The sequence below is a fragment of the Sphingopyxis sp. LK2115 genome (assembly GCF_014595975.1).
Classification (GTDB): domain Bacteria; phylum Pseudomonadota; class Alphaproteobacteria; order Sphingomonadales; family Sphingomonadaceae; genus Sphingopyxis.
The window spans coordinates 1-57,671 of the sequence record NZ_JABWGQ010000023.1 but is presented as its reverse complement, the minus strand read 5'-3'; the positions used below and the strand labels follow the sequence as shown (position 1 = coordinate 57,671).

Here is a 57,671-nt window from a genome sequence, read left to right as displayed (position 1 = left end):
GCGGCGGGCGCCTTGATCGTGGGCGCAAGGCTGGCGGGGGTTGCCGTGTCTTCGGCAGCCGCCGGGTCGGCGAAACGCTTGTCCATCTCCGCCTTATAGGCGGCGACCTTCTTTTCCAGCTCGCGCAGCTGGAAGGCATTTTGCTCGGTCTGCGCCGTCAAGGCCTGTAACTGGCTCTCCAGCGCGTCGACGCGCGCGGTCAGGTCGATCACCGGGGCGTTGGCGCGTGCGCGCTCGCCCGGCGTGTTGTCGGGTGCGATCTCGCCTTCGAAAAAGGTCGGGCTGCCACCGGGGAAGACGGTGCGCTGGACCGCCCGCATTTCCTTTTCGAGCCGCTCGACGCGCTTGCCGAGCGCCGCGTCCTGGGCCGCGGCCGACACTGGCGCGACCAGCGCGATCGCCGCCGTCCCCAGGATAGAGATCTGACGCATCCTCATCTGCTTTTCGGTCCCCATTCGTTAACCAGTTTTCCCGTCCATAACGCGCGAAGCCGCGCCAGCGCAAACCCATTTAGGTGCGCTGTCGCGGCGACCGGCCCGGCCGACCGGTCGATCAGCCCTGCGGGCGGGTCGGCGCGGTGTTGCCCGCTGCGCCGGTTCCCCCGGCGCGCGCGATCAGGTCGGCGGGTTTCAGCGAGATATTCTTGACCAGCGTGTCGGCGGGGCCGACGGGGCCAACGTCGCGGCCGCCGACCGTGACTTTCAGCGCTTGCGGTATGCTGGTGCGCAGCGTGAACTGCTCGATATAGGCGGGTGGGACTTCATAGGTTTCGCCGGGGTCGAGCGTGCGCCAGTTTTCGGTCTTGCCCTCGGCGTCATCGAAGCCGATCCAGACTTCGGAGAGGCCGGTCAGCACGACGGGCGCATTCGCTGCAACCTCGGCGGACGAGCCGCCGACCTTAGCCGCGGGCGTCGTGCTCGCTGCGCTTTCGGGGGCTTCGGATGCTTCGGCGTCGCGGTTCTGCGCGGCGATGAGCGCCTCGTCGGGTTCGACCGACAGGAAACGCCAGACGCCATAGGCCGACGCGAGCAGCAGCGTGACGATCACAAGCGTCCAGGTCAGCCGCGCGGTCGGCAGGCGCGCGGGATCGGTCGGCTCATAGGCTTCGTAAAGCGGCCGCGCGCCATATTCATCCTCTTCGAGTTCCTGGCGGATCGCGGCGCCGATTTCTGCCTCTGGCAGGTCGACCGCGCGGGCATAGGCGCGCGCGAAGCCGGTGACATAGGTGCGGCCGGGAAGCTCCGAAAATTCGCTTCTTTCGATTGCCGCCAGATGGCGCTGGGTGATGCGTGTGCGCGTCGCCACGTCGGCCAGCGACAATCCCGCGGCCTCGCGCGCCAGCCGAAGCCGATCGCCTGTGCGCGTGATCGCCAGCTCGCCCTGCTGCGGGGCGACGTCCTCGTCCGTCATTGCTGTCTCCGTGCCGGCCGTTTGACCCAGATCGGCCGTGTCGTCCGTTCATCGCATTGCGGGCGCGCGAAAGTCAAATGGAGTTCGGTAAATGGACGGAGGAAAAGATGCCGGTTTGGGTTTGTTGATGAGGGGCCTGGATTGTTGGTGCGGGGCGTGGGCGATGGTTTGGAAGCCACCAGACCATTACGCGCCTTCGCCATCCCGGATCAGGTCCGGGATGACGATGAGCGAGGCCGCGATCGGCCAAACCCCGCCTTCATGTGCTAAAGCACATATTTGCTGAGGTCGGTGTCGCCGACGACATCGGCAAGCTGCCTGTCGACATAGGCAGCGTCGATGTCGAGCGTGGTGCCGGATGCGTCTTCGGCGGTGAAGCTGATCTCCTCGACCAGCCGCTCCATGATCGTCTGAAGGCGGCGCGCGCCGATATTCTCGACCTTTTCGTTGACCTCCGCCGCAAGTTTCGCGACGCGCGCGATCGCGTCGTCGGTGAAGTTCAGCGTCACGCCCTCGGTGCCGAGCAGCGCCGCATATTGTTCGGGAAGGCCCGCCTTCGTCTCTTTCAGGATGCGGACGAAATCGGCTTCGGTGAGCGCGCTGAGTTCGACGCGGATCGGCAGACGGCCTTGCAATTCGGGGAGCAGGTCGCTGGGCTTGGCGACGTGGAAGGCGCCGCTGGCGATGAAAAGGATATGGTCGGTCTTCATCGGCCCATATTTGGTCGCGACCGTCGTGCCCTCGATCAGTGGCAAGAGGTCGCGCTGCACCCCCTCGCGGCTGACCGAGCCGCCGCGTACATCGCTGACCGCGATCTTGTCGATTTCGTCGAGAAAGACGATGCCGTTCGCCTCGGCATCGGCGAGCGCGACGCGCGCGACATCATCCTGGTCGAGCCTTTTGTCCTGCTCTTCCTCGATCAGCCGCGTCGCGGCGTCGATCACCTTCATCTTGCGGCGCTTCCTGGGCAGGCCGGCCATGGCCTTGCCAAGCATGTCGGACAGGTTGATCATGCTCATCTGCCCCGGCTGGCCGGGCAGTTCAAAGTTCAGGCCGGGCGCTTCGGCGACCTCGATTTCGACTTCGCTGTCGTCGAGATGGCCTTCGCGGATACGCTGGCGAAAGCTCTGGCGCGTCGCCTCGCTTGCGCCCTTGCCCGTGAGCGCGTCGAGCAGCCGTTCCATCGCGGCCTCTTCGGCGGCGGCGCGCACCGCATCGCGGCGGCGGTCCTTTTCCAGCCGTACGGCTTCCTCGACTAGGTCGCGCGCAATCTGTTCGACGTCGCGGCCGACATAGCCGACCTCGGTGAACTTGGTCGCCTCGACCTTGATGAAAGGCGCGTCGGCAAGCTTGGCGAGGCGGCGCGATATCTCGGTCTTGCCGCAGCCGGTGGGACCGATCATCAGGATATTCTTCGGCGTCACCTCGTCGCGCAGCTCGGCGGGCAGCTGCTGGCGGCGCCAGCGATTGCGCAGCGCCACCGCGACCGCGCGCTTCGCCGCATCCTGACCGATGATATGCGTGTCCAGTGCGGCGACAATCGCCTTTGGGGTCAAATCTTTGTTCATGGGAATTATGCCCGGATGTCGATGGTTTCGAGCGTGAACTGGTCGTTGGTGTAAACGCAGATTTCGGCGGCGACGGCCATCGCCTTTTTCGCCAGCACTTCGGGGTCTTTTTCATAATCGGCGAGCGCGCGCGCCGCGGACAGCGCGAAATTGCCGCCCGAACCGATCGCCGCGATGCCGCCCATGGGTTCGAGCACGTCGCCGTTGCCGGTGATGACCAGCGTGACATCCTTGTCGGCGACAATCATCATCGCTTCCAGGTTGCGCAGATATTTGTCGGTGCGCCAGTCCTTCGCCAGCTCGACCGCCGCACGGAGCAATTGGCCGTTGTGGCGTTCGAGCTTGGCCTCGAGCCGCTCGAACAGGGTAAAGGCGTCGGCGGTCGCGCCCGCGAAGCCGCCGATCACGCTGCCGTCGTGCAGGCGGCGGACCTTGCGGGCGTTGGGCTTCATCACCGTCTGGCCCATCGACACCTGGCCATCGCCGATGACGACGACCTTGCCGTCGTTGCGGGCCGAAAGAATGGTGGTTCCGTGCCAGGGCGCGGCACTTTGCGCGTGGGGGTGGGTCATGCCGCGCGATATGGGCGATGGCGGCGGGGGGTGCAAGGGGAGGGGCGTGCGCTCAGCGCAGCGGCGGCTTGGCGAGCGCCTCGACGATCGCCTTGACCTCCTGCGCGCGTTCGCGCGGAATGACAAGGACGTCATCGCCATGCGCGACGACCACCAGGTCCGAAACGCCGACGACGGCAACCCGCTTGCCATTGCCCGCGCGCAGATAATTGTCGTTTGCGTCCAGTGCGATAACGTCGCCAATGCGGACATTGCCCGCCGCGTCCTTGTCCCCCAGCGCGTGGAGCGCGGCCCAGCCGCCGACGTCGGACCAGCCGGGATCGACGGGAACGACGACGACATGGCTGGCGCCCTCCATCACCGCATAGTCGATCGAGTCCGATGGGCTGGCAAGAAAGGCCTCGGCACCCGGATGGAGCTTTGCACCGTCGGCCTGCGCAGCGTTCATCGCCGCGGTGCAGGCGGACGCCATGGCGGGCTGCTGCCGTTCCAGTTCGGCCAGAAAGCGGTCGGCGCGCATCAGGAAGATGCCGGCGTTCCAGTAATGGCCGCCTTGGGACAGCATCGCCTCGGCGCGCTCGCGGGGCGGCTTTTCGACGAAACGTTGCACCAGGTGGACGCCCGGCGCGCCCGTCACCGGCGCGCCCGCCGCGATATAGCCATAGCCGGTTTCGGGATGCGACGGTGCGATGCCGAAGGTCGCGAGCGCGCCGCCGCCGACCGCGGGACGCGCGGCTTCGACCGCCGCGAGGAAGGCCGGCACGTCGGTCATCACATGATCGGCGGGCATGACAAGGATCGTCGCGGCGGGATCATCGGCCAGCGCGGTCAGCGCGGCGAGGGCAATCGCCGGAGCGGTGTTGCGCGCGGCGGGCTCGACGATGATCCGCGCGTCGTCGATGCGCGCCGTCGCCAGATCGGCCTCGACATGCGCGACGTGCGCCGGGCCGCACACGACCAGCGGCGCGGCGAAGCGGGTCCGATCGCTTGCGCGCTCCAGGGTTTGCAAAAACATGCTGGCGCTACCCGTCAAGCGCTGGAATTGTTTGGGCGCTTCGCCGGTCGATACGGGCCAGAGGCGCGTGCCGGAGCCGCCGGAGAGGATGACGGGGACGATGATGTTCATAAAAGACCCTTGGAAAAGGACATCAGACGGGCCAGCTCAGCAACGCGCGAGCGCCGGGCGCCAGCACGATGCCGTTGGCGCTGTCGGTTGCCGCACATTCGCCAAGCCTGACTACCTCGCCGCCAATGGTGCAGCCTTGTGACAGCGGCGTGAAGATATAGTCCGCGCTGCCCTTGGGCAGATGTGCGGCAGCATCGGTCCCCGCGAGGTGAAGCAGGCGAAAATGCGGACCATCGACGAGCAGATGATTGTCGGTCGCTGCGACCTTGCGATCGCGCGGGTCAGGGCAAGGCGCGGTCATCGAAACCGCAAGGCCGGCGTCCAGATGCAGCTCGCGCGGGCGGCCATAGTCGTAAAGCCGATAGGTGCAGTCGACGTTCTGCTGCACCTCGACGACCGTTAACCCCGCACCAATGGCGTGGATTGTGCCTGCCCGATTATAGACGAAATCGCCGACATGGGCAGCGCGCCAGTCGACCATGTCGACGATGGAGCCGTCGAGCGCCGCGGCATGCAGCGCATCGCATGTCGTCGCGCCGGTGAGGCCCACGCCCAGCTCGGCATCCGGTTCGGCATCGAGGACAAGCCAGCACTCTTCCTTGCCGCGGGGATAGCCCGCGGCAGCCGCAGCCTCATCGCCCGGATGGACCTGAATCGACAGCCGTTCGGAAGTGAACAGGAATTTGACCATGATCGGCGCATCATCGCCGTCGGGGTGCAGAAACCATATCTCGCCGACGCGGCGACCGCCGAAATCGCCAAAGGCGCGCGGAATGTCGGTGCGTCCCCACGGCTTGTCGACGACGATCGTTTCAAGGCGAGTCCACATCGCGCCACCTTGTTGGGCCGCTCGCCGGGCGTCAAGGGCGATCGGTCAGGCGGCGCGGATGAAACGGTTGCCGTTTTCGATACTTGGCTGATCGGGCCACAGCCCGCGCGTATCGTAAACGATCTTGTCGCCGCGTTCCTCGATCGGGATCGACTTGAACAGTTCATGGTCGACAAGGACGATGAGCAGGTCGCAGCTGGCGAGCGCGCTGTCGAGGTCGATCAGCTCGGCGCCCGTGCCGGCGAAGTCCATGGGCAGCCCGCGCGCATAAGGCTCGACGATGCGGATCTGCTGGCCGAAACGCCGGGCGAGCGCGGCGGCGACCTCGACCGCGGGACTTTCGCGGAAATCGTCGATATTGGGCTTGAACGCCAGGCCAAGGCAGGCGACGCGCGCTTCGGGATGCTGCGACACGAGCATTTCGGCGGCGCCGATGACATGCGCGGTCTTTGCGAGGTTGACCTCGCGCGCGGTGCGGATCAGGCGGCTGTGATCGGGCGCGCCATGGACGAGGAACCAGGGATCGACGGCGATGCAATGGCCGCCCACGCCGGGGCCGGGCTGGAGGATGTTGACGCGCGGGTGGCGGTTGGCGAGACGGATTACCTCCCACACATCGACGCCCAGATGCTCCGCCATCATCGACAGTTCGTTGGCAAAGGCGATGTTGACGTCGCGGTAGCTGTTTTCGACGAGCTTCACCATTTCGGCGGCGCGTGCCGAGGTTGTGACGCAGGCCCCGCGCACGAACTGGCGATAGAAGGTCATCGCGCGGCGCGCGCAGCGCGGGGTGATCCCGCCGATGCAGCGGTCGTTGTCGACCAGCTCGACCAGGATGCGCCCCGGCAGCACGCGTTCAGGGCAATAAGCGACGAAGATGTCGGCGGCGCCGACGCAGGCGCCGGGAACTTTCAGGTCGGGGCGCAGCTCGGCGAGCAGCGCCGCGAGCGTTTCGGTCGTGCCGACGGGGGAGGTGGATTCGAGGATGACGAGATTGCCCGCCTTCAGTTTCGGCGCGATCGCGCGGGCGGCCGACAGCACATGGCCGATATCGGGGCGATGCTCGTCATCGTGCGGGGTCGGCACGGCAATCACGAACACGTCGGCGGGGGCCACTTCGGTCGATGCAACAAGCGCGCCACGGGCAACGACGCCCTGGACCAGACCGTCGAGATCGACCTCTTCGATGTGCACCTTGCCGCTGTTGACCGTCTCAACGACATGCTCGCTGACGTCGACGCCGGTGACCTTGCTTCCCGAACGCGCGATCAGCGCGGCGGTGGGCAGGCCGATATAACCCAGGCCAAGGACGGTAACATTCTGGTCGCTGTCAACGGGCACGCGCTACAATCTCCGCAATTCGCTGCGCGGCGCGGCCGTCTCCGAAGGGATTATGCGCGCGCGCCATGGCGTTATAGGCGCCTTCATCGTCCAAAAGGCTGAATATTTCCGAAACGATGCGATTTTTATCGGTGCCGACGAGCCGCGCGGTGCCCGCCGCGACGCCTTCGGGGCGCTCGGTCGTCTCGCGCATCACCAGCACGGGCTTGCCGAGCGAAGGCGCTTCCTCCTGCACCCCGCCGCTGTCGGTGAGCACCAGCGTGCTCAGCGTGAGCAGCCGCACGAAATGCGGATAGTCGAGCGGGTCGATCAGCGCGACATTGGGGAGCGCGCCGAGGATCGGCTCCATCGCGCTGCGAACATGCGGATTGGGATGAACGGGAAAGATCACCGCCACATCAGGACGCGCGGCGATCCCGGCGATGGCTTCGGCAATGGCGGTCATGCCGTCGCCGAAGTTTTCGCGCCGGTGCGAGGTGACGGCGATGATGCGCTTGCCCGCAAAGCGGCGTGCGAGCGGGTCGAGACCCCCCGCCAGCGACGGCTCATCCTTGATTCGCGCCCGCGTCGCGAGCAGCGCGTCGATCACCGTGTTGCCTGTAACGTGAATTCGGTCCGCCGGCACATTTTCAGCGCGCAGCGCCGCCGCCGCGGTTTCGGTCGGCGCGAAATGAAGGTCGGCGACCGCGCCCGTGACCTTGCGGTTCACCTCTTCGGGCCAGGGGTGATAGATGTTGCCGCTGCGCAGCCCCGCCTCGACATGCCCCACCGGGATCTTGCGGAAATAGGCGGCCAGCGTCGCCGCCATCGTCGTCAGCGTGTCGCCATGCACCAGGATGCGGTCGGGCTTTGCGGCGTCGAATGTTTCGCCAAGGCCGGTGACGAGCCGGGCAAGCAGCGCGTCGAGCGACTGGTTGGGCGTCATGACGTCCAGGTCGATATCGGGCACGATCTGGGCGATATCGAGCACCTGGTCGAGCATCTCGCGATGCTGGGCGGTGACGCAGACGCTGACCCGGACGTCGTCGCGAGCCGCGAGCGCGTGAACGACCGGGAACATTTTTATCGCTTCCGGGCGGGTGCCGAAGGTGGTGATGATATGGTCGGCCACGTCGGTACGATCCTGAAAGCCGGTCGAAAAGGCAAGTGTCGGGTTTCTAGACGCAAAGGGTTGTCGTTGTCTTAACCTTTGATCGGCGCGTGAACATCGTGCTCCGCAGGCCAAACGCGGTCGGCGAACGGCCCGGCTCCTTTGGCTGGCCAACCATCGGCGACTTCGCTAAGGGCGGCGTTTCCCGATATTCGCATTCGTTCATGGCAAGGTTTTCTGCGGGCCGATGACTTTTCTTTCCAGGTTCAGGCGGGGTGGGCGCGCATCCGCTTCAGACCAGCGCGCGATGGCCGATGGCATATTGCTCTATGCGATCGGCGATATTCATGGTCGCGACGATCTGTTTGCCGATCTGCTGGACCGGATCGCCGCCGACCGTCGAAACCGGCCGCATGAGCTTTGCGTGCTGGTACTGCTTGGCGATCTTGTGGATCGCGGTCCTGATTCCGATCGGGTCATCGAACGGGCGCTTTCGCTTCGGGCCCACTTCGATCGCGTCCATCATCTGATCGGCAACCACGAGGAATCCATGCTCGCAGCGCTTGCGAACGATGTTCGCGCGCTTCGCTTTTTCGTGCGTATCGGCGGCGATGCGACGGTCAGGAGCTATTTGCGCGACGACGCGCTCTATGATCGATTGACGTTCGAGGAACTGGCGGGCGTTTTCGCCGATGCCGTTCCCCAGTCGCATGTTGATTTCCTTGCCCGGGGGGAGGACATGGTCCGTTACGGCGACTATGTCTTCGTGCATGCGGGGGTCAGGGATTCGGTGCCGCTTGAACGCCAGAAGCTGACCGATCTCCGCTGGATTCGGGAGGAGTTTCTGTCCAGCCGCATGGACCATGGCGCGATGATCGTGCACGGGCACACGATCACCGCGGACATCGAAGAGCGCCCAAACCGCATCGGTATTGATACGGGCGCCTATCGCAGCGGCCGCCTGACCGCCATTGGCCTGTTGGGCACCGAACGCTGGTATCTGCAGACCAGATAGGCGGCGCGTCCGAGGCAGGCGCGTCACTCGCGGCAAGGCAACGGTTCGGCGCATTCATCGGGAAGCAACTTGTGCTTGAATCCGAATGTGACTAATCACCCGGCCGAACGCGTCCGGGACACGAATCCGCAAGCCGGTTCGTGCCGGTTGGATTTGCCTGGAATATGTAATCTGAAGGAAAATATATGCCGGTTCACGCATCTCCGCGACGTTCCGGGCGAGTTCGGAGGCTGCGTCCGGCGACCTGGGCGGCCTTGCTTGCCGCACTGCCGCTGGTGGCGATGACGTCCGGATGCGCCGCACCGCAACTGGGCGGTTCGCCGCACGTCCGTGTCATTCCGGCCGACAGCCTGCCCGAACCCGGCGGCGGCGACACGCTGTCGGACGAGCGACCCTATCTGATCGGGCCTTTCGACCGGCTTACGATCGACGTGTTCGGCATTCTTGAACTCAGCAAGCGCGAAGTGCAGACGGACGCGAGCGGGCGGTTCTCTTTCCCCTTGGCCGGGGTGATCCAGGCAGCGGGAAAAACGCCGGCCGAAGTGGAGCAGGATCTTCGTTCCAAGCTGATGCTGGCGCATATTCGCGATCCGCAAGTCACTGTGAACCTTAAGGAAACAGGCAGCCAGTTCGTGACCGTCGAAGGGCAGGTCCGCAAGCCCGGACTCTATCCGGTGGTCGGTCGGATGACCTTGCTGCGGGCGATCGCCACGGCCGAGGGAACGGCGGAGTTTGCGCGCCTGGACGAGGTTGTCGTGTTCAGGACGGTTGAAGGGCAGAAATATGCTGCGCTGTTCAATCTGAAGGCCATTCGTCGCGGCGCCTACGCCGATCCCGACATTCATGCCAACGACGTGGTGGTTGTTGGCGATTCTGCATCGCGTCGTCTGTTCCGTGATGTCTTGCAGGTCGTCCCCCTGTTGACGACGCCCATCGTCGTCGCGCTGCAGAACAACTGATCCGGTGCTGTTCCGGCGCTGACAGCTGGCAAGGTGGGGCCGGAGAACTCAGCCATGACGACGGTTGCTGTCACCGGCGCATCGGGCTTTCTGGGGCGGCATGTCGTCGAACGGCTTGCCGCATCGGGATATCGGGTTCGCGCGCTGACCCGATCGGGAGCAAAGCCAGCCTCGGCCACCGAGTCGCTTGCGACGGGCGATCTTATCGGGGCGGATCTCATGCGGCTCGTCGATGGATGCGACGTCGTCGTCAACTGCATGGCGCGCGTCCACATTCTGCGGCGCGAGGATCCGGTGCTCGCCGAGCGGCAGTATCGGCTGGTCAATGGCGAGTTTCCCCTGCGCCTTGCCGACGTCGCGCAGCGCGCAGGAGCGACGCGTTTTGTTCAGCTGAGTTCCGTTGCGGCCGTCAGATCGCTGACCCCGGCAGGCAGCGTTGTCGACGATGACTGGTCGCCCGAACCGACGACCCCCTATGGAAAAAGCAAGCTGCTGGCCGACATCGGGCTCGCCGAACGCGATCGCGAGGGGTTTCGGACCGTATCGCTCCGGCCACCGGCGCTGATCGGGCCGGGCGTGACGGCCTGGTTCGCCGCGCTTGCAAAGGCGGCTCGCTTCGCCGTGCCGCTCCCGGTCGGACGGATAGACAATCGCCGCAGTTTTGCTTTCGTGGGCAATGTGGCGGATGCCGTTGCGGCCGCCGTCGGGCAGGATCGGTCGGGATGTTTCATCGTTACCGACAGCGAGCCGCTGTCAACGGCCGCGCTTTACCGCAAACTGCTGAACCGCTTCGGGCGCCCGGATCTTGTGTGGAACTGGCCGCCGGCACTGGTGAGCGGATGCGCACATATTGTTCTGCGCAAGCGGGCGCAAAGCCTGCTTGGCAACGCGGCCTATGATGGCAAGCGGTTCGCGCGTCTTTTCGCGTGGGAACCCGATGTGACGCTCGACGGGGCGATTGGCATGATGGCGGAGGCGAACAAATGATAAAGCGCATGTTCGACCTGATCTTCGCTTCGCTTGCCGTTGTTCTTCTGGCTCCGCTGATGCTTTGCGTGGCGCTGGCGATCCGTCTGGACTCGCCGGGGCCTGCGGTGTTCTGGTCGCAACGCTTTGGTCGCGACAGCCGGTTGTTCCTGATGCCCAAGTTTCGCACGATGCGTGTCGACACGCCGCTGCTGCCGACGCATTTGCTGCAGGACGGGAAAAGCCGGGTGACGCGGATCGGACGCGTCCTGCGGCGAACGAGCCTTGATGAACTGCCGCAGTTCTTCAGCGTGATCCTTGGCGACATGAGCCTGGTCGGACCGCGACCGGCGCTGTTCAATCAGGACGATCTGATGCGTTTGAGGACGGAAACCGGGGTTGCCGCACTTCGGCCGGGAATAACGGGTTGGGCTCAGATTAACGGTCGCGATGAACTGACGATCGACGAGAAAGTGGTGCTGGAACGCGAATATCTGGACCGGATGAACTTCGTCTTCGACCTCAAAATCCTGATCCTGACAGTGTGGCGGGTTCTGGATCGTCGCAGCATTTCGCATTAATGACCGCATCCAGAAGTCTGGATTTCCGATATTCTTACCCCCGTTCGAAGGCCAGCCGTGTTTGAGCGTTTCTTCACCGATGTTTCGACCCATCTGATCACGTCTGCCGCGCGCATGCTTTTCTGGCCGCGGTGGGCGAAGCTCCTGCTTGTTCTCATTTGCGACGCGATCCTGGGATTGGTTGCCTCCGCGATGGCCTTTTCCATTCGGATGGGCGAATGGAGCTCCGACGACTGGCCGGTGCTGCGCTTTGGCCTCACCATGTTGCTGCTATGGTTCCCGATCGCTTACTGGCGCGGCGTTTATTCGGCCATATTTCGCTATGCAGGTCGCGGCGTCTTGATTTCGCTGGCGGTGGCCGTCGCGATGATGACGGTGCCGCTGGTCGTCGTCTATATGTATGTCGGTTATCCCGGCGTGCCCCGGACGGTCGCCATTCTCGGCCCGATCCTGTTTCTCATGCTCATCGGTGTCGCGCGTATCGTCGGCCGATATGTGCTCGTCGATCTTTTCCATTCGCGCGACTTTGTCGGGCGGGAACGAAATGTCCTGATCTACGGGGCCGGCACGACCGGTCAGCGACTGGCAGCGTCATTGAGCTCTGAAGGCGGCCTGCGGCTTGCCGGCTTTGTCGACGATGACCGGACCAAGCGGGGCAAGCGGATCGACGGCGTCCGCATCTTTCACACCGACGATATCGCCAGCGTGCTGAACCAGCTCGACATCACCGACATCATTTTGGCGATGACGCAGGTCGGGGACGCCCGGCGCAAGGAAATTATCCGACATCTCGCTCAGTTCAGCATCAACGTCCAGACGCTCCCGCCGGTTCGCGACATTCTGGAAGGCAAGATTTCGGCGAGCGCGATCCGGCCGATCGAGGTGGAGGATCTGCTTGGCCGCCCACCCGTGAAGGCCGACCGCGAACTGCTGTCGCGATCGGTAAAGGGCAAGCGGGTGATGGTGACCGGCGCCGGCGGTTCGATCGGCAGCGAATTGTGTCGACAGATTCTGCGGCTGGCCCCGCAGTCGCTTACCCTTGTCGAATCCAGCGAATTTTCGCTCTTCCGGCTTCAGAATGAACTGGAAGCGATCCTCGACCGTTTGCCCGATGGCGCCCGGCCCGCGCTTAGGGCCAGATTGTCGAATGTGGCCGATGCCGCGGCGGTCGAGCGGCTGTTCGCCGACGAGGCGCCCGACACCATCTATCATGCGGCGGCCTATAAGCATGTTCCGCTTTTGGAGGAAAATCCGCTGGATGGCGTCGCGAACAATATCCGGGGAACGCGTAACGTCGCCGAGATGGCGGTGGTCAAGGGGGTCGAGCGCTTCATCCTGATCAGCACCGACAAGGCCGTGCGCCCTCCCAATGTCATGGGGGCCAGCAAGCGCGTCTGCGAAATGCTGCTTCAGGACATGAGCCGGTCGCAAAAAGCCGACGGCACGATTTTCTCGATGGTTCGCTTCGGCAATGTGCTCGGATCGAGCGGATCGGTCGTTCCGACCTTTCGGCAGCAGATCGAGCGCGGCGGTCCGGTGACGGTGACCCACCGCGATGTCACACGCTATTTCATGACGATCCCCGAGGCGGCCGAACTGGTGATCCAGGCAGGCAGCATGGCTGTCGGCGGCGAGGTTTTTCTGCTCGACATGGGCGAACCGGTGCGCATCTGGGATCTTGCCGAAACCATGGTGCGATTGTCCGGCCTCACGATCCGCACGCCCGCCAATCCGGACGGAAGCATCGAGATCGTCGAACGCGGGTTGCGCAAGGGCGAGAAACTCTACGAGGAACTTCTTGTCGGCGAGGAATCGCAGCAGACCGCGCATCCACGGATCATGCAGGCGCGCGAGGAATGCGTCAGCCATGAATGTCTCCATGCGAACATCGCCGCGATCGAGGCGGCGATTTCAGCCGCCGATACGGGCGGTTGCCGGGCCGCATTGAAACGGCTAGTGCCCACCCTGCAAGAGCCGACCCCCGTAACCGCCCCTGCGCCGGAACATTAACCAGATGAAAAAGAATATCTTTCGTTCGAGTTCGGCGTCTGAACTGGTGCTTGCCGCTGTCCTGCTGATGGCGCTGCTGCTCGGCGGCAGCGGGCGCGACGACGTCGCCTCGCTGGTCGTTCTGCGCCCGATTTCGGTTCTGGCGCTCGCGGTCGCCCTTTGCCTGCTGCCCGGCGACGTGTGGCAACGGAACAAGGCGTTGCTTGCATGTGCTTTCGCGTCGGTGTTGCTCGTTGCCCTTCAGCTGGTGCCGCTTCCTCCTGCAATCTGGCAAGCGCTGCCCGGGCGCGACCTTGTGGTCGAAATCGACCGCGCGGCGGGGATGGCCGACCTATGGCGACCGATCAGTCTGGTTCCCTATCGCACCGTCAACGCGCTGATGGCGCTGGCGCTGCCGCTCGCGGTTCTTTTGCTCGCGCTGACAATCGAGCGCGAACGTCAGTTCCGTATCGCACTGCTGCTTCTGGCGGGCCTGTTTGCGTCCACCCTGTTGGGTCTTCTTCAGATCATCGGCGGCGAAGGCAATGCTTTCTATCTGTATCGGATCACCAATGACGGGTCGGCGGTTGGCCTGTTCGCCAACCGCAATCACCACGCGGTCGCGCTGGCGATGGGTTTTCCCCTGACAGCCGCGCTCGTCGTGCTGGCCACGCGGATGGCCGAGGAGCGTGCGGGCGCGTTGCAATGGGGCGGGCTTTCCTTTGCGGCGCTGCTTCTGCCGTCCCTGCTGGTTTCCCAGTCGCGAGCGGGGATTCTGGTCGGTCTGGTCGGTCTGGCGTCCGTGCTGTTCGTTCTGAAAGTCTCTCCGTTCCGGATCGCGGGAAGCGGCGGCCGGAACGCGACGTGGAAAACGGCGCTCGCTTTCGTCGCGCTCGTCGCCGTTGCCATCCTGACCGTCCAGATGACCGCGTCCAATTCCTTCGATCGGCTGTTTGCGTCCGGTGTCGGCACGGAAACGTCGCTCCGCTTCAACACCTGGCCCGCGGCGGTCAGACTTGCGTTTGAAAATCTGCCGTTCGGAACGGGCATGGGAACGTTCGTCGAGGCGTATCGCATTGTCGAACCCGATTTCATGTTGCGGCCGCAATATATGAACCATGCCCACAATGACTTCGTGGAACTTTTTCTGACCGGCGGTTTGCCATTTGTCCTGCTTCTGGTCGTGAGCCTGGCCGTTGTCGTGCGCAACTATTTTCGCGGGTCGGCCGAGGATCGCACGGAAGGCTCGCGGATGTTCCGGCGGCTCGGCGCGGTCATCCTGCTGCTGCTGTTTCTGGCGAGCATCTATGATTATCCGCTGCGGACGCCGCTGATGGCGGCGATTTTCGCGCTTGCGCTGGTGTGGACCGCGGGCCGCGCCGGCGCCGATCGGTCGCTGAATGAAGGGACTTGATGCAATGGCCGATCCGTCCGGTGTCGCCCCCGCGGCACAGTCTTTTCGTTGGCAATCAAAAGAACGACTGTTAATCGCGGTCCGGCCCACGCGACGAGCGGGTCCGCATACAGGGTGCCGAACGACCGCCCGATGGCGTGATGCGGGGCGCGTTTCATTTCCTTCGTTTCATGCAGATCGGGTATTATGAACCATATCGAAACTTCGCGTCCTTCGCCGCGACCGCTGGCAACCCTTGCCGGTGATGAGCCGGTCGCTGGTCAGCCGCAAGGCTCTCTCAAGCCGATCGTCATCGAATATCTGCATATTTTCAAACGGCGGAAATGGTGGATCGCGTCGACGATTTGCAGCGCGCTGATTCTCGCGCTCGTCGTGACGCTGCTGATGCGCCCCGTCTATACGGCGACGACCGAGATAGAAATCAGCCGCGAACAGAAGAATATCACGAATGTTGCCGGCGTCGATTCCGAAGCGACGGGCCGCAATCTTGAGTTTTATCAGACGCAATATTCGCTGATGGAAGCGCGTTCGCTGGCCGAGCGTGTTGCCAAGCGTCTGCGTCTTGAAACGAACGAGAATTTCTGGGCCGCGCATGGCATCGACATGTCCGATATTCCGGGCGCCGAGGCCGGGGCGGCCCGGCCGTCGCGCGGATCGAGCGAACGGTTGCGCATTACCGTCGATACGCTGCTTGAGAATGTTGTGATCAGCCCGACCAGGGGGTCGGCGCTCGTCGACGTCAGCTATTCGTCCTATGATCCGGAAATATCCGCGCAGATCGCCAACGCCTGGGCCAATGAGTTCATCGCGCAAAGCATCGCCAGAAAGTTCGATTCGACGGCCGAGGCGCGCAGTTTCCTTGAGCGCCGCCTTGCCGAACTGCGGCAGCGGGTCGAAGATTCGGAGCGTGCGCTGGTCGATTTTGCGTCGAGCCGCAACATCGTCACGATCGGGAGCAACGAAAATGGTGGCGGAAACGGAACGGCGCAGATTCGCGAACGGACGCTGGCGGCCGACAGCCTGAGTTCGCTGAACAGCGAATTGGTGAAGGCGACGGCCGATCGTGTCCTTATGGAATCGCGAACCCGGGCGGTCGGCGCGGTGCGGACCAACGACACGCTTTCGCGACTGCGCGAACAGCGTGCGAAGGATGCCGCCGAATATGCGCAACTGATGCAACAGTTCGATCCCGGCTATCCCGTGGCCTTGGCGTTGCAGCGCCGCATCGACGAGCTGGACCAGTCGATCGCGCGCGAGGAACAGCGCATCGCGCGTGAGGCCCGCGAGGATTATCACGCAGCCGTGGAACGCGAGGAAAATCTGAAAGCGCGCGTGGCCGCATTGTCGAGTCAGGTGCTCGATCAGCGCCGCGACGCCATCCAATACAACATCTATCAGCGCGAGGCCGACACCAACCGGCAGCTTTATGACGCGTTGCTGCAACGCTATAAGGAAATCGGCGTGGCGGGCGTTTCGGCGAACAATATCGCCGTCATCGACCGCGCCGAACCGCCGCGTCTGCCGTCGTCGCCAAAATTGTTCGTCAACCTGTTCATCGCGCTGGTGCTGGGATCGATTGCGGCACTTGTGCTGGTGTTCATCCTGGAACAGTCGCAGGAAGGTGTCAGCGACCCGTCGCGGATCCCCGACCAGTTGGGACTGCCGCTGCTGGGCAGCGTGCCCAAGATCGAAGAGGATGTGGCGATCACCGAAGCGATCCGCGATCCGAAATCGAACGTGTCGGAAGCCTATTTCGCGATCAAGTCGAGCCTCGCCTTCTCGACCTCGCACGGTATCCCGCGGTCGCTGATGGTCGTCAGTTCGCAGCCGGCGGAGGGCAAGAGCATATCGTCGTTGTCGCTCGCCACCGTGCTCGCGCGGATCGGCAAGAAGGTAATCCTGATCGACGTGGACATGCGCAAACCGTCGCTGCACAAACATATCGGGGTGAAGCGCGATCGGGGTGTCAGCAACTATCTTGCGGGTGAGGATGATTATCGTCCGCTCATCAGGGAAGTGATGCCGAACTTCGACTTCATTCCCGCGGGGCCATCGGTGCCGAGTGCGGCGGAGCTGCTGAGCGGCGATCGGATGGCCGACTTCGTGCGCACGCTTGAGAAACATTATGACCATGTCATCGTCGATTCGGCGCCGATCATCGGACTGGCCGATGCGCCGCTGCTCAGCCGGACGGTGGAAGCGGTGGTGGTTGTGATCGAAGCGGGCCGCGTTCCGCTTCGCGGCATCAACTCGGCGCTATCGCGACTGCGCTCGGCGGGCGCGCCGCTTATCGGTGTCATCTTGACCAAGCTCGACAAGCGCGATTCGGAATATGGCTATGGCTATGCCTATTCCTATGAGTATGCGAGCCGGGGCGCCGACGCCGAACCGGCCAAGGGCTGACCCGATGGCCGGACTGCGCGCTGTTTCGTTGAGATCGCTTGGCGTGGGCCGGCTGCTCGTGCTGGCGGCGGGCGGGGTGCTTGCCCTTTATGCAGCGGCCTTCTCGTTCGCGATCATCTTTTCGGGCCAGCAGCCATTCGTCACAATGGCCATCGTGCCATGGCACAGCACGGCTCCGACCGATGTCGCCGACAAGCTGATGGTGGCCGTGGCCCAGGAAAAGTTTCGCGAGGCAGGAGGGCGCGACGCCGAACTGGCCGCGCGGATGACCGCGCTGCTGAGTCGCGTCGGGCCATCCTTGCCTGCGGAAAAAGCGGCGCCGATACGAAAACTTGCGCTCGACGGGCTGTCGCAATCGGCACTCAACAGCGCAGCGCTCCGCCAGCTGGCGTTTCTGGAAAAGGACGAAATAAAGCGGAAACGCCTGCTCGACCTTGCCTTGCAGGTGTCGCGCCGCGACGTGCTGGCCGGTGTGCAGTCGGCCGAGATGAAGTTTCTCGACAATAGACCGGACGCCGGACTGGCCGATCTCGATCGTGCGCTCACCGTTTCCGTGAAAGCCGACGATCTTGTCCTGCCGATCATCCTGCAAGCGTCGAGCGATCCCCAGGCACGCGCGCAGATCAAGCGTCGTGTGGCGAGAAATCCCCTGTGGATCGAACGTCTTGTTCGCTACGGTATCGACAATCCGGCCTTTGCGCCGCGTGTTGCCGACATCGTTTCGGCGATCCCGGCGCGTTCGACGGCGCGCGCGCCAGGCTATGGGCAGCAGTTGATCGACATCCTCGTCGGCGCGCGCGAATATCGCGCCGCTTTCGAGGTCTATGATGTCTATTCGCCCGCCCGTCAGGCCGTAGCGCACATCGGCCGGGGTGCCTTCAGACCGATTGATTGGCAGTTGACCGATAATTATGACGCCGGTGGCCGCGAACTGTCCGAACGCGAAGCGGATATATTTGCAAGCCCGGGGCGTCAGGGAGAGGTCGCGCGGATTCTGATGCGGTCGCCTCCCGGCAACTACCGCTTCGCCCTGCGTGTGCGTGACGTCGAATCGGCCGAAGGGCGATTGACGTTCAATATGCTGTGTCTTCAGGGCAAACAGGAAAGCCAGGGTGCGTCGCTCAGCCTGCCATTGCGGCAGGGCAGGCTGCGTTTCGATTATCGCGTGCCGACGACGGGATGCAGTTACCAGTGGCTCATTCTGGGTGTCGGGGCCGAACTTGACTCGGCCGCGGCGTTGCTCGACTCCTTCTCATTGTCGCGCGAACCGGCCCCGGCCGCCGCCCCCGGAAACTGATGTCGGTTCTGGCGATCATTCCGGCCCGCGGCGGTTCCAAGGGTGTCCCCGGAAAGAATCTGCGGCCGCTGGCCGGAAAGCCGCTGATTGCCTGGAGCATCGAGCAGGCGCTGGCGGCGAAGGGTGTGTCCGACGTGCTTGTGTCGACCGACGCCGAGGACATAGCCGATGTTGCGCGGTCCTTTGGCGCCGACGTGCCATTTCTGCGTCCCGCCGAACTGGCGACCGACACGGCCCCGACCGAACCCGTCATGCTGCATGCGGTTGAACGGATGGAGGCGATGGGGGGGAAGCGGTACGAAACGATCCTGCTGCTGCAACCGACGTCGCCGCTTCGTTTGCCGGGAACGATCGACGGGGCGCTCGGTGCCTTTGCGGCGGATAATGCCGACAGTCTGCTTGGCGTCGTCGAAAGCCACGCCTTTTTCTGGCAGACGGATCCGGTCCGCGCATCCTATGACTATACCAATCGCCCGCGACGCCAGGATATTGCCGAAACAGATCGTCATTATCGCGAAACGGGCTCCTTATATTTGACAAAAAGGGACATTCTCCTGGAAAAACGCAATCGCCTGGCGGGGCGCATCGCCCTCTACCGCATGCGCGAATGCGAAGGCTGGGAAATCGACTCCGAAATCGACTTCGAGATCGTCGAAGCGCTGATGAAACAGGAACTCTCCAAGTGATTATCGAACGGAATATTGCGCCGCTGATCGTCTTTGCCGAAGAAGATATTGTATCGGCTCTTCGCAAGATCAGCGTCAACCAGCGCGGGTTCGTGCTGTGCGTTTCGGCGTCGGGAAAGCTCGAAGCGGTATTGACGGACGGCGACGTGCGCCGCTGGCTCGTCGACGGCGGCCGGTTCGATTTCAGCGTCAGCGCGGCGATGGTGGCGAACAAACAATTTGTCGCGGCGCGCGACGGAGCCAGCGATGATGAGGTGAACGACCTGTTTTCCGAAAGGGTGACCTTCGTTCCCATCGTCGATGGACAGCATCATCTGCGCGCCGTCGCGTTCAAGGGTCGGCCGGTTGTCCGGATCGGCGACCGGTCAATCGGCCCGGACAGCCCGTCCTATATCATCGCCGAAATCGGCAATAATCACAATGGCAGCATCGAACTGGCGAAGCGTCTGGTCGAACTTGCGGTCGAGGCGGGGGCCGACTGCGCGAAGTTTCAGATGCGTGACATGTCGAGCCTTTACCGCAACGAAGGCGATTCCGATGACGCAAGCGCGGACCTGGGCGCCCAATATACGCTGGACCTGCTGTCGCGCTTTCAACTGCCCGTCGATGAATTGTTGGAAGTGTTCGACTATTGCCGGGAACTGGGCATCCAGCCGCTGTGCACCCCCTGGGACGAAGCGAGCCTGGCCCGGCTGGAGAGTTATGGCATGCCGGCCTATAAGCTGGCGTCGGCCGATTTGACCAACCACCCGTTGTTGAGCGCCATGGCCCGGACCGGAAAGACGCTGATCTGTTCGACCGGCATGTCGACGCAGAGCGAGATCGAAAGCGCGATTGCCGTGTTGAAGCGTCACACCGCCCCCTATGTGCTGCTCCACTGCAACTCGACCTATCCGGCGCCGTTCAAGGATATCAACCTGGCCTATATCAAAAGGCTGCAGAAACTTTCGGGCGGGGTTGTCGGCTATTCGGGGCACGAGCGCGGCTATTCCGTTCCCGTCGCGGCCGTGGCGATGGGGGCAAAGGTCATCGAGAAACATTTCACCGTCGATCGGGGAATGGAAGGAAATGATCATCGGGTCAGCCTGCTGCCCGACGAATTCGCGGCGATGGTGCGCGCCATCCGGGAGGTCGAGGAAGCCATGGGATATGGCGGCGCGCGCGGCATCACGCAGGGCGAAATGATGAACCGCGAAGTTCTGGCCAAGAGCCTGGTCGCCGCGCGGCCGATCAGGGCCGGTCAGATCATCGCCGACGAGGATGTCCAGATCCGCAGTCCGGGGCAGGGGTTGCAACCATATTTCCGCGGCGAACTGGTCGGGCGAACCGCGAAGCGCGACATGATCGAGGGCGATTTTTTCTTCCAGAGCGACCTGGTGGATGCGGTGGCCAAGGCGCGCGAATATCGGTTCGATCGTCCTTTCGGTGTTCCCGTGCGATACCACGACCTGCGCAAGCTGGTCGACGCCACCAATCTCGACCTTGTCGAGTTTCATCTGAGCTACAAGGATATGGAGCTTGACCCCGGCAAGATTCTGGATGGCCAGCAATTCGCTGTCGCACTCGTCGTGCATAGCCCCGAACTGTTCGCCGGCGACCATATCATGGATCTGTGTTCGGAGGATCAGGCCTATCGCCAGCGATCGATGGATGAGCTGCAGCGCGTGATCGACATTACGCGGGCGCTGAAACCCTATTTCACAAAATCCGGTCGTCCGCCGATCATCATCAATGCAGGCGGCTTTTCCGCAGACGGTCCGATCACCGCGGACAAGCGGCCGGCGATGTATGACCGTATCGCCGATGCGCTGTCGCGGCTGGACAGCGAAGGGGTGGAAATCATTCCCCAGACGATGCCGCCCTATCCGTGGCATTTCGGCGGACAACGGTATCACAACCTGTTCCTGTCGGCCGAGGACATTGTCGGCTTCTGCTCGAAACATGGGTATCGGGTCTGCCTTGACGTATCGCACTCGGCGCTGGCGGCAACCCATCTCAAGACCAGTTTTCAGGAATTGTTGCGGCAAGTCGGACCGTATACGCGCCACATTCATATCGTCGACGCTGCGGGTATCGACGGCGAAGGCCTTCAGATCGGCGACGGCACCGTCGATTTCGCCATGGTCGCCGACGTTCTGCGCGAAACGGCACCCGATGCCAGCTTTATTCCAGAGATATGGCAAGGCCACAAGGATGACGGCGCGGGGTTCTGGCAGGCGCTGGACCGCCTCGAACAATGGTTTTGAACGACGCCGATTCCCCGCGATTTCTTGTCATCGGGACAGGGTCAATCGGTCGGCGGCACGTCGCAAACCTGAAGGGCCTGGTCCCGGGTGGGCGGCTGGCGTTTCTTCGTCACGAGGGCGGGGCCGACGATTATTCGTCGATGATGCAGGCTCATGTGTTCCGGGCACTGGACCAGGCCATCGAATGGCGCCCTGCCATGGCGATCGTCGCGTCGCCGTCGGACCGCCATTTCGATACGCTGCCGACACTCCTCGCCGCGGGGATCCCCACGTTCATCGAAAAACCTGTGGTGATCCGCGCGGAGGATTGCGCCTATCTGGAAGGATTGCGACGCGTCGACCTGCCTCCAACGCAGGTGGGCTGTGTTCTGCGGTTCACCGACCTGGTGGTCCGTCTCAAAAGCTGGCTCGATGAAGGTCGGCTCGGAAGGCTGATCCGCGCCCGTTTCGAATGCGGCCAATATCTGCCCGACTGGCGCCCCGGCAGCGATTATCGCACATCCTATTCGGCCTCGCGGGAGCGTGGGGGCGGCGTGATTTTTGATCTTGTCCACGAAATCGACCTGGCGGTGATGTTCTTCGGCGATTGCACATTGTTGCACGCCGTGCGGGACCAGCGAAGCTCGCTTCACATCACGAGCGAGGACGTCGCGCTGCTCCATCTGCGCGCGGCCGACGGATTGCCGGTCGAGATCGCGCTTGACTATGTGTCGCGCACGCCGCGGCGCGAGATCCGCGTCATTGGCGAGGAAGCGACGGCGACGCTCGATTTCCGCGCTGCAACGCTCGTCTTGCACGGTGCCAGCGGCGAAGAGCAGCGGGTTGTCGGCGCTGCATCGGCTGATGCGGCCTATCGGCTTGAGCTTGCGGAACTGCTCGATGCGGCGCATGGGCGGGGCATGACGCGGTTGCCGCTGCACGAGGGTTTGAAGGCCACCCGGCTCGCTATCGCGGCGCACGCATTTGTCGATCAGGGCGGGGACGGGAATTGAGCACCATCTGTACGATTTGCGCGCGCGGAGGGTCGCGGGGCGTGCCGGGAAAGAATATCCGCCCGCTGCTTGGCAAGCCGTTGATTGTCCATACGATCGAAATGGCGTTGGCGCATTCGCGCATCGATCGTGTCTTTGTGTCGACCGACAGCGAAGCGATTGCCGATATTGCGCGGGCGGCGGGGGCAACCGTTCCTTATCGGCGTCCGGCTGAACTCGCGACCGATACGGCCGGAAAGCTTCCGGTCATTCGGCATCTGGTCGAACATGTCGAGGCCGCCGGTTGTGACGTGGACCGGATTGTCGATCTGGACCCGACGTCGCCCCTGCGACTGTCCGCCGACATTGATGCCTGTCTTGATCTGGTCGATGCGGGCGCCGAAGCGGTGATTACGGCTTTCGAGGCCGAAAAGAACCCTTATTTCAATATGGTTGAGGTTGACGAAACCGGGATTGCCCGGCTTTCGAAGCGGTCGGAATCGGGGCATGTGGTCGCACGTCAGGCGGCGCCGCCGGTTTATGCGATGAATGCGTCCATCTATGTGTGGAAACGTCACGCGCTCGGCACCGTCCTTTGGGACAGCGAGCCGCGGCTCCATGTCATGCCGCGCGAAAGATCCATCGACATCGATTCCGAGCTGGACTTCAAGCTCGTCGAACTTTTGATGCGGGAAGGGGCGGGCCAGTGAACAAGGATCGTCCGTTGTCGGGAAAACTTGTCGTGCTGACGGGCGCGGGCGGCATCATCGGGCGCGTCGCGGCCGAACGGTTCGTCCGCAATGGCGCGCGCCTGGTGATGGTCGACCGCTGCGAGCGGGCCCTGGAAGCCGCGCGAGACGCGCTGCAGGAGGACAAGGCGGCCGCATTCGCCATGCCCTGCGATTTGACCGACCCCGGGCAGGTGGCCGAGCTGGCTGCGAGTGTCGAGGCCAGACATGGCCCGGTCGACGCATTGTTCAACAATGTCGCCGGCAAATCGAAGAACATCTTTGCGCCGTTCGAGCATTTCCCGCTGGACGAGTGGAATGAAGTGATGGCGATAAACCTGACGACGGCCATGCTGTGCTGTCAGCATTTCGGCCCGCTCATGGCGGCGCGGGGCCGGGGAACGATCGTCAATACGCTGTCCATTTACGGCATCGTTGCCCCCGACCAGCGCATTTACGAAGGCGCGGAGTATGAGGGGCGCGCGATCAATTCACCTGCGGTCTACAGCGCTGCCAAGGCGGGTCTTTGGGGCCTCACCAAATATCTCGCCACTTATTGGGGTTCAAAGGGCGTGCGGGTGAATGCCGTGACACCCGGAGGCGTGTTCAGCGGTCAGAACGAGACGTTCGTGGGTCGCTATTCGGCGCGAGTGCCGATGGGGCGCATGGCGAAAGCCGAGGAGATCGCGGACGCCATGCTGTTTCTTGCGAGCGACGGTGCCTCTTATATCAATGGCCAGAATATCGTGGTTGACGGAGGATTGACGGCATGGTGAGCGGCGAAGGTTCCGGCGGGCGAACATTCGTTATCGGGGAAGCGGGCGTAAACCACGACGGATCGCTGGACAAGGCGTTGCGCCTGGTCGACATTGCCGCCGACGCAGGAGCCGATGCGGTCAAGTTCCAGACATTTCGAACCGATGAAGTCGTCACCCCCGATGCGCAGAAGGCGGCCTATCAACAGCGTCAAACCGGCGCGGGCACGCAATATGAGATGATCCGGGCACTCGAACTGGACGATGCCGCGCATGAACGGATCGCGCGTCATTGCGCCGAGCGGGGGATCGAGTTCATGTCGACGCCCTTTGCGCCCTGGGCGGTCGACATGCTGATCGGCCTGGGGATGAAAAGGATCAAGATCGCTTCCGGCGAGATTGTGAACAAGCCGCTGATCGACAAGGTCGCAAGCGTCGGCTGTCCGATCATCCTGTCGACGGGCATGGCCGATCTTGCCGAGGTCGTCCGGGCCGTGGACTGGATTCGCGCGGCGCAGGGCGCGGCGGGTGTGTCCGCTTCGCCGGGAGACCTGGTTGTTCTGCACTGCACATCCGAATATCCGGCTCCGGCAGCGAGCGTGAACCTGCGCGCAATGGACACATTGGCCGCGGAACTTGACCTGCCGGTGGGCTATTCGGATCATAGCCTGGGAACAGAGATTGCGGTCGCAGCGGTCGCGCGCGGCGCAACGGTGATTGAAAAGCATTTTACGGAAAACAGCCGGGATCACGGCCCCGATCATGCGGCGTCGCTGGAACCCCGGCAGTTGCGCGCGATGATCGACGCCATTCGTCATGTCGAACTTGCTCTCGGCGACGGCGTCAAGCGTCCCATGCCGGTCGAGATTCCGACGCGCACCCTGGTTCGCCGCAGTGCTTTCGCGCGGGCCGATATCAAAAAAGGGGACAGGCTGACCGCTGCGACCATCGCCTTTCTGCGGCCTGGTGACGGTATCGGCCCTGAACGCGCGGACTGGCTTTTCGGGCGCACGGCGACGCGCGACATCGCGCGGGGCAGCAAGCTGTGTCAGGACGACATCGGGTGACCCGATCGAAACGCATCGTCTATCTGACAGGGACGCGGGCCGATTTCGGCCTGATGCTGCCCACACTCCGGGCGATCGACCAATCGCCGCGCCTGGAACTGCGACTGATCGTCACGGGAATGCATCTGTCGGACCGGTTCGGTCGCACCGAGCGGGAGGTCAGCGCGTCCGGTCTTGCAGTCGACCGGACGATCCCGGTCCCGATCGACAATGACAGCGGTCACGGCATGGGCCTGTCGGCCGGCCTCATTACCTGCGGCGTTGCCGACTATCTGGCGGAAAATTGTTGCGACGCGCTGTTGCTGCTGGGCGATCGCGGCGAGATGCTGGGCGCGGCGACGGCTGCGCTCTTTGCAGATGTGCCGATCGTTCATGTTGCGGGGGGCGACCGATCGGGCTCGGTCGACGAATCCATCCGCCACGCCATTTCCAAACTGGCGCATATCCATTGTGTGTCGAACGACGATGCGCGCCAGCGCCTGATTCGCATGGGGGAGGACCCCGACCGGATATTCGATGTGGGCGCACCGGGGCTTGTCGGTCTGGCGGCGCCGGATCGTGCGACTGCCGTGACCGTTCGCAATCGTTATGGGGTCACGGAGGACGAGCCATTTGTCCTGCTGCTTTTTCACCCCGTCGTTCAGCAGGCTGCCGAAGCGGGAGTGCAATGGCGAGCCATTTTCGACGCGCTGGCGGACCATCCGTTCCGATGCGTGGCGTTGATGCCGAACGCCGACCATGGCACCACGGCCATTCGGAACGAAATCGAATCGATGCAGGATGCGGGGCGGCTCGCGGTGATTGATCACATGCCGAGGGCGGATTATCTCGCCATGCTTGCCGAATGCCGTTTCCTGATTGGCAATTCTTCGAGCGGTATTGTCGAGGCGGCGACATTCGGAACGCCGGTCGTGAACGTCGGCGAAAGGCAGGTTGGCAGGCTGCGGAGCGCGAACATTTTCGACGCTCCGCCCGAACGCGATGCGATCGGTCGCGCGATAGCGAAGGCGATCACTTTCGATTCGCACGGCTTGCGCAATGTTTATGGCGAACCGCATGCCGACGTCAGGATTTGCGAAATACTGGAAAAGACCGATTTTTCCGATCCCGCGCTGCGGATGAAGGTCAATGCATATTAGGGGGCCGTCCATGGCTGAATCGAAGATCATCATAGTCGCCACAGGGGGCCTTGGGCGCGAGGCGCTCTGGGCCGCGCGTGAATCGCGCGAGGGATGGGCTGTGACGGGATTTCTGGACGATGACGATGGCGTGCAGGGACAATCGGTCTGCGACGTTCCGGTGCTTGGCCGCGTCGACGACTGGCACCGCTTCGCCGATCATCATTTCCTCGTGGCCATCGGCGCTCCGCGTTCAAGACAGGCCGTCGTGCGCCGCATGATGAAGACCGGAAATCCCCGTTTCGGCACCGTGGTGCATCGCAGTGCGGCATTGTCCGGCTATGTGTCGATCGGCGAAGGCAGTCTTGTCTGCGCGAATGTGTCGATCACGACGCAGATACGCATCGGGCGGCATGTGATTGTCAACCTGAACACCACTGTCGGGCACGATACAGAGCTGGGCGATTTCAATACCCTCGCGCCGCTCGTTGCCTGCTCGGGCGGCGTCACCGCAGGTGCGGGGGTCGAGATCGGAACGGGGGCCAGCATAAGGCAGGGATTGACGCTGGGGCAGGGGTGCATGATCGGGATGGGGAGCACGCTGACCAAGGATGTCCCCGCCAACAGCCTGTGGCTCGGCAACCCCGCGACCGAACGCCGACGGCTTGACGAGTTCCTGTTGTGAGCGTTCCTCGCCGACAAGTCGCCAATCTGCTTCTGCAAAGCGGCATGACCCTGCGCGACGCGCTGGGGCGTCTGAATGAAACGGGCTTTGGCGTTCTGTTTCATGTCGATGCGTCCGGACGGTTCCTCCAGACCGTGACCGACGGCGATGTCCGGCGACTGCTGATTGCTGGCCGGACGCTCGATTCGCCGATTGACGATGTGCGCGATTCGCCATCCATCACCGCTCCCGACGGCCTCGGCGGCGAAGCCGCGCTGGCGCTGATGGACCGGCACTCGATCGACCAACTCCCGCTGCTGGACGAGGACGGACAGGTCGCCGGACTGTATCTGCGCCGTGACCTTGCCGCGCGGATTTTCCTGTCCGCCCCGCATATGAGCGGCGATGAAATGGACTTTGTTCGCGAAGCCTTTGAATCGAACTGGATTGCGCCGCTGGGACCCAATGTCGATGCGTTCGAGCGCGAGGTTGCGGCTGTCACTGGCGTTGCGAGCGCGGCGGCGTTGTCGTCGGGAACCGCTGCGATCCATCTGGCGCTCATCCTGCTCGGAGTCGGGCGTGGAGACCGGGTCATTTGCTCGTCGCTGACCTTTGCAGCAAGCGCCAACCCCATCCTTTATCAAGCAGCCGAGCCCATTTTTGTCGACGCCGAAGATGGCAGCTGGAACATGTGCCCGATTGCGCTGGAGAGAGCGCTCGATCAATGTCGACGCGAAGGCCATATGCCCAAGGCCGTCATCATCGTCGACCTTTATGGCCAGCCGGCCGATTATGACCGCCTCCTGCCGATTTGCGATCGATACGCTGTGCCGGTGATCGAGGATGCCGCTGAATCACTTGGATCGAGCCTTCGCGGACGGTCGTGCGGCAGTTTCGGCCGCATCGGCATTTTCAGTTTCAACGGCAACAAGATCATCACGACATCGGGCGGCGGAATGTTGGTCGCCGATGATCCGGCGATCACGGCGCACGCGCGCAAGCTGGCGACGCAGGCCCGTGAGGATGTTCCCTGGTACGAGCATGTCGAACTGGGCTTCAATTACCGGATGAGCAATGTCCTGGCAGGAATCGGCCGGGGTCAGATTGCACGACTGGAAGAACGTGTTGCCGCGCGCCGCGCCGTTTTCGAACGCTATCGCGAGGCTTTGGCGGATGTTGAGAGTCTTGTCTGGATGCCCGAGTTTGAAGGAAGTCGATCCAATCGATGGCTGACCACGGCAACGCTGGCTGACGGATTGAATCCGGGCGATCTGATTGCTGAGCTTGCCAGGCTCGACATCGAGGCGCGACATGTCTGGAAGCCCATGCACATGCAGCCGATCTTCGCTGGTTGTCGTTATGTGACAGCCGGGGGTAATCGCGATGTTGCAGCCGATATTTTCGCGCGTGGTCTGTGTCTGCCCTCCGGCTCCAACATGACGGCCACACAGGTCGACAGGGTCGCCGAGGCGCTTCGTGCGGCGATCGCGCGGGCAAATCTGGCCCATCGGGTCGCGTGACGCACATCGGACAATGTTTGCTTCTCTGGCCCGTAATGTTGCCCTGACCGGCATCGCCTATTTCATCGTGAGCCTGGTCGGGCTGCTGCTCGCGCCGGTCCTGATCGCCGCCTATGGTGTGGCGGGCTATGGTCAGATCATTCTGGCGCGGATATTTCTTCCTAGCGCGGCATTCGGGTTTCTCGATCTTGGCGTCGGCGAGAATGCCACCCGCCTGGTCGCAACCGCCCGTGCAAAGGGGGGGTGGCTGGCCGCGGGACAGGGCATCACCGTGCTGTGCGTCATTTCACTCGCGACGTCCATTGTGGCTGCATCAGCGATCGCCCTGGCCGCCGGACATATTTCGGGCTGGCTGTCGATCCCCTCCGCCCAGCAGAACGGTTTTGCGAACATATTGAGGATTACCGCCGCATTGCTTCCCTTTCTGTTCCTTTCGCTCATCGCGGAAGGGATCATCAAGGGTTTTGAACATTTTGGGCAGTTGCGCAGCTGCGAGGTTGCGTCCGCACTGACCTTTGGGGGGGCGACGCTGATGCTTGTGGATGGCGGTTATGATGCGAACGCCATTTGCCTGGCCTTTTTGTCGAGCGTCACGTTACGCGCCGCGATGGCGACCTTTTTTGCCTTTGGCCTCTGCCGCGCAAACGGCCTTCGGCTTGCGCGATATGACCGATCGGTGCGTCAGGACATATTCGCCTGGTCGGGAACGATGTTCTCGAACAAGATTCTCGGCACTATGCAAACGCAAATTGCCTCGCCGTTGCTCGGCCTGCTGGTCGGACCGGCGGCGGTCGGCCTTTTTGATGCGATTGTCAGGATTCCGCGGTTCGCCAAGTCGATCTTTGCCCTTACAAGCAGCACGGTCGTGCCGCTTGCCGCGCGCCTGCAGGCCGGTGACGAGACTGGAGCGGTGTCAAAACTCGGACTGGTGGGGACGTTGACGGCGTTCGCGCTGTTTGCGCCGGTGACGGTCATGGCCATGGTTTTTGCCGAGCCGATCATCCACCATTGGCTTGGAAGCGCGATCCAGCCCCACTGGTACTGGTTGAGCCTGATGCTGTTCGTGCCGCTGCTGAGCGTTTCAACAAGTTTTGGCGGTTCGATGCTGCTTGCAAACCATGCCGCGGTTAAGCGGCTGAATCGTTTGGTAACGGTTCAGATTGTTCTGCAAATCGGCGTGTCGCTGGCGCTGCTGCCATTCGTTTCGCCATGGAGCTTCGTGATCGGGCAGGTCGTCAGCATGTTTGTCATTTATCCTTTCCAGATTGATCTGATCCGGCGCGAGCTGAGCATTGATTCGGGCCTGTTCCGATGGCTATCGATCATCCTGGTCAGTTCGCTTGGCGTGGCGCTCCTGTGCCGTGCATTCGTTCCCGTGCCGGGCTTCATCGATCTGGTCCTGATCCTGGGCGGCGCCACTATGGTGTGGACGGCAGCGCTCATCGCCCTGATGATCAAGCCCGACGAGCGCGTGCGGGTTTTGAAACGCCTTTGGTCGCTGCTGCGAGTCAGGACGGCGTGAATATATAAGGTGGACGTGCACTATATCGTGAAGGAAGAAGCGGATTATGGCGTCTCTGTCGAAAAGGTTGCTCTGGCATATCAACAGGTCGCCGCTCAAACATGGCGTCAAGGCGGCCAAACGGCTGGCGGGACAGGGCGATCTGCCCCGTCGGATGCGCCTTGCCCAACAACTTGCCGCTGACGAGCGTGCCGAACGAATAGCGATTGATTTTGAGCGCGATGGCTTTGTGATGCTCGATGACTATATTCCCGTGGCGCAGAGGGCTTGTCTGCGGGACGTCACCGACGACCTCATCGCTGCGGAAAAGGCGTCCGAGAGCGTTTTTGCCGAAACCAAGAGCGGCTTGTGGTCGCATCTTGTCGAACGTGCGATGGAAAATGGCCAGTTACCGTCCGGCCATTTCTATGCACAGTTCGCGTTGCAGGGCGAAATCATCCGTCTTGTGACGCGCTTGTTCGGCGTGGTTCCCCGTCTGGATTATGTCACCGTCACCCATTCGGCGCCGATGGTAGGCGAACCGGCCTATTCGCAGCTCTGGCACCGAGACCATGACGATGTGAAGGTAATCAAATTGTTCGTTTACCTGACCGACGTGAACAGTGTCGAAGACGGGCCTTTTTCATTCCTTCCTGGTCCCTGTTCGGACAGGATCGGCTTTTCATTAAAAAGCCACCGCCGCGACGACCAAATGCCGGGGGCCATCAACATCGTCGACGCAAAGAAGGAGATTCTCGGCCCGCGTCTCACCTGCTTCATGGTCGAAACGTCGCGCTGCCTGCACATGGGCAGCAGGGTCGCAGCGGGGCATGAGCGGCTGATGTATACCGCGACCTATTTCGCGCCGCCTCGCGTCTTTCCGGAGCCAACCCGCACCTTTTTCAGGGTTGATCGTGCGGTGGACGAGATCCAGCGGGCCTTGCTTACTCCATGACGTCGATCGTCCAATCAAAACTTCCGATATTTGAGGAACGCGCGCGCTGAATATTGCGCGAAATACCATGCCGCGATGACGGGTGGCAGCTTTTCGATGTTCCGATAGGCGAGCCAAACCTGTTTGGCGCTGTTCCCCTTGTTCCGGCTTACCGACTGCGCCATGACGCGATAGCGCATCAGGTCCTGGTCGAGCCCGATCGCAAGCTTCCCCCCACGCAGCAGCGCCAGCCAGCACGCGAAGTCGTCATAATAGGTCTTCTTCATCGTGAACTCGCCCGATTGGCGGCGGTCCACAATCACTGTCGAGGTGGCGATCGCCGTGTTTCCCAGCAACGCCTTGTAACCCATGACCGGCGGCACGCCGATGTAGCGACCCGTCTCGGAACCGTCCGCGTTGATGCGGCGGAAACCCGTAAAGCTGATGACGGCATCGTCACGGCCGCGATGAAAGGCCAGTTGTCGCTCCAGTTTTTCGGGGAGCCAGAGGTCGTCGCTGTCGAGAAAGGCAAGCCATCGGCCCCTGGCGGCCGAAAGGGCCAGATTGCGGGCGGCGGCGGGCCCGCCGTTTGCAGGCATTTCGAGCAGTTTGACCCGGGAGTCCGCGCGAGCAAACTCGCGCACGACTTCGCGTGTCTCGTCGGGGCCGCAATCCTCGGCGATCAGCATTTCCCACTCGCCATGGGTCTGTGACTGAACCGAGCGTATCGTCTCGGGAATAATCTGTGCGGCCCTGTATGCCGGGGTGATGATCGAAACGAGATTGTCGGACATTGATGCCTTGCTTCACCCAGAAATCGTCATTGCAATCGCGCCTGTTCAGCAACGAAGATATGACACCAGCGTGTCGGTAAATGTGCGCACCTCATCTGCGCCGGTGACATAGAGTTCGCCAGGCTTGCTGAGTTCCCATGCGCCTGCGAACCAGTCGATGCGGTCGGCATCGCTGCAACGGCGATCCTCGCCATTGGCCAGTTGTTGCAGCGCGGCGGGCAGTTCGACGAGATTGCCCAGCGCACGGGCGAAGGGCGCTTCACGGTAAAATGCGTCGCCGAGCACGATAACGGGCAAACCGATCAGGCCGGCTTCCGCACCCGTCTTGCTGTTGATTGTCACAATCCCCCTGGCGCGTCGCATAACCGCATAATTATTGGTCCCGGGATCAATCAGTGCCAGGCGCGGGTAGCGCCGCAGCATGGCCTTGAGCCGGTCCGGCTGCATCATGCCGACCATTGCGGGATGTTCCTTGATGGCCAGACGCATTCCGTCGGGAAGGTTGCGGCAGATATAGTCGACCAGAGCCAGCTGATCGAGATATTCGGGCGACCGAAGTGTGAGCGCGATGTCGCCGGGCACGTGCAAGGGGAAATAGAGAAAATCGCCGATATCGTCGAGCGACGTATAGTGACCCGCAAGCTTGCGGGAGTTCACCAGCGCTTTCAGATGCGTCGCGGCATGCTGCCCGATGAAGCCGAACTCCTGCCGCTTTCCGAGAATATATTTGTCATACGCCTTTTCGGCGAAACGCCTTGCGTTTCTGAGGTTGATCACCTTTTTCCACGCCGCACTATAATGGTGGGCATCCTTCTTCGGAATGACGATCTGCCCGCCTTCGAGCGTTTTGTGAAGATATTCCGAAAAATCGGCTGCATGAGGCGCACGGGCGTCGGCGGGGATCACGGGAGCCGAGAAATCGCCCTCGCGAAACAGCAACCGGCCCCGAAAAAAGCTCGGCTCGATGAAAAAGTGGCGAATCCCGGCGCTGCGCGCGGCAAACCACGATCCAACCACCGAAAGAAAGCCGCCGACCTCCTGCACCATGACCGGCTGACCACGTCCTTGCGCGTCGGCGATGGCCGACTGCGCCGCAATGATGCTGCGCGCGAGCTTTGCCTTCATCGCCTGGTCGTCCGCCCGCCCGAATGCGAAACGTTCGTGCGAGGTCCAATAGGCAAGGTTCGTGACGTGCACGCTGTTCAGCGTCGCGTCCAGCGCGCTTCCCTGCGGCTCGGCGACGTCATTCGCCGCGGTGACTGCAAAGCCGCTGCCGTTCAACATGTCACACGACCGGTCGTCGAATGAAATGAAATGCGGCGCAAAACCGCGCTGACGCAGATCGTCGCCGACGAGCCGCCAGAAACGCGTCTGATACTCGGCAAGAGTGGTGATAATCGGAACAATTTCCATGTGACCGCCAACTAGAAAGGAGAAGGCCGTCGTGGATGGGGCGTACGCCCCGTCAATGGCCAACTGCGGACTGACATCGGCTCGCGCGCGATAAAATATTTCTCCATCATCCACGCTGTCCACATCAGCATAATCTTGATCGGAAACGTCGGAGCGATGATGAAGTTCAACATTCCGCCGATGTAGCAAAGGCTGAACCCGTAAAAGACATAGAGCGCCATAACGCAGGTCAGCGGGCGACCTTGAGCGAATGATCTGACCGCGAAATATAGGGTAAGGACTGTCAGGAGCCCGAAAAATATCATCGCCGGGATGGCGAACCAGGAACCAAGCAACAGGAAAAATATCTCAGGATAGCCGCCTGCATATTGCTGCCCCGCATCGATCAATTCTTCTGCGCGGAAAAAGCCAAGCTCTCTTTCCATAAGATAATAGATGGTCGTGTTGCCTTCTGGCCGCGCCGGATTGATCAAAACCTGATCGATCGCCAGCCAGTTCACCCGTTCGGTCAGGCCGAAACGGATGGTGTCCCAGGTTGATGCCCATATCTGGATCGGCTGAACAAATATGCGCTGTCTTATGTGGAAGAAGGGGTCGGCATAATTGCGAACGTCATAATAGCTGTTGAGAAGAAGGCCGACGATCGCGACGCTGGCGGCGACTCCGCCCAACAGCAACAGGACGCGCGACGATATAAGGACACTCCATACGTTTTTTGTCGTTTCGCGGCGAATGGTGCCCGCACTTTCCAGGGCCACTATGGCGGCATAGGGAATGAAGAAGAAACTGAGCGTGACGAAGAAGGGAGAAAAGCGATTCCCCGTCAGCGCCCAATAGCAGAGCAGGGCGATCATCAAGCCGATACAGCTCAGGGAATATTGTTTTCCGAAAAGGCGTGGCAGAAAGGCAAACACACCGATCGTCGCGCTGATCAGGAAGTTCATTTCATAAGCCGGACCGTGGAGATAGCCCGCAACCCGATTATATTCGAGACGGTCCATGCCCGAAAAAAGCGGGATCGTTCCGATCCGGAGCATGTCGACATAAAGAAAGAGAACCAGCGCGCTAAGGCCGACAAAGGCCGCCTTGCGAATGATGATGTGATAGGTCGTTTCTGCCTGCCGCCCTGCGATGCCGCGGACCAGCCGTTCCCGGCGAAGCAGCAAGGCCAGCGGTAACAGGAAAGCGAAGCAGGAAAATATGAACGCAGGCGCCGCCGCATTGCCGCCGACATAGCGTTCGAGTTCGATCGCATACACCGGGCCAAAGAGGTCGAGATAGGTGACGTCGATGATGCGATAGATCAGACCAAAAAGAATGATGAATGCGGCGAAAAATATGTGTCGCTGCTTTTTCCAGAGCAGGAAAAGGAACAGCGCCGCAAAAACAAAGGCGATTGTTGTCAGCACTTTGCCCCCGGAGTCATGAGGATGCTGGCGAGCGGAAGCCCGGTGGCGGGATGCGAGGCGCTTGCAGCATGCGGTCCCGACCAGCCGAGCAGCGCGCTCAATCGTTCGATCAGCGGCTGGACATTCTGTGCGCGGAATATCTTGGCTTTGCGCGATGGCCGCGATCGTGCGCGCACATCGCGAACGATCGCCGTGCCGACCATATTGCCGGCAAGCGCCTGCATCTTTTGCCAGGGGCTGGGGCGCGGATGCGAACCATTCAACGCCATCCTCAGGCTTCGATGGCTTGCGCCCGATCGGTCGACCTTCTGGGCGAGGATTGCGGCAACGCGCTCCGCGGCCTTGCCGTCGTTATGGTGAAAATAAGGATGGGCAACGCGGCGGTACAGCCCGTCGAGATCGACGTCGCGGGCTGGCGCATCGGATCGAAGAATATCCAGCATTTCCGCGTAAGAGCCCACCAGATGGCTGGCGCGCGTGGGAAGTTCGACGTGTCGACGCATAAAATCGCTGTTGATCCAGTCAGGCGCCAGCGGTGCAACGCGAGACATCAGTGCTTCGACGGCTGTGCCGCAATTGAGGTGGACAAGCGCACGGGCGCCGTTCAATGCCTCCAGGACCGGACCGTCGCCATCGACCACAATATTGCCGCGGCCTGAAAAATGCGAGCGATAGGTCTCGAACCTTTCGAAAGGATGTGGGCGCAGGACAATTTCTGTTTCCGGCAGGTCACGAGCAAGATCGTCGACAAGGGCAATGATCGCCGTCATTATCCGACGGTTTTCCGAAAGCAGTTCGTCGATATAGTCCGCGGAAAAGCCAAGTTCGTGGAGCGCCGCGCGATCGTCGCCACGCCCGTTGACGAAGCGCGGATTCGCCATGGGAAAGTTGGTGTTGATCAATATGTGACCGCGTCGCTTCGGCGGACTGCATTCGCGCAGAACGCCAGTGTAGAAATCGAAGCGGGGACAGCCGGTCAGGAAAAGCCGGTCCGCTGGCAGGACGGCAGCCTTGTCAAAGGCATCGCGAAGCCGTTCACCCCAGAAGAAATAACCTGACAACAGGTCCGAAAAACCGCTCGTCGCGGTATAGTCGGCGATGGCTTGGGGCGATGCCCTGCCTTCCCTTGACAGCACACCGCCTTCCGTATCCAGCACGAAGAGCCGGGTTCCCAGCGCGTGATACTGCCTCGCAAGCGGCAGGTTCACCGGGCGCGCGAAGTTCATCACCAGCGCATCGAGATCGAGGAGCGGCACGTCGATGCCCTGCTGATACATGGGAATCAGCGCCGTCTCGATGTCGTGCCGCGCCAGGTGAAAGCCCAGCAACACCATGCCAGGCAGGTCGCGCGTCGGATGGTCGACGATAAGCCCGATTCTGCGGCGTTTGTCGGCGTAACTCACAGTCGCTCCAGCAGGACATCGGTGTTTCGTTAAAGGCTCGTTCGCCGGAACGCCGCCGGACGGGCGGTGACCCCTAATGTAGTTTCGACGGCCTGTCCATGCGGTGCGCACAAATCGCCGCGCCAATCCAGCAGGTTGCAACCCTTGCGCTGGACAGGTTTCGGGGCATGCCATACAGAGCCGCCAATCTCGCTGGGAGCTTGTTGTGCAGAAAATGAAATTTGGACGTAGGCGCGTATTGGTCACCGGTGGAGCCGGCTTTCTGGGCTCGCACCTTGTCGACCGCCTGCTGGCCCGCGGTGACGAGGTGCTTTGCGTCGATAATCTGTTCACGGGTGACAAGAGCAATCTTGACCATCTGGCTGGCAATCCGTTGTTCGAGTTCATGCGCCACGATGTTTGCTTCCCGCTGTTCGTGGAGGTCGACGCAATCTTCAATCTGGCATGTCCAGCATCGCCGATTCACTACCAGCATGATCCCGTCCAGACGACGAAAACAAGCGTCCATGGCGCGATCAATATGCTGGGCCTGGCCAAGCGGCTGAAGGTGCCGATCTTTCAGGCTTCGACAAGCGAGGTCTATGGCGACCCGACGATGCACCCGCAGCAGGAGAGCTATTGGGGCAATGTCAACCCGATCGGCATTCGCAGCTGCTATGACGAAGGCAAGCGTTGCGCCGAAACACTGTTCTTCGATTATCATCGCCAACATCAACTCGACATCAAGGTCGCGCGCATTTTCAACACTTATGGTCCCCGGATGCACGCGTCCGACGGTCGCGTTGTGTCCAATTTCATCGTTCAGGCGCTGCACGGCGAAGACATCACCATCTATGGCGACGGATCGCAGACCCGTTCCTTCTGTTACGTCGACGATCTGATCTCGGCATTCGTTGCCTTCATGGATGCGGGGCCGGAGGTTCACGGGCCGATAAACATCGGGAATCCGGCAGAGTTCACGATTCTCGAACTTGCGGAGAAGATATTGTCCAAGGTTGGCGGCAGCTCGAAGCTCGTTCGTCAGCCCCTGCCTCAGGATGACCCCTTGCAGCGTCAACCCGACATTAGCCGCGCGAAGGCGCAGCTGGGCTGGGAGCCTGCCGTCGATCTCGATGAAGGGCTTGACCGCACGATTGCCTATTTCCGCAAAAAGCTGGATATCTGAGCCTGGGTGTTGCAGACTGATCGGGAGCAGCGCCTTCGTGACCGTCGTAGCGTGGACATGGTCCGTTTGTGAAACGGGAGGCGTCCGATGCGGTGTCCGCGCGATGCGCAATCGGCGCGTGCGGGCCGCGCATGGCCCTTCGCAATCGCCGACGCCCGATGGCATATTCGGCCGGTTGCGTGCTGGCCGGCCCCTTGGATGCAGGCAACGCGGGACGGATGCGTGACGATCCTGAGAAGGCATTTTCTGTCGAATGTGCTGAGTGCGGGATCGATGCTTTTCGCCCATGCGTTCGGTTCGGAGCCGCCCGTCATCGCCGCTGGTCGTTTTGGCGCGGCAGGCGATTGGGACGAACGGCTCGGTCGCGGGTCCGACGACGGATCAGCCATTCAGGCCGCCATTGATTTCGCCGCCTCGATCGGCGGTGGAACGGTTCGCCTTGATCCGGGACGAGTTTACAGGATCTCGTCGGATCTGATCGTGAAGGAGGGCGTTCGGCTGGACCTGCGTGGATCGTCGGTCATCGGGTGTTTCGACAGCGGCAACCATAGCGCGTTCAGGATGCGAAGTCGTTCGGCGCTGTTCGGCGGGAGGGTGAAGGTCGTTTCGACCGGCCAGCCTGGGCTTCAGGCTGCCGCGCATTGCGGCGTGTCGGCAGGATGCCGCCTGGGAGATCCCAATGAGGTTGCCCGTCCCAATCCCGATAATGATCCCCATGATTTTGAAATATATGACCTTGTGATTCAGAGCGACAAGTGGGCGCCGGATGGGAACGGGGGGCACCTTGGGGCGCCTGCGATCCAGATCATCGGTTGCAGCCATTATCGGATCGAGAATATCGAGGTCCCGTCGTCAGACCGTATGTATGGCGCCGTTCATGTTGACTGGGGACATATCGGACCGATTTCGACGATCGACAGCGCGCGCACCCAGGCGATGAACAGGAAAGCCTATCTGGAGGGCACGGCCTGTGTCATCCCATCACGCCATGGCGTCATCAGGAATATTCGGGCCGGCGCATTGTCGGCGCCATCAACCGGTACCGATCGGGGCAGTTTTTGCGTTCGGATATCGGGCGCCCATTCGGTCACGGTCGCGGACTGTTATGCCGAAAGCGTGACTTATCAGGCATATGTGCATGAGGTTGGCGATCTTGGCGCGGAGTTTGTGTTGCCCATGGATCGCCATCTGCTGGGCAAGCGCATCAGGTTCCAAAATTGCCGCATTGGAAACAGCGCGACCGGTCAGGTCTTTGAACTGCGCGGATATGCGGACAATATCGGCCGGGCCATGGCCGACGGCTATGATAATATGGTCGATCCGCTGGTGGAATGCGACGTCGTTTTCGACGGGGTCGCGGGATCCGGACCGGGGATCGGGGCGAATAGTCCGGGAGGGCGCGCTCTTCAGATACGGGGCGGCGTCATTCGCAACGCCGATCTGTCGGGATTCCGCGAAGGCATTCTGGTGGATGAACGGGCGTTTGGCGTTCGGATCGAAAATGTCGCCTGTTACGATTGCGCGCACGAGGGTATTCTGGTGCATCACCCCCTATATCCGCCGGAAGATATCGTCATCGAAGGCGCCCGTGTATACGGCAATGGTCGGGATGCCGCTTTCAGGGACGCGGCCGGGATTCATGTGGGCACATCAAGGCGCTGCCGTATCGTTCGCGGCCAGTTCGGATTGAAAGGCGTTGCAAGGGATTCGACGCAAGAGTTCGCCTTTCGGATCGGCGCCGGGGCCGAGGCGTCCGTCATTGAGCAACCCTTAATCCATTCGCGTGGCAGGAACGGAAAAATCGAGTTTGTTCAGCGTCGCGATCTGACCAGATTATAGGTCGTCGTCGACGCAAGCCGGGCGATATCCCAACTGGAGATAAGCTGGGCGTCACGTCAACGCCATTCAATCTGCGATTCTGGAGCGGCGGCAATGGATTTTGCGTTCGAGAATAGTTTTCATGCCGACATGCAAGGCTTTTATGCGCCGGCCGAGGCCCTGAGGCCATCGGCGCCCCGGCTTCTCGCGTTCAACGATCGGCTGGCCGAAAGGCTTGGTTTCGATCGCGACGGAACCGATGCCGACGAGCTTGCGCGGCTGTTTTCGGGACAGGATATTCCCAAAGGCGCCGCCCCCATCGCGCTCGCCTATGCCGGGCATCAGTTCGGCCATTTTTCGCCGCAGCTTGGCGACGGGCGCGCGTTGCTGCTGGGCGAAATCATCGCGCCCGATGGCGCGCGCTTCGACATTCAGCTCAAAGGGTCGGGCCCAACGGCATTTTCGCGCAACGGCGACGGCAAGGCGGCGATCGGTCCGGTGCTGCGCGAGTTCCTTGTGTCAGAGGCGATGGCGGCGATGGGGGTGCCGACGACGCGGGCGCTCGCTGCGGTGGCAACGGGCGACCGTGTGCAGCGCGAACGGGCGCATCCGGGTGCGGTGCTCACACGCGTCGCGAGCAGCCATATCCGCGTCGGCACCTTTCAATTCTTTGCCGCGCATTTCGGCGCCGATCATGTGATCCAGCTATCGGACTATAGCATCAAGCGGCACTTCCCCGATCTGGCCGATGCGCCCAATCCGCACCTTGCGCTGCTCGACCGGGTGATCGACCTGCAATGCGCGCTCATCGCGCGCTGGCTGGGCGTGGGCTTCATTCACGGCGTGATGAACACCGACAATGTCGCGATCAGCGGCGAGACGATCGATTATGGCCCCTGCGCCTTCATGGACCGGTTCGCCGCGCATACGGTGTTCAGTTCGATCGATGCGAACGGCCGCTACGCCTATGGCCGCCAGCCACAGATCATGCACTGGAACATGGCGCGTTTTGCCGAGGCGCTGTTGCCAGCGATCCACCGCGTTGCGCCGGCCGACGTCGAAGCGGCAAAGGCCCTTGTCGATGCCATTCCGGCGCGGTTCCGGACGGCCTGGGAAGCGCAGGTCCGGCTAAAGCTGGGTCTTGCCGAAGGGGCGGGCGACGATGCCGGGCTGATCGACGGCCTGTTCGACGAGCTGGAAAAGCACAGCGTCGACTTCACCTCCTTCTTTCGCGCGCTTGCGATGCTGCTCCGCGGCGACGGGGCGACGATGCAGGCGCTGCTGCCCGCACCCGACGCCATGGCGCCGTGGATCGCCGACTGGTGGCGGCGCATCGAACGGGGTGCGGCCAATCCGATCGAGCTTGCCGACGCGATGGACGGGGTGAACCCGCTCTACATCCCGCGCAACCATATCGTCGAGGCGACGCTCGATGCGGCCGAAGGGGGCGATCTTGACCCCTGGCTCGACCTGCTCGACGTCGTACGCCACCCGTTCGCGGCCAGGGCGGGGCTGGAACGCTTCGCCGAGCCCGCCCCCGTCGACGCAGCACCCTATACGACCTTTTGCGGCACATGAGGCATTGAGCGATCGCCGGGCCGTTGCTACGGACGGCGCCGCATCGGCCAAAGGATAAGCCATTGACAGCAGAACAGGAGTCGCCCGTGAAGATCGCCGTCGTCGGCACGGGTTATGTCGGCATTTCCAACGCGGTGCTGCTGGCGCAGCATAATGCGGTCGCCGCACTCGACATCGACGCGCGCAAGGTCGATCTCATCAACGCGCGGCGATCGCCGATCGTCGATCCCGAAATCGAGGATTATCTGGCGAACAGGCCGCTGAATCTTGTCGCGACGACCGACAGGCAGGCGGCCTATGCCGGTGCGGACTTCGTGATCGTCGCGACCCCGACCGACTATGATCCGGATACCAATTATTTCAACACGAGCAGCGTCGAAAGCGTCATCGCCGACGCGCTGAAGCTGGCGCCCGGCGCGCTGATCGTCGTCAAATCGACCGTCCCGGTGGGCTTCACCGAACGGATGCGCGCCGAGCACGGCAGCAACGATATCGTCTTTTCGCCCGAATTCCTGCGCGAAGGCCGCGCGCTCCACGATAATCTTTATCCTTCGCGGATCATCGTCGGCAACACGCACCCGCGCGCCGCCGATTTCGCGCGGCTGCTCCTCGAAGGTTCGCTGAAGCCCGATACGCCGATCCTCCAGACGGGCAATACCGAGGCCGAGGCGATCAAACTGTTCGCGAACACCTATCTTGCGATGCGCGTCGCCTTCTTCAACGAGCTTGACACCTATGCGGCCGCACACGGGGTCGATTCACGACAGGTGATCGAAGGCGTGTGCCTCGATCCCAGGATCGGCAGTTTCTATAACAATCCGTCCTTCGGCTATGGCGGCTATTGCCTGCCCAAGGATACCAAGCAGATGCTCGCCAATTACAAGGATGTGCCGCAGAATCTGATTCAGGCGATCGTTTCGTCGAACACGACGCGCAAGGATTTTGTGGCGTCGGAAGTCATCAAACGGAACCCGCGCGTCGTCGGCATCCACCGCCTTGCGATGAAGGCGGGTTCGGACAATTTCCGCGCCAGCAGCATCCTGGGCGTGATGAAACGCGTAAAGGCCAAGGGGATCGAGGTGATCGTCTATGAACCGCTGATCGAGGAGGACCGGCTCTTCAACTCGCGTGTGATCCGCGACCTCGATGCGTTCAAGGCCGAGGCGGACGTGATCATCGCGAACCGCATCACCGACGATCTCGCCGACGTCGCCGACAAGGTTTACAGCCGCGACCTGTTCGGCGCCGACAGCTGATCCGACGCGCGCGACGCGGCCCGCCGCAGCGCCGGGAACCGACCGGGGATCAGGACGTTGGCCCAATGACGAAGGGGAGAATCGGGTTGCGCGGCCAGCTTTCCGGGGCCACAAGTTTTCATCGGTGGCCAGCAGATGGGAAAATCTGACATAAACCGCGATCATGCGTGCCGCCGACGGGTGGTCCGGGGGTTGTTGATCGGTGCGGCGGCGCCGTCAGCATGGATGGTCGCACAGCCGGTCGTCGCGCAACAGGGCGAACCCGCCGCTTCGGAGGCCGTGGCCGAACGGTCGTCCGAAGATCGCATCGCATCGCCATCGCCGCCTCCGCCCGGCGTGGCGCTTCCGGACGTCGAACCGATTATCGGCGATGATGAGTTTGAAAAGGCGATCCCGCCGATCAGCGCCGAGGACGATCCCGAACTCGACCGCCCGCTCGAATCGATTGCCGAGTTTGAACGGCGTCAGACGGTCGAAGCAGCGACGCGCCCAGCGGAAGGCGAGGCGGATGCCGAGGCTGCCGAAGACGCTGCGCCGCCTGTGGTCGATGACATTCCCGTTCCCGCGCTGGCCGACGGCGATGCCGTCGAGGCGATCGGCGATGCGCCGATCAGCGACAGCGAACTGGCCGCACCGCTCCCCCCGCTGGACAAGTTCGACGTCGAACCCGTCGAATTTGCCGAGGCGGAAGAGGCGGACGATAATCGCGAGCTGGCCTACCTTGTTCAGATCAACGGTCTGGAGGCCGCCGACGACAGCAGCGACATCGACCTTGCCGACCTGTTCGGCGATCTCTCGGCGCTTTACGATGGCGATGGCAAAGCCGACAATGCGGCGATGATCCGCGCGCGCCTGTCGGCCGACGGCGAGCTGATGCAGCGCATCCTTGCGTCGGAAGGCTATTATGACGCGATCGTCAGCACGCGCATCGAGCGCGGGCCGCGCGAGGAGGGGCAGGGCCGTCGTCCGATCACCGCGATCATCGATGTGACGCCCGGACAGCGATACAGGCTGTCGGATATTGTCATCGACGCCGCGCCGACGGTTCCGCCCGGCCTGATCGCCGACAATTTCCTGATCAGCGTCGGCGAGCCCATCGTCGCGCAGCGGATTCAGGGCGCCGAGGCGGCCATCGCGCTCAAGCTGCCCGAAGAGGGCTACCCCTTCGCCGAGGTGGGACAGCGCGACATCCTGCTCGACCCGGCGACCGGCGACGGCGTCTATACGCTGCCCATCGACATCGGCAAACGATCGCGATTCGGCGGAATCGAGACCAGGGGCGACCTGGCCTTCGACGCCGATCATGTCGCGGTGCTTGCGCGCTTCAAGCGCGGCGATCTTTATGACAGCCGCAAGGTCGATGATTTGCGACAGGCGCTCGTCGCTACCGGGCTGTTCTCGACCGTTGCCGCCGAGCCGCAACCGACGGGCGAAAGCGCCGGCGACGACACCGAATATGTGACGATGCTGGTGACGCAGCAGGCGGGACCGCCGCGCACCATCGCCGCGAGCGCGGGCTATGGCACGGGAGAGGGGTTGCGGATTGAGGGCAGCTGGACGCACCGCAATATGTTCCCGCCAGAGGGCGCATTGACCTTTCGCGGCGTGATCGGCACCCAGGAACAGGGAATCGGCGCGACGCTCCGCCGGTCGAACGCCGGGCGCCGCGACCGGACCTTCGAACTTGTCGCCGAAGCGACGCGCAGCAACTATGACGCGTTCGAGGCGCTGACGGGCCGCGTCGGCGCGCGTATCAGCTATGATTCGACACCGATCTGGCAGAAGAAACTCACCTATGCCTATGGTGTCGAGCTCATCGCGACGCGCGAGGATGACTATGATTTCACCGCTGGCGAGCGATCCTTTGATTTTTATACCATCCTGGGATTGAGCGGACAGGTCGGGATGGATCGCACCGACAGCCTGCTCGACCCGACCAGAGGATTTCGTATCACCTCGCTGATCCAGCCCGAAGGGTCGCTGGCGGGCCGCTTCTCGCCCTATGCGCGGCTTCGCACCGACATCAGCGCTTATTATCCGGTGACGGACAATGTCGTGTTCGCCGGCCGGCTTCGCCTGGGATCGATTCTGGGGGCAGCGCGCGAACGGCTGGCGCCGTCGCGGCGCTTCTATGCAGGTGGCGGCGGGTCTGTGCGCGGTTTCGGCTATCAGGAACTCGGCCCCAAAGACCCCGATAACGATCCGATCGGTGGCCGCAGCGTCAACGAGGTCGCGGTCGAGGCGCGCTATCGTTTCGGCAATTTCGGCGTCGTCGGCTTCGTCGATGCGGGGCAGGTCTATCGCAGCTCCGCCCCGACCTTTCAGGATCTGCGGTTCGGCGTCGGCCTTGGTGCACGCTATTATACCAATTTCGGGCCGATGCGCTTCGACATCGCGACGCCGATCGCGCGCAAACCCGGCGAGGCGCGGGTCAGCGTCTATGTGTCGATCGGGCAGGCTTTCTGATGGCCGATGAACCGCCCGCGACCGAAACGGCGCCGGTCGCGGCGCGGAACTGGCCGCGCGCGATCCTGCGCGGCACGGGGTATGCGCTGCTCGGCCTGATCCTTCTTTTCGCGCTGTTCCTTATCGGGCTCAATAGCGATGCCGGGCGGCGTTTCGTCGTCACCCAGATCGAAAAATATGAGTTCGAGAACGGGATGAAGATTGGCATCGGTCGGCTCGACGGCTCGCTCTACAGCCGGATGATCGTCCGCGATTTCACGCTTTCCGATCCCGAAGGCGTTTTCCTGCGCTCGCCCGAACTGCGCATCGACTGGCGCCCTCTGCGCTATCTGGCGAGCCACATCGACATCCGCTCGGCAACCGCCGGAACGCTGGTCATGGAAAAGCTGCCGGAGTTCAAGCCGGTGCCCGACAGCGGCGAACCGCTGCTCCCCGACCTCGACATCGACGTCGGGCGGCTTCGCGTCGACCGCTTTATATTCGAGCCGGCGGTGGCGGGTGAGCGGCAGGTCGCAACGCTGGACGGCCGCGTCGCGATCGCCGATCGCCGTGCGCAAATCGGCGCCAGCGCCGAAACCATCGGCGCCGGCGGCAAGGGCGACAGGCTGAAGCTGATCCTCGATGCGGTGCCCGATGCGAACCGGCTCGCGATGACGCTCGATATGACCGCGCCTGCCGGCGGCGTGCTCGCGGCGATGGGCGGGTTCGAGGAGACGCTGACCGCCAGGCTTGACGGGCGCGGCGACTGGACGGTCTGGAACGGCAAGCTGACCGCGAACCTTGGCACCGCACCGCTGGCGCGGATTGCACTGAGCGCCCGCGATGGCAGCTTTTCCGCCAAGGGCACGGCGCAGCCGTCGCGACTGCTCAGCGGCCCGACGGCCGAACTGCTGGCACCCGAAACCGCGATAGACCTGAAGGCGATGCTGGCGGAACGCAAGGCGGTGCTCGACGGGCGCCTGTCGTCGAGCGCGGCCGCGCTGGGGGTCAGTGGCGGCGTCGATCTGGGGGCCAATCGCTATGAAGGGCTGACGCTCGCGGTCCATATCCTCCGCCCCGGTGCGATCGCGCCCGCGCTCCGCGCGACCGGGCTTCGCGCGCGGGCGACGCTCGACGGTGAATTTGCAAACCCGACGGTCGATTATCGGGCCAACGCCGCCAGCCTTGCGGTGAATGACATCATCGTCGATCGGCTCCGCCTTGCGGGCAAGGCGCGTGTCGATGCCGACCAGATCCTCATCCCGGTCGCCGGCCGCGCGGCACGCATTCGCGGGCTCGATACGGTTGCGGGCGGGACGCTGGCCGACGTGCGGCTCGATGGCGACCTCGCTTATGCCGATGGGCGGATTCTGAGCGATAATCTGCGCCTCCGTTCGCCGCGGATCGATGCCAGCGCGATCGTCGTCGCCGATTTGCGCCGCAGCTTCTACACGGGCGCAATCGACGGACGGGTGAACGATTACCGGATCGAAAGCGTGGGCATATTCGACATCGAAACCGACGCCGACCTCAAGACCGCGCCGCGCGGCGGCTTTGAAATCGCGGGCCGCGTTCGCGCGCGTTCGACGCGCTTGTTCAACGCCGGGGTGCGCGACGTGCTTGGCGGCAACGCCACGGCGACCAGCAATGTGCGATATGGCACCGACGGCGTGGTGCGCTTTTCGGGCCTGCGCCTGACGGCGCCGCGCCTGCGCGTCACCGGCGGGCAGGGGAGCTATGCGCCGGGCGGCCAGATACGCCTCGCCGCGCGGGCAACCTCGACGGACTATGGCCCCTTGGGCGTCCAACTGGCTGGCACGATCAGCGATCCGCGCGCGGTGGTCACCGCCGATCGGCCGGGGCTGGGTATCGGTCTTGCCAATCTCGTCGCGCGTGTTACCGGCGCCCCCCAGGGCTATCGCCTCGCCGCGACGGGCGATACCGATTATGGTCCGCTCGCCGCCGATGTCGTGCTGCTGACAGCCGCGGGGCCGCTGACGATCGACGTCGAGCGCGGCGATCTGTCGGGCATCGGGTTCAGCGGGCGGCTCGTCCAGAGCCAAGCCGGGCCGTTCACCGGACGACTCGACGCTTCGGGGCAGGGCCTTGGGGGCCTCGTGCGGCTTTCCGCCGCCGGCGAGCATCAGGCGGCAGCGATCAACGTGCGCGCGAACAATGTGGTGCTTCCCGGCCCGGCGCGGCTCGCGGTCGGGTCGGCGGTGGTCGATGCCGATGTAACGCTGTACGATAGGCCGCACATCGTCGCCGACATCCAGGTCGCCAACACTCAGATCCGCGATTATGACATCGCCGTCGCGCGCGTGAAGGTCGACTATCGCGGCGGCAGCGGCAAGGCGCAAGCGCTCATCGAAGGGGTCAGCGGCGTGCCCTTCCGCATCGCGGCCAACGCCGATCTCAAGCCCGACCTGTGGCGTGCAGCGGTGCAGGGGCGTGCGACGGGCATCAATTTCCGCACCACATCGCCCGCGCGGATCATTCCCGGCCCCGACGGCTATGAGTTGCTGCCGACCAACATCGACCTCGGCCGCCGCAGCAGCGCGCGCGTCGCCGGGCGCTTCGGCGAGGGGATCAGGCTCCAGTCGCGGCTCGACCGCGTCAATATGGCGATCCTCAATGCCGTCTATCCCGGCATGGGGATCGGCGGCCGCGCGAGCGGCAGCCTCGATTTCGAGCAAGCCAATGCCGACGCCTTTCCGCGCGCCGACGCGCGGCTGACGATCCGCAATTTCACGCGCACCACCGCCGCCTCGGTCAGCCAGCCGGTCGATGTCAATTTCGCGGGCAAGCTGCTTGCCGACGGCGGCGAAGCGCGCGCGGTGATGCGCAGGCGCGGCACGGTGGTCGGACGCATCCAGGCATCGCTGCGCCCGCTCGGTCCCGCTGCGGGCGCGTGGACCGACCGGCTGCGCGCCGCACCGCTCGGCGGCGGCGTCCGCTATAACGGCCCCGCCGATACGCTCTATTCCTTCTTCGGCCCTGCCGACCAGCATGTGTCGGGGCCGGTCGCGGTTGCCGCCGATTTCGGTTGCCGCGTTGCCGATCCGTGCCTTACCGGCGTCGTCCGCGGCCGCGACATGGTTTACGAAAACCAGACCTATGGCACGCGGCTGACCGGCATGATGGTGAATGGCCGCTTTTCCGGCAACCGGCTGGAAATCGCCGAACTGACCGCAAAGGCCGGCGAAGGCACGGTCAAGGCCAGTGGCTATATCAGCCTGTCGCAGGCCGATGGGTATCCGATGGACCTCGCCGCGACGCTCGACAATGCGCGGCTCGCGCGCAGCGAGAATATCGCCGCGCGCGCGACGGGCAATTTGCGGCTGCAAAAGTCCGCGGGTGAAACCGCGCTCTTGTCGGGCGACCTTCGCCTCCCCGAAACGCGCTATCGCATCGTGCGCGAAGGCGCGGCGCAGGTGCCCGTGCTGACCGGCGTGCGGCGCAAGGCGCCTGCGGGACGGACGCGGATCAGCGGCGATGGGCTGGCCGCGCTCGGCGGCAGCCTCTTTGACCTGATCCGGCTTGATATTCGCCTGCGGGCCTCGGATGAAATCTATGTCCGCGGCATGGGGCTCGAATCGGAATGGCAGGCCGATGTCGCCTTGCGCGGCACAACCCTGGCACCGCGCGTGACCGGCGAGATCGAGCTGGTGCGTGGCACCTTGGGTTTTGCCGGACGCTCGTTCGATCTGGAGGAGGGGCGTGTGACCTTCCCGACCGGCGATGCGTTCGACCCCGCGATCCGCCTGATCGCCAGCGACACGATCGAAACGGTGACGGTGAGCGTGAGCGTGACGGGGCGCGCCAGCAACCCGCAGGTCGCATTCTCCAGCGTGCCGGGACTGCCGCAGGACGAGATCGTTTCGCGCATCCTGTTCGGCGATTCGATCACGACGCTGTCGCCGCTTCAGGCGGTGCAGCTCGCTTCCTCGCTCAACACGCTGAGCAGCGGGGGCAGGGGATTGAGCCCGCTCGGCGCACTCCAGTCGGCCGCGGGTATCGACCGCTTGCGCGTCCTCGGCCCCGACGACACGATCGGTCGCGGCGCCGCGCTCGCAGCAGGGCAATATATCACCAAGGATATCTATCTGGAGGTCATTACCGACGCGCGCGGCTATACCGCGACGCAGCTTGAGATCAGCCTGACCCGCGCGCTTTCGCTGCTCAGCCAGGCGGGCGGGTCGGGCCAGTCGAACCTGTCGATCCGCTATCGCAAGGATTATTGATGCGCGCGTTCCTCTTCATCCCCTTGCTTCTGCTCGCGGCCTGCCAGGACGACCCCGATTTCGATACCCGCTACGACCAGGCGGCCAGGGAGATCGAGGCACGCGCAAAGGCCATGGATGCCGACATCGCCGAGGCCGAAAAGGCCGCCGCTGCGGCTTCGCCCTTGCCAGAGGCGACCGATCCGTCTACCGCCGCCGCGTCATCTGGGGAGTAGCCAGCCGTCGCTTGCGACGGGCCGCCGCGTCAACATGCTTGGCCGAGAGGTCATGGTGCGGTGGAAGCGGGAATCCGCTTGGGCGAGACCAATGGCGTCGAGCTTCCGTCCGGGCCGGGCGGCGGGTTCGATGTCCGTTGGAATCGCACGCCGCCCGGCCCCGGAATTGTCATGGAAGCCCTCTTTACCTCGACCGCCATCGTCGCGCTCGCCGAAATCGGCGACAAGACGCAGTTGCTCGCGATCCTGCTCGCGGCGCGTTTCGGCCGCCCGCTGCCGATCATCCTGGGCATATTGGCCGCAACGCTCGCGAACCATGCGCTCGCGGCGCTGCTCGGCGCGCAGGCGGCCGCCTTTCTCGACGGCCCGGTCTTTCGCTGTGCGATCGGCATTTCGTTCATCGCCATGGCGGCGTGGACACTGGTGCCCGACACTTTCGATGACGAAGATGCGCCCAGGCCGCGCTTCAGCGCCTTCCTGACGACGCTCGTTGCCTTCTTCCTCGTTGAAATGGGCGACAAGACGCAGGTGGCGACGATTGCGCTCGGCGCACAATATCAGGCGGTCGCGCTGGTCACGGCGGGCACGACGCTGGGCATGATGATCGCCAATGTGCCCGCGATCTTCCTTGGCAACGAATTGCTTAGGCGGGTCGACATTGGCAGGATCCGCCTTGTTGCGGCGGCGTTATTCCTCGCCATCGGCATATGGGTGCTGGTTCAGACGGCGGGGTGGCTGGGGTCGTGATCACACCTGTGCGGCGGCACAGCCAATGACCTTATCGCGGACCCTGTTCCGTGTTGCGCGTCGCCAGCATCCGCTCGAACCGCCAGGCCGACGCGCACATGGCGTCGAGGTCGCGCTCTGCCGTCCAGCCCAGCTCGCGCGCGGCGCGGTCGGGGCTGGCGAAGCAGCTGGCAATGTCGCCCGCGCGGCGCGGCGCAATGCGATAGGGGATGGCGACGCCGTTCACGCGCTCGAACGCCTTCACCATGTCGAGCACCGAATAGCCCTGACCGGTGCCGAGGTTCCAGATCGACAGCGGCCGGTCGGTCGCGGCAATGGCGTGGAGCGCCGCCGCGTGCCCGGCCGCCAGGTCGACGACATGGATATAATCCCGCACCCCGGTGCCATCGGGCGTGTCATAATCGTCGCCGAATACCGACAATTCGCTGAGCTTGCCGGCGGCGACGCGGCTGATGAAGGGCATCAGATTATTCGGTATGCCGGCCGGGTTCTCGCCGATCAGCCCGCTGTCGTGCGCGCCGACGGGGTTGAAATAGCGCAGGATCGCGATCCGCCAGTCGCGATCAGCGGCGGCGATGTCGCCCAGCATCGCTTCGATCATCAGCTTGGTGCGGCCATAGGGGTTGGTCGCCGATGTCGGATGATCCTCGTCCAGCGGCAGATATTGCGGCTGGCCGTAAACGGTGGCGCTCGACGAAAAGACCAGCCGTCTGGCGTCGCAGTCGATCATCGCCTCGATCAGCGACAGGGTGCCGCGGACATTATTGTCATAATATCGGATCGGTTCGGCGACCGATTCGCCCACGGCCTTCAGCCCGGCGAAATGGATCACCGCTTCGATCGCGTGGTCGCGCATCGCACGGCGCAGCGCGTCGCCGTCGCGGACGTCGCCGACCACCAGCGGGATCGCCGCGCCAGTGATCGCTTCCAGCCGGTCGATCACCGCCACGTCGCTGTTCGAAAGATTGTCGAAACATGTCACGCGGTGCCCCGCCGCCGCGAGCGTCGCCGCCACATGGCTGCCGATATATCCGGCACCGCCGGTCAGAAGGATGTTCATCGCCTGCGTTATCCTGTTCTGTTCGTCTTGCGATCGGCCCTGCGCTCCTAGGCGATTGGCGCCCACCTGCCAATTCCCGCTGCTGCGCCGCGTAACCTTTCGCTGCACAGCCGCGAACCCCGGACGCGGCCGCGCTGTCCCGCGGTGGTGATGTTCAGGCGTTTCGTGGCAGCCAGTCTTTCCGATACCATTCGACAAAGGCGGAAATCCCGGCCGAAATCGGCGTTGTCGGCGCAAAGCCGAGATCGCGTTGGATATCGCCGATATCGGCTGCGGTCTGACAGACGTCGCCCGCCTGCATCGGCAGCAGGTTGACCTTGGCCTTGCGCCCGCACGCCTGTTCGATGGCGGCAATCATATCGGTCAGCTTTTCCGGCTGGTTGTTGCCGATGTTGTAAAGCCGGTGCGGCGTCGTGAAACCGCCTGGCTTTTCACGATGATCATCGGACGGCGGATTGTCGAGCGCCAGCACCACGCCGTTCACAATATCGTCGATAAAGGTAAAGTCGCGGCGCATATCGCCATGATTATAGACGTCGATCGGTCGCCCCTGCAGCACCGCCTCGGTGAATTTCCATACCGCCATGTCGGGGCGCCCCCACGGGCCATAGACGGTGAAAAAGCGCAGGCCGGTCTGGGGAATGCGGAACAGATGCGCATAGGTTTCGCTCAGCAATTCGTCGGCGCGCTTCGTCGCCGCATAGAGCGAGATCGGCGTGTCCGCGCGGTCGGCGACCCGGAAGGGCGTATCGGCGCGCATGCCATAGACCGAGGAGGAGGAGGCATAGACGAGATGCGAAATCGCGCAATGCCGCGCGAGTTCAAGGATGTTGACATGGCCGGCGACGTTCGAGTGGACGTAGGCGGCGGGATTTTCGAGCGAATAGCGGACACCGGGCTGGGCGCCGAGATGGACGATCCGGTCGATCCTTTGGTCCCCCAGGGCATGATCGAGCGCCGCAGCATCGCCAAAGTCGACGTCGAGGAAGGTGAACAGGCCGCCAAAATCGGCATCGAGCCGCGCCACGCGCGCGCGTTTAAGCTCAACCGAATAATAGGGCGTGAAATTGTCGATGCCGACAACCGCCTCGCCGCGGCGAAGCAAGGCCGCCGCGACCTGCATCCCGATGAATCCGGCAGCGCCCGTAATCAGCGTCGACAATGATTTTCCTCCATCGCACCCGATCCGCTGCGACAGTTCGCGCGGAGAGGCAGCTTATGGAATCATAGTGGTTTAAATGTGGTGAGCCCTGCTGGATTCGAACCAGCGACCTACTGATTAAAAGTCAGTTGCTCTACCGACTGAGCTAAGGGCCCATCGGCGCCGGGATGTTGCGGCGCGCGAAGTGAGCCGTCGCCCTAGTGCGCCGCGGCGCGCCGGTCAACCGGCTTTGGACGGACGAGCCGCGCGGCGAGCTGGCGGATGCTGCGTGCGTGGAGCGGGTGCCGCCAATCGGGCACGATCGTGCGGAGCGGGCCAAGCACAAAGGCGCGATCGGCAAGCGCAGGGTGCGGGATGGTCAGCGCCGCGTCGGACCAGATGCCGCCCGACCAGAGCAATATGTCGAGGTCGAGCGTGCGTGTGCTCCAGCGCTGGCCGGTGCGGCGACCGAATCGCGCCTCGATCGCCTGCAACCTTTCGAGCATTTCGGGCGGACTGAGCTTCGAGGCGACGAGCGCAACGGCATTGGCGTAGCGGCGGCGCGATGGGCCGACGGGATCGCTGGTAATGATCGGGCTGGCGTCGACCGCCTCGATGTCGTCGCTCTCCAGCGCGGCGAGCGCCGCGAGCAGCACCGCGCGCGGTTCGCCATGGCGCGCATGGCGCCGGTTCGACCCAAGGCCGATCGCATAGAGGGGCAGCGGGATTGCGTTGTTCATCGCGCCGCGCCTATCGCAGCCGCATGAAAATTGATAGCCCGTTGCCCGGAACCGAACCGCCGCGCAATTGTTCGCGTTGCCCGCGGCTGGTCGCGCTGCGCCGCGCGTGTCAGGCCGAACATCCCGACTGGTGGAACGCGCCGGTCCATGCCTTTGGCGATGCCGATGCGTGGTTGATGCTGGCGGGGCTGGCGCCGGGCAAGCATGGCGCCAACCGGACCGGCAGGCCGTTCACCGGCGACCATGCGGGCGACCTGCTGTTCGCGACGCTCGCCCGCTTCGGGTTGAGCCGGGGCCTTTACGACGCGCGGATCGACGATGGGCTGGCGCTCGACGGTGCGATCATCGTCAACAGCGTCAAATGCCTGCCGCCCCAGAACAAGCCGACGCCTGCCGAAATCGCCAATTGCAGGCCCTTCTTCGAGCGACAGCTTGCGGCTCTGCCGAAAGTGCGGGTGATCATCGCGATCGGGCGGATCGCGCATGATGCGGTGCTGCGCGCCGCAGAGGTGCGCCTTGCCGCGCACCCATTCGCGCATGGTGCGGTTCATGCGCTGCCCGATGGGCGGTGCCTGATCGATAGCTATCACTGCTCGCGCTACAATATGAACACCGGGCGGCTGACGTCCGAAATGTTCGCCGATGTTTTTCGCACGGCGCTGGCGTTCAAGGATCAAACCAGCGGTCCAAACTCCTCGACCAGCCCGCGATAAAGTGCGCGTTTGAAGGGGACGATCAGCTTTTCGATCTCGTTCAGATCGACCCACTTCCAAGCGCGGAACTCCTGATGCCTGGTGTGGATGTTGATGTCGCTGTCCTCGCCCATGAAGCGCATCAGGAACCAATGCTGGCGCTGCCCGCGATATTTGCCGCCCCACATCTTGCCGATCAGATGGTCGGGCAGGTCATAGAAATACTCCTCGCGGCTGCGTGCGATGATATCGACGAGCCCGCCATGCACGCCGGTTTCCTCGCCAAGCTCGCGGATCGCGGCTTCTTCGGCGTCCTCGCCCGCGTCGATCCCGCCCTGCGGCATCTGCCACGCCTCGCTTGACGTATCGAGCCGCTGGCCGACGAAAACGCGGCCATGGCGGTTGGCGAGCATCACGCCCGCGCAGGGGCGATAGGGCAGCTTGTCGTGATCGATCATGCGGATCGGCTAGCTTCGGCGACGATCATTTTCAACATGTTGAGCGCGCCGCGAATGTCCTCCTTTGCGCTCGGAATGGCTTGCGTCAGGTTGATATAGCCGTGGATATTGCCCTTTGCCTCGCGAAAGCTGGTGGGCACTCCTGCCTCGATAAGCTTGGCGGCATAGGCGCGGCCCTGATCGCGCAGCGGGTCAAGCCCCGCGGTGACCAGCAACGTCGGCGGCAGACCCTCGGCCGGAAAATCGAGCGGCGAGGCGCGATAGTCGGCGGGATCCGCGGCATAATGATTGCCGAACCAGGTCATGCTGCCGTTGGTCAGCAAATGACCTTCGCCGAAATCGCGATAGCTTTGCCAGTCGTTGTGCGTCGTCACGGCGGGATAGATGGGATGGATCGCAATCACCGGTTTCGACGCGGGTTTGTCGCGCAGCGTCAGCGCCGTGGCGATGGTAAGGTTGCCGCCGGCGCTTTCGCCGGAAAGCACAAGGGCGGTGCAGGCGATATTGTCGGCGACCCAGCGCGTCGCCGCTTCGCAATCCTCCGGCGCGGCAGGGAAGGGGTGTTCGGGGGCGAGACGGTAATCGACCGCGATCACGGGCATGTCGAGCTGCCGCGCGGTTTCGGCGCAATAAGGATCATGCGTGTCGAGATCGCCGATCACCCAGCCGCCGCCGTGGTAAAAGACCATGACCGGGCCAGGCTCGCGGTCGGGGCGATTGTCGTAGATGCGGATCGCAATATCGCCCGCGGGTCCGGGGATGGCGCGATCCTCGACATGCGCGATTTCCCCGCGCGGGGCGTCGGCAAGCTGGCCCATTGCCCGGAACATCTCGCGCGCGCCTTCGGGCGGCATTTCTTCCATCTTCGGTCCTTCCTGCGCGTTCAGGAAGGCCAGGAAAGCCGCCACGTCGGGGCGCGTAAAATGGGCGGGGCCATCGGTCATCTGCGTCTCTCCCTGGTCGCGATTTTCGTCATGCTATTCGGGATTGGCGAGGCAAATTCAATCGCAAATCGCAACCGACCGCCGCCTTGCCCTTTGCGGCGCACAATTTTTTCTCAATTGCGGCTTGGCGCGCAGAGGCCTAGGCCCATGTTACAGGTTCGCAAGATTTGAGGCAGAAGAAAAAATGGCGACAGTGGTAGAGGACCAGGCCGACGGCGCGCGGCAGTCCCCCCTTTCGGATGCAGTGGTGGTTCGCTTTGCCGGTGACAGCGGCGACGGGATGCAGCTGACCGGCGGCCAGTTCACTTTGTCGTCGGCGCTTGCGGGCAACGACTTTGCCACTTTCCCGGATTTTCCTGCCGAAATCCGCGCTCCGCAGGGCACCTTGTTCGGCGTGTCGGCGTTCCAGATCAATTTCGGATCGTCGGCGATCGACACGGCGGGTGACGCGCCCGACGTGCTGGTCGCGATGAACCCCGCGGCGCTCAAGACCAATGTGCCGCAGTTGAAGCATGGCGGCCTCATCATCGCCGACGAGGGCGAGTTCAACGACCGCAACCTCGCCAAGGCGAAATATGAAGCCAATCCCCTCGACGACGGCAGCCTTGCCAAATGGCAGCTGCTGAAACTGAATATCAGCCAGCTGACGATGGACGCGGTGAAACCCTTTGGCCTTGGCAACAAGGAAGCGCTGCGCTGCAAGAATATGTGGACGCTGGGGCTGGCGCTGTGGATGTTCGACCGCGACCGCCAGCCGCTGATCGACTGGCTCAATGCCAAATTCGCGAAGGCGCCCGAACTGGCGGCGGCGAACGTCGCGGCACTCAATGCGGGGCACGCCTATGGCGAGACCGCCGAGCTGGCGGGGCCGCTCAAGCAGCATCATGTCGACCCCGCGCCCGCCGAACCCGGCCTCTATCGCACGCTGACCGGCGCCGAAGGCATTGCGCTCGGACTCGTCGCGGGTGCGCAGCTCGCCAGGCTGCCGATGTTCTTTGGCGGCTATCCGATCACTCCGGCATCGGCGATCCTGCATCACCTGTCGCGGCTCAAGGAATATGACGTCACGACCTTTCAGGCCGAGGACGAGATTGCGGCCATTTGCTCGGCGATCGGCGCCAGCTATGGCGGATCGCTCGGCGTGACCAGTTCGTCAGGGCCCGGCATCGCGCTCAAGGGCGAGGCGATGGGTCTTGCGATCATGACCGAGCTGCCGCTTGTGATCGTCAATTCGCAGCGCGGCGGGCCGTCGACCGGCCTGCCGACCAAGACCGAACAGTCGGACCTTTATCAGGCGGTGTACGGACGCAACGGCGACGCGCCGATGCCGGTGATTGCCGCCCGCTCGCCGGGCGATGCGTTCGACTGCGCGATCGAGGCGTGCCGCATTGCGGTGCAATATATGACCCCGGTGATGTTGCTGACCGACGGCTATATCGCCAATGCGGCCGAGCCGTGGAAAGTGCCCGATCTGGCGGCCTATGAGGCGTTTCCGGCCCGGTTCCTGACCGAAGTGCCCGAAGGCGGCTTCAAGCCCTATGGCCGCGACGAGAAGCTCGCGCGTCCGTGGGTCAAGCCCGGCACGCCGGGGCTGCTCCACCGTATCGGCGGGATCGAGAAGGAGGTTGAAACCGGCCATATCAACTATGCGCCCGCGAACCACCAGGCGATGACCGATATCCGCAAGGCGAAGATCGACGGGATCAAGGTGCCCGACCAGCTCGTCGAGCTGGGCGCCGAGGGCGGCAGGCTGGCGGTTGTCGGCTGGGGCTCGACCTTTGGCCCGATCCATCAGGCCGTGCGGCGCAAACGCGCCGAAGGGCTCGACGTGAGCCACGTTCATATCCGCCATATCTGGCCGTTGCCTGCCAATCTGGGGCAGCTTCTGAAAAGCTATGACAAGGTGATCGTGCCGGAAATGAATACGGGGCAATTGAAGACTGTGCTGCGCGACCAATATCTGGTCGATGCGCAGCCGGTGAACAAGGTGTCGGGTCAGCCCTTCACCATCGCCGAAATCGAAGCCGCCATCGAGGAGGCATTGAAGTGAACCAGGTTACTCCGATCACCCGCGCCACCACGCTCAAGGATTGGGAAAGCGATCAGGAAGTCCGCTGGTGCCCCGGCTGCGGCGACTATGCGATATTGAAGGCGGTGCAGCGCACGATGCCCGAGATCGGCACGGCGCCGGAGAACACCGTGTTCATCAGCGGCATCGGCTGTTCTTCGCGTTTCCCCTATTATATGGAAACCTATGGCTTTCACACGATCCATGGCCGCGCGCCGGCGTTCGCGACGGGGCTGAAACTCGCCAACCCGAACCTCGACATCTGGATCGTCACCGGCGACGGCGACGGACTGTCGATCGGCGGCAACCACACGATGCACCTGATCCGCCGCAACCTCGATTGCCAGATCATGCTGTTCAACAACGAGATTTACGGGCTGACCAAGGGGCAATATTCACCGACCAGCCGCGTCGGCACGACAAGCCCGTCGACGCCCTATGGCTCGGTCGATCGTCCCGCGCAGCCCGCCGCTTTTGCACTCGGCGCGGGCGCCCGCTTCGTCGCGCGCGGCTTTGACGTGTCGAAGGAATTGCCGAACGTGCTGAAGGCCGCACATGCGCACAAGGGCGCTGCCTTTATCGAGATTTTCCAGAACTGTATCGTCTATAATAAAGACGTGTTCGAGGATTTCGCAGCGCCCAAGGGCGCGGAGGATCGCCAGCTATGGCTGAAGCATGGCGAACCGATGCTTTATGCCAAGGGGACGAAAGGCATCGCGCTCGACGCCGAGGCGCTGCATCTGAAGACCGTCGATGTCGTCGATGGCGACTGGCAGACGGCGGGCGTGATCGTTCACGACGTCACCAATCGCAGTGTCGCGCACATGCTGGTCGAGATGCGCTTCGGGGAGTTCCCGATGGCGCTGGGGGTGCTGTATGACGATCCGCGCCCGACCTTCGAGGCCGACGTCGTGCGGCAGAACCAGGCTGCGGCCGAAGGCAAGAAGGCCAATTTGCAGAGTCTGCTCAAGAAAGGGCAAACCTGGACGGTGACCCCAAGCGGGCCGGAGCTTTAGCAAGGCCACGGGGCGAGGCTTCGCCCGAAGATGCAACGGATACAAGCGCCGGGAATGTGGGTGGCCGATTTTGATTCCCGGCTGGCCCTGATCGAGCAAGGCCACCGACCATCGTTAAGAGCATCGGAGCCAACAGCGGGGCCTCAACGCCTTCGGTCCTGACCTGCCAGCCTCCGGTGCTGGCTCGTGCGGGGCGCTGTTGCGAACGGGCCAGGCGGCAAGAAATGCGCTTGATAGTTGCGCAGGCCACACGGGGAAGCCAACGCGGTCGCGTCCGTCAAGGTGGTGTAATTTCGGCTGTGGCCGTGGGCCATC

47 protein-coding genes and 1 tRNA gene (1 of these 48 running past the window's edge) are annotated in these 57,671 nt (G+C 63.1%); 30 read left to right on the top strand and 18 right to left on the bottom strand.

Annotated features, from left to right (window positions below; translation table 11 throughout):
- From HUW43_RS03930 to wecB, 8 genes are all read right to left on the bottom strand, one after another.
- A protein-coding gene (locus HUW43_RS03930; protein ID WP_188236183.1) for a tetratricopeptide repeat protein crosses the window boundary here: on the bottom strand, positions 1–437 show its 5' portion. It extends 505 nt beyond the left edge of the window; only the first 437 of its 942 coding nucleotides appear in the window; it begins with the start codon at positions 435–437; its stop codon lies beyond the left edge, outside the window.
- Positions 438–552: 115 nt separating this feature from the next.
- Positions 553–1,410 carry a helix-turn-helix domain-containing protein gene (locus HUW43_RS03925; protein WP_188236182.1) on the bottom strand — a complete coding sequence of 286 codons (858 nt, stop codon included), beginning with the start codon at positions 1,408–1,410 and terminating at the stop codon, positions 553–555.
- Positions 1,411–1,676: 266 nt separating this feature from the next.
- Entirely contained in the window at positions 1,677–2,978 is a 1,302-nt protein-coding gene (gene hslU, locus HUW43_RS03920) for an ATP-dependent protease ATPase subunit HslU (RefSeq protein WP_188236181.1), read from the bottom strand.
- 5 nt (positions 2,979–2,983) lie between these two features.
- Positions 2,984–3,550: an ATP-dependent protease subunit HslV gene (gene hslV / locus HUW43_RS03915; RefSeq protein ID WP_188236180.1), complete on the bottom strand. Its 567-nt coding sequence runs from the start codon at positions 3,548–3,550 to the stop codon at positions 2,984–2,986.
- A gap of 52 nt (positions 3,551–3,602) precedes the next feature.
- A complete protein-coding gene (locus tag HUW43_RS03910) occupies positions 3,603–4,676 on the bottom strand; it encodes a mannose-1-phosphate guanylyltransferase/mannose-6-phosphate isomerase (protein ID WP_188236179.1) in 1,074 nt (357 codons plus the stop codon).
- Between the two features lie 22 nt (positions 4,677–4,698).
- Positions 4,699–5,505: a class I mannose-6-phosphate isomerase gene (locus HUW43_RS03905; RefSeq protein WP_188236178.1), complete on the bottom strand. Its 807-nt coding sequence runs from the start codon at positions 5,503–5,505 to the stop codon at positions 4,699–4,701.
- Between the two features lie 45 nt (positions 5,506–5,550).
- Positions 5,551–6,846, bottom strand: a complete 1,296-nt coding sequence (gene wecC / locus HUW43_RS03900; protein ID WP_188236177.1) for a UDP-N-acetyl-D-mannosamine dehydrogenase — start codon at positions 6,844–6,846, stop codon at positions 5,551–5,553.
- Positions 6,836–7,906 carry a non-hydrolyzing UDP-N-acetylglucosamine 2-epimerase gene (gene wecB / locus HUW43_RS03895; RefSeq protein ID WP_223181269.1) on the bottom strand — a complete coding sequence of 357 codons (1,071 nt, stop codon included), beginning with the start codon at positions 7,904–7,906 and terminating at the stop codon, positions 6,836–6,838. The genes wecC and wecB overlap by 11 nt, the downstream gene beginning before the upstream one ends.
- A 352-nt stretch (positions 7,907–8,258) precedes the next feature.
- On the opposite strand from wecB, the gene HUW43_RS03890 reads away from it, so the two are divergent.
- The 19 genes from HUW43_RS03890 to HUW43_RS03800 all read left to right on the top strand — a co-directional run bounded on the left by HUW43_RS03890 (position 8,259) and on the right by HUW43_RS03800 (position 30,771).
- Complete coding sequence (locus tag HUW43_RS03890) at positions 8,259–8,951, top strand: metallophosphoesterase (RefSeq protein WP_223181263.1); 693 nt, start codon at positions 8,259–8,261, stop codon at positions 8,949–8,951.
- Between the two features lie 185 nt (positions 8,952–9,136).
- The gene (locus HUW43_RS03885) at positions 9,137–9,910 is read left to right on the top strand and encodes a polysaccharide biosynthesis/export family protein (protein ID WP_188236174.1); all 774 of its coding nucleotides are present in this window, start codon (positions 9,137–9,139) and stop codon (positions 9,908–9,910) included.
- Between the two features lie 54 nt (positions 9,911–9,964).
- Positions 9,965–10,897 (top strand): NAD-dependent epimerase/dehydratase family protein, encoded by a 933-nt coding sequence (locus tag HUW43_RS03880; protein WP_188236173.1) that lies wholly within the window; start codon positions 9,965–9,967, stop codon positions 10,895–10,897.
- Between the two features lie 8 nt (positions 10,898–10,905).
- On the top strand, positions 10,906–11,457 hold the full coding sequence (locus tag HUW43_RS03875; RefSeq protein WP_262926784.1) for a sugar transferase: 552 nt from the start codon (positions 10,906–10,908) through the stop codon (positions 11,455–11,457).
- Between the two features lie 210 nt (positions 11,458–11,667).
- On the top strand, positions 11,668–13,467 hold the full coding sequence (locus tag HUW43_RS03870; RefSeq protein ID WP_223181262.1) for a polysaccharide biosynthesis protein: 1,800 nt from the start codon (positions 11,668–11,670) through the stop codon (positions 13,465–13,467).
- Positions 13,468–13,471: 4 nt separating this feature from the next.
- The gene (locus tag HUW43_RS03865) at positions 13,472–14,860 is read left to right on the top strand and encodes an O-antigen ligase family protein (RefSeq protein WP_188236170.1); all 1,389 of its coding nucleotides are present in this window, start codon (positions 13,472–13,474) and stop codon (positions 14,858–14,860) included.
- A 186-nt stretch (positions 14,861–15,046) separates the two neighbouring features.
- On the top strand, positions 15,047–17,263 hold the full coding sequence (locus tag HUW43_RS03860) for a GumC family protein (RefSeq protein ID WP_188236169.1): 2,217 nt from the start codon (positions 15,047–15,049) through the stop codon (positions 17,261–17,263).
- A gap of 4 nt (positions 17,264–17,267) precedes the next feature.
- Complete coding sequence (locus tag HUW43_RS03855) at positions 17,268–18,560, top strand: hypothetical protein (RefSeq protein WP_188236168.1); 1,293 nt, start codon at positions 17,268–17,270, stop codon at positions 18,558–18,560.
- Positions 18,560–19,246, top strand: coding sequence for an acylneuraminate cytidylyltransferase family protein (locus HUW43_RS03850; protein WP_188236167.1), 687 nt, complete (start codon positions 18,560–18,562; stop codon positions 19,244–19,246). Before HUW43_RS03855 ends, HUW43_RS03850 begins: the two co-directional genes overlap by 1 nt.
- Positions 19,243–21,492 carry an N-acetylneuraminate synthase family protein gene (locus HUW43_RS03845; protein WP_188236166.1) on the top strand — a complete coding sequence of 750 codons (2,250 nt, stop codon included), beginning with the start codon at positions 19,243–19,245 and terminating at the stop codon, positions 21,490–21,492. The genes HUW43_RS03850 and HUW43_RS03845 overlap by 4 nt, the downstream gene beginning before the upstream one ends.
- The gene (locus HUW43_RS03840; RefSeq protein WP_188236165.1) at positions 21,483–22,484 is read left to right on the top strand and encodes a Gfo/Idh/MocA family protein; all 1,002 of its coding nucleotides are present in this window, start codon (positions 21,483–21,485) and stop codon (positions 22,482–22,484) included. The genes HUW43_RS03845 and HUW43_RS03840 overlap by 10 nt, the downstream gene beginning before the upstream one ends.
- Entirely contained in the window at positions 22,481–23,173 is a 693-nt protein-coding gene (locus tag HUW43_RS03835; protein WP_188236164.1) for a cytidylyltransferase domain-containing protein, read from the top strand. The genes HUW43_RS03840 and HUW43_RS03835 overlap by 4 nt, the downstream gene beginning before the upstream one ends.
- A 32-nt stretch (positions 23,174–23,205) precedes the next feature.
- Positions 23,206–23,967 carry an SDR family oxidoreductase gene (locus tag HUW43_RS03830; protein WP_317450813.1) on the top strand — a complete coding sequence of 254 codons (762 nt, stop codon included), beginning with the start codon at positions 23,206–23,208 and terminating at the stop codon, positions 23,965–23,967.
- Positions 23,961–25,013, top strand: coding sequence for an N-acetylneuraminate synthase (gene neuB, locus HUW43_RS03825; RefSeq protein WP_188236162.1), 1,053 nt, complete (start codon positions 23,961–23,963; stop codon positions 25,011–25,013). Before HUW43_RS03830 ends, neuB begins: the two co-directional genes overlap by 7 nt.
- The gene (gene neuC, locus HUW43_RS03820; protein WP_188236161.1) at positions 25,010–26,152 is read left to right on the top strand and encodes a UDP-N-acetylglucosamine 2-epimerase; all 1,143 of its coding nucleotides are present in this window, start codon (positions 25,010–25,012) and stop codon (positions 26,150–26,152) included. Before neuB ends, neuC begins: the two co-directional genes overlap by 4 nt.
- A 10-nt stretch (positions 26,153–26,162) precedes the next feature.
- Positions 26,163–26,816: an acetyltransferase gene (locus tag HUW43_RS03815; RefSeq protein ID WP_188236160.1), complete on the top strand. Its 654-nt coding sequence runs from the start codon at positions 26,163–26,165 to the stop codon at positions 26,814–26,816.
- Positions 26,817–26,860: 44 nt separating this feature from the next.
- Positions 26,861–28,315: a DegT/DnrJ/EryC1/StrS family aminotransferase gene (locus tag HUW43_RS03810; protein ID WP_188236159.1), complete on the top strand. Its 1,455-nt coding sequence runs from the start codon at positions 26,861–26,863 to the stop codon at positions 28,313–28,315.
- 13 nt (positions 28,316–28,328) lie between these two features.
- On the top strand, positions 28,329–29,837 hold the full coding sequence (locus HUW43_RS03805) for a lipopolysaccharide biosynthesis protein (protein WP_188236158.1): 1,509 nt from the start codon (positions 28,329–28,331) through the stop codon (positions 29,835–29,837).
- Between the two features lie 46 nt (positions 29,838–29,883).
- Positions 29,884–30,771 carry a hypothetical protein gene (locus HUW43_RS03800; protein WP_188236157.1) on the top strand — a complete coding sequence of 296 codons (888 nt, stop codon included), beginning with the start codon at positions 29,884–29,886 and terminating at the stop codon, positions 30,769–30,771.
- A 14-nt stretch (positions 30,772–30,785) separates the two neighbouring features.
- Here the strand turns inward: HUW43_RS03800 and HUW43_RS03795 are convergent, their stop codons facing one another.
- From HUW43_RS03795 to HUW43_RS03785, 4 genes are all read right to left on the bottom strand, one after another.
- Positions 30,786–31,544, bottom strand: coding sequence for a glycosyltransferase family 2 protein (locus tag HUW43_RS03795; RefSeq protein ID WP_188236156.1), 759 nt, complete (start codon positions 31,542–31,544; stop codon positions 30,786–30,788).
- A 45-nt stretch (positions 31,545–31,589) separates the two neighbouring features.
- Entirely contained in the window at positions 31,590–32,591 is a 1,002-nt protein-coding gene (locus HUW43_RS15925) for a hypothetical protein (protein WP_317450815.1), read from the bottom strand.
- A 377-nt stretch (positions 32,592–32,968) separates the two neighbouring features.
- The gene (locus tag HUW43_RS15920) at positions 32,969–34,216 is read right to left on the bottom strand and encodes a DUF6418 domain-containing protein (protein ID WP_317450812.1); all 1,248 of its coding nucleotides are present in this window, start codon (positions 34,214–34,216) and stop codon (positions 32,969–32,971) included.
- A 143-nt stretch (positions 34,217–34,359) separates the two neighbouring features.
- Positions 34,360–35,880 (bottom strand): surface carbohydrate biosynthesis protein, encoded by a 1,521-nt coding sequence (locus tag HUW43_RS03785; RefSeq protein WP_188236154.1) that lies wholly within the window; start codon positions 35,878–35,880, stop codon positions 34,360–34,362.
- Here HUW43_RS03785 and HUW43_RS03780 point away from each other — a divergent pair.
- The 8 genes from HUW43_RS03780 to HUW43_RS03745 all read left to right on the top strand — a co-directional run bounded on the left by HUW43_RS03780 (position 35,873) and on the right by HUW43_RS03745 (position 49,237).
- Positions 35,873–36,934, top strand: coding sequence for a UDP-glucuronic acid decarboxylase family protein (locus tag HUW43_RS03780; RefSeq protein ID WP_317450811.1), 1,062 nt, complete (start codon positions 35,873–35,875; stop codon positions 36,932–36,934). The genes HUW43_RS03785 and HUW43_RS03780 overlap by 8 nt on opposite strands.
- 222 nt (positions 36,935–37,156) lie before the next feature.
- Entirely contained in the window at positions 37,157–38,773 is a 1,617-nt protein-coding gene (locus HUW43_RS03775) for a hypothetical protein (protein WP_188236153.1), read from the top strand.
- Between the two features lie 93 nt (positions 38,774–38,866).
- A complete protein-coding gene (locus HUW43_RS03770) occupies positions 38,867–40,330 on the top strand; it encodes a protein adenylyltransferase SelO (protein WP_188236152.1) in 1,464 nt (487 codons plus the stop codon).
- An 86-nt stretch (positions 40,331–40,416) separates the two neighbouring features.
- Positions 40,417–41,586: a nucleotide sugar dehydrogenase gene (locus tag HUW43_RS03765; RefSeq protein ID WP_188236151.1), complete on the top strand. Its 1,170-nt coding sequence runs from the start codon at positions 40,417–40,419 to the stop codon at positions 41,584–41,586.
- 225 nt (positions 41,587–41,811) lie between these two features.
- A complete protein-coding gene (locus HUW43_RS03760; RefSeq protein WP_411157925.1) occupies positions 41,812–44,052 on the top strand; it encodes a BamA/TamA family outer membrane protein in 2,241 nt (746 codons plus the stop codon).
- Entirely contained in the window at positions 44,052–48,275 is a 4,224-nt protein-coding gene (locus tag HUW43_RS03755) for a translocation/assembly module TamB domain-containing protein (protein ID WP_188236149.1), read from the top strand. The genes HUW43_RS03760 and HUW43_RS03755 overlap by 1 nt, the downstream gene beginning before the upstream one ends.
- A complete protein-coding gene (locus HUW43_RS03750) occupies positions 48,275–48,490 on the top strand; it encodes a hypothetical protein (protein WP_188236148.1) in 216 nt (71 codons plus the stop codon). The genes HUW43_RS03755 and HUW43_RS03750 overlap by 1 nt, the downstream gene beginning before the upstream one ends.
- A 171-nt stretch (positions 48,491–48,661) precedes the next feature.
- Entirely contained in the window at positions 48,662–49,237 is a 576-nt protein-coding gene (locus tag HUW43_RS03745; protein ID WP_188236197.1) for a TMEM165/GDT1 family protein, read from the top strand.
- 31 nt (positions 49,238–49,268) lie between these two features.
- Here HUW43_RS03745 and galE read toward each other — a convergent pair whose 3' ends face one another.
- The 4 genes from galE to folK form a co-directional block, all read right to left on the bottom strand.
- Positions 49,269–50,297: a UDP-glucose 4-epimerase GalE gene (gene galE / locus HUW43_RS03740; RefSeq protein WP_188236147.1), complete on the bottom strand. Its 1,029-nt coding sequence runs from the start codon at positions 50,295–50,297 to the stop codon at positions 49,269–49,271.
- 154 nt (positions 50,298–50,451) lie between these two features.
- A complete protein-coding gene (locus HUW43_RS03735; RefSeq protein WP_188236146.1) occupies positions 50,452–51,459 on the bottom strand; it encodes an NAD-dependent epimerase/dehydratase family protein in 1,008 nt (335 codons plus the stop codon).
- Between the two features lie 79 nt (positions 51,460–51,538).
- Positions 51,539–51,614, bottom strand: a tRNA-Lys gene (locus HUW43_RS03730).
- A 42-nt stretch (positions 51,615–51,656) separates the two neighbouring features.
- Complete coding sequence (gene folK, locus HUW43_RS03725) at positions 51,657–52,178, bottom strand: 2-amino-4-hydroxy-6-hydroxymethyldihydropteridine diphosphokinase (protein WP_188236145.1); 522 nt, start codon at positions 52,176–52,178, stop codon at positions 51,657–51,659.
- Positions 52,179–52,201: 23 nt separating this feature from the next.
- On the opposite strand from folK, the gene HUW43_RS03720 reads away from it, so the two are divergent.
- Entirely contained in the window at positions 52,202–52,891 is a 690-nt protein-coding gene (locus HUW43_RS03720; protein WP_188236144.1) for a uracil-DNA glycosylase, read from the top strand.
- Here HUW43_RS03720 and HUW43_RS03715 read toward each other — a convergent pair.
- Positions 52,852–53,328 (bottom strand): RNA pyrophosphohydrolase, encoded by a 477-nt coding sequence (locus tag HUW43_RS03715; protein ID WP_188236143.1) that lies wholly within the window; start codon positions 53,326–53,328, stop codon positions 52,852–52,854. The genes HUW43_RS03720 and HUW43_RS03715 overlap by 40 nt on opposite strands.
- Positions 53,325–54,272: an alpha/beta hydrolase gene (locus HUW43_RS03710; RefSeq protein ID WP_188236142.1), complete on the bottom strand. Its 948-nt coding sequence runs from the start codon at positions 54,270–54,272 to the stop codon at positions 53,325–53,327. The genes HUW43_RS03715 and HUW43_RS03710 overlap by 4 nt, the downstream gene beginning before the upstream one ends.
- Positions 54,273–54,456: 184 nt before the next feature.
- Between HUW43_RS03710 and HUW43_RS03705 the strand changes: the two genes are divergently transcribed.
- On the top strand, positions 54,457–56,322 hold the full coding sequence (locus tag HUW43_RS03705; RefSeq protein ID WP_188236141.1) for a 2-oxoacid:acceptor oxidoreductase subunit alpha: 1,866 nt from the start codon (positions 54,457–54,459) through the stop codon (positions 56,320–56,322).
- Positions 56,319–57,356, top strand: a complete 1,038-nt coding sequence (locus tag HUW43_RS03700) for a 2-oxoacid:ferredoxin oxidoreductase subunit beta (RefSeq protein WP_188236140.1) — start codon at positions 56,319–56,321, stop codon at positions 57,354–57,356. Before HUW43_RS03705 ends, HUW43_RS03700 begins: the two co-directional genes overlap by 4 nt.
- Positions 57,357–57,671: the final 315 nt, after the last annotated feature.

Bases quoted from the DNA above. Each gene is read 5' to 3' on its own strand.
- HUW43_RS03925 (WP_188236182.1), bottom strand. From the start codon at position 1,410: ATGACGGACGAGGACGTCGCCCCGCAGCAGGGCGAGCTGGCGATCACG.
- hslU (WP_188236181.1), bottom strand. From the start codon at position 2,978: ATGAACAAAGATTTGACCCCAAAGGCGATTGTCGCCGCACTGGACACG.
- hslV (WP_188236180.1), bottom strand. From the start codon at position 3,550: ATGACCCACCCCCACGCGCAAAGTGCCGCGCCCTGGCACGGAACCACC.
- HUW43_RS03910 (WP_188236179.1), bottom strand. From the start codon at position 4,676: ATGAACATCATCGTCCCCGTCATCCTCTCCGGCGGCTCCGGCACGCGC.
- HUW43_RS03905 (WP_188236178.1), bottom strand. From the start codon at position 5,505: ATGTGGACTCGCCTTGAAACGATCGTCGTCGACAAGCCGTGGGGACGC.
- wecB (WP_223181269.1), bottom strand. From the start codon at position 7,906: ATGTTCCCGGTCGTTCACGCGCTCGCGGCTCGCGACGACGTCCGGGTC.
- HUW43_RS03885 (WP_188236174.1), top strand. From the start codon at position 9,137: ATGCCGGTTCACGCATCTCCGCGACGTTCCGGGCGAGTTCGGAGGCTG.
- HUW43_RS03880 (WP_188236173.1), top strand. From the start codon at position 9,965: ATGACGACGGTTGCTGTCACCGGCGCATCGGGCTTTCTGGGGCGGCAT.
- HUW43_RS03875 (WP_262926784.1), top strand. From the start codon at position 10,906: ATGTTCGACCTGATCTTCGCTTCGCTTGCCGTTGTTCTTCTGGCTCCG.
- HUW43_RS03870 (WP_223181262.1), top strand. From the start codon at position 11,668: ATGGGCGAATGGAGCTCCGACGACTGGCCGGTGCTGCGCTTTGGCCTC.
- HUW43_RS03865 (WP_188236170.1), top strand. From the start codon at position 13,472: ATGAAAAAGAATATCTTTCGTTCGAGTTCGGCGTCTGAACTGGTGCTT.
- HUW43_RS03860 (WP_188236169.1), top strand. From the start codon at position 15,047: ATGAACCATATCGAAACTTCGCGTCCTTCGCCGCGACCGCTGGCAACC.
- HUW43_RS03855 (WP_188236168.1), top strand. From the start codon at position 17,268: ATGGCCGGACTGCGCGCTGTTTCGTTGAGATCGCTTGGCGTGGGCCGG.
- HUW43_RS03850 (WP_188236167.1), top strand. From the start codon at position 18,560: ATGTCGGTTCTGGCGATCATTCCGGCCCGCGGCGGTTCCAAGGGTGTC.
- HUW43_RS03840 (WP_188236165.1), top strand. From the start codon at position 21,483: ATGGTTTTGAACGACGCCGATTCCCCGCGATTTCTTGTCATCGGGACA.
- neuB (WP_188236162.1), top strand. From the start codon at position 23,961: ATGGTGAGCGGCGAAGGTTCCGGCGGGCGAACATTCGTTATCGGGGAA.
- HUW43_RS03815 (WP_188236160.1), top strand. From the start codon at position 26,163: ATGGCTGAATCGAAGATCATCATAGTCGCCACAGGGGGCCTTGGGCGC.
- HUW43_RS03810 (WP_188236159.1), top strand. From the start codon at position 26,861: ATGACCCTGCGCGACGCGCTGGGGCGTCTGAATGAAACGGGCTTTGGC.
- HUW43_RS03805 (WP_188236158.1), top strand. From the start codon at position 28,329: ATGTTTGCTTCTCTGGCCCGTAATGTTGCCCTGACCGGCATCGCCTAT.
- HUW43_RS03800 (WP_188236157.1), top strand. From the start codon at position 29,884: ATGGCGTCTCTGTCGAAAAGGTTGCTCTGGCATATCAACAGGTCGCCG.
- HUW43_RS03795 (WP_188236156.1), bottom strand. From the start codon at position 31,544: ATGTCCGACAATCTCGTTTCGATCATCACCCCGGCATACAGGGCCGCA.
- HUW43_RS15925 (WP_317450815.1), bottom strand. From the start codon at position 32,591: ATGGTGCAGGAGGTCGGCGGCTTTCTTTCGGTGGTTGGATCGTGGTTT.
- HUW43_RS03770 (WP_188236152.1), top strand. From the start codon at position 38,867: ATGGATTTTGCGTTCGAGAATAGTTTTCATGCCGACATGCAAGGCTTT.
- HUW43_RS03760 (WP_411157925.1), top strand. From the start codon at position 41,812: ATGGTCGCACAGCCGGTCGTCGCGCAACAGGGCGAACCCGCCGCTTCG.
- HUW43_RS03755 (WP_188236149.1), top strand. From the start codon at position 44,052: ATGGCCGATGAACCGCCCGCGACCGAAACGGCGCCGGTCGCGGCGCGG.
- HUW43_RS03750 (WP_188236148.1), top strand. From the start codon at position 48,275: ATGCGCGCGTTCCTCTTCATCCCCTTGCTTCTGCTCGCGGCCTGCCAG.
- HUW43_RS03745 (WP_188236197.1), top strand. From the start codon at position 48,662: ATGGAAGCCCTCTTTACCTCGACCGCCATCGTCGCGCTCGCCGAAATC.
- galE (WP_188236147.1), bottom strand. From the start codon at position 50,297: ATGAACATCCTTCTGACCGGCGGTGCCGGATATATCGGCAGCCATGTG.
- folK (WP_188236145.1), bottom strand. From the start codon at position 52,178: ATGAACAACGCAATCCCGCTGCCCCTCTATGCGATCGGCCTTGGGTCG.
- HUW43_RS03720 (WP_188236144.1), top strand. From the start codon at position 52,202: ATGAAAATTGATAGCCCGTTGCCCGGAACCGAACCGCCGCGCAATTGT.
- HUW43_RS03715 (WP_188236143.1), bottom strand. From the start codon at position 53,328: ATGATCGATCACGACAAGCTGCCCTATCGCCCCTGCGCGGGCGTGATG.
- HUW43_RS03710 (WP_188236142.1), bottom strand. From the start codon at position 54,272: ATGACCGATGGCCCCGCCCATTTTACGCGCCCCGACGTGGCGGCTTTC.
- HUW43_RS03705 (WP_188236141.1), top strand. From the start codon at position 54,457: ATGGCGACAGTGGTAGAGGACCAGGCCGACGGCGCGCGGCAGTCCCCC.